The organism is Jejuia sp. G7-7 (assembly GCF_055808955.1).
Genome location: NZ_JBVVSZ010000002.1, coordinates 230,686 through 288,356, shown reverse-complemented (window position 1 = coordinate 288,356; position 57,671 = coordinate 230,686). Strand labels below are relative to the sequence as shown.

General features: G+C 33.9%; 40 protein-coding genes and 4 pseudogenes (2 of these 44 only partly in view). 26 read left to right on the top strand and 18 right to left on the bottom strand.

From position 1 onward, the window contains the following. From AC0L5U_RS11390 to AC0L5U_RS11290, 21 genes and pseudogenes are all read left to right on the top strand, one after another. Positions 1 to 349: the final stretch of a zinc-binding alcohol dehydrogenase family protein gene (locus AC0L5U_RS11390; protein ID WP_473416529.1), read on the top strand. The gene continues 662 nt to the left of window position 1, outside the view; 349 of the gene's 1,011 nt are visible here — the last part of the coding sequence; the start codon falls outside the window, past its left edge; the stop codon is at positions 347 to 349. A gap of 43 nt (positions 350 to 392) precedes the next feature. Beyond that, positions 393 to 1,183, top strand: a pseudogene (locus tag AC0L5U_RS11385) (SDR family oxidoreductase). Between the two features lie 226 nt (positions 1,184 to 1,409). Next, positions 1,410 to 1,958, top strand: a complete 549-nt coding sequence (locus AC0L5U_RS11380) for an RNA polymerase sigma-70 factor (protein ID WP_473416528.1) — start codon at positions 1,410 to 1,412, stop codon at positions 1,956 to 1,958. Positions 1,959 to 2,096: 138 nt separating this feature from the next. After that, positions 2,097 to 3,263, top strand: a complete 1,167-nt coding sequence (locus AC0L5U_RS11375) for a FecR family protein (RefSeq protein ID WP_473416527.1) — start codon at positions 2,097 to 2,099, stop codon at positions 3,261 to 3,263. A gap of 174 nt (positions 3,264 to 3,437) precedes the next feature. Next, a complete protein-coding gene (locus tag AC0L5U_RS11370) occupies positions 3,438 to 5,000 on the top strand; it encodes a SusC/RagA family TonB-linked outer membrane protein (RefSeq protein ID WP_473416526.1) in 1,563 nt (520 codons plus the stop codon). Beyond that, a complete protein-coding gene (locus AC0L5U_RS11365; RefSeq protein ID WP_473416524.1) occupies positions 4,997 to 6,757 on the top strand; it encodes a SusC/RagA family TonB-linked outer membrane protein in 1,761 nt (586 codons plus the stop codon). The genes AC0L5U_RS11370 and AC0L5U_RS11365 overlap by 4 nt, the downstream gene beginning before the upstream one ends. Positions 6,758 to 6,790: 33 nt before the next feature. Next, positions 6,791 to 8,488, top strand: a complete 1,698-nt coding sequence (locus AC0L5U_RS11360) for a RagB/SusD family nutrient uptake outer membrane protein (protein WP_473416523.1) — start codon at positions 6,791 to 6,793, stop codon at positions 8,486 to 8,488. 388 nt (positions 8,489 to 8,876) lie between these two features. Further along, positions 8,877 to 9,026, top strand: a complete 150-nt coding sequence (locus AC0L5U_RS11355; RefSeq protein ID WP_473416522.1) for a hypothetical protein — start codon at positions 8,877 to 8,879, stop codon at positions 9,024 to 9,026. A 641-nt stretch (positions 9,027 to 9,667) separates the two neighbouring features. Then, complete coding sequence (locus AC0L5U_RS11350) at positions 9,668 to 10,246, top strand: RNA polymerase sigma-70 factor (RefSeq protein WP_473416521.1); 579 nt, start codon at positions 9,668 to 9,670, stop codon at positions 10,244 to 10,246. Between the two features lie 154 nt (positions 10,247 to 10,400). Continuing rightward, positions 10,401 to 11,570: a FecR family protein gene (locus tag AC0L5U_RS11345; protein ID WP_473416520.1), complete on the top strand. Its 1,170-nt coding sequence runs from the start codon at positions 10,401 to 10,403 to the stop codon at positions 11,568 to 11,570. Positions 11,571 to 11,777: 207 nt separating this feature from the next. Then, positions 11,778 to 14,837: a SusC/RagA family TonB-linked outer membrane protein gene (locus AC0L5U_RS11340; RefSeq protein WP_473416519.1), complete on the top strand. Its 3,060-nt coding sequence runs from the start codon at positions 11,778 to 11,780 to the stop codon at positions 14,835 to 14,837. Then, positions 14,834 to 15,202 carry a hypothetical protein gene (locus AC0L5U_RS11335; protein WP_473416518.1) on the top strand — a complete coding sequence of 123 codons (369 nt, stop codon included), beginning with the start codon at positions 14,834 to 14,836 and terminating at the stop codon, positions 15,200 to 15,202. Before AC0L5U_RS11340 ends, AC0L5U_RS11335 begins: the two co-directional genes overlap by 4 nt. Positions 15,203 to 15,213: 11 nt before the next feature. Next, positions 15,214 to 16,617, top strand: coding sequence for a RagB/SusD family nutrient uptake outer membrane protein (locus AC0L5U_RS11330; RefSeq protein ID WP_473416517.1), 1,404 nt, complete (start codon positions 15,214 to 15,216; stop codon positions 16,615 to 16,617). Positions 16,618 to 17,084: 467 nt separating this feature from the next. Then, complete coding sequence (locus tag AC0L5U_RS11325) at positions 17,085 to 17,558, top strand: DUF4369 domain-containing protein (RefSeq protein ID WP_473416516.1); 474 nt, start codon at positions 17,085 to 17,087, stop codon at positions 17,556 to 17,558. 107 nt (positions 17,559 to 17,665) lie between these two features. After that, the gene (locus tag AC0L5U_RS11320) at positions 17,666 to 18,235 is read left to right on the top strand and encodes a TlpA family protein disulfide reductase (RefSeq protein ID WP_473416515.1); all 570 of its coding nucleotides are present in this window, start codon (positions 17,666 to 17,668) and stop codon (positions 18,233 to 18,235) included. 12 nt (positions 18,236 to 18,247) lie between these two features. Next, positions 18,248 to 19,192, top strand: coding sequence for a hypothetical protein (locus tag AC0L5U_RS11315; protein WP_473416514.1), 945 nt, complete (start codon positions 18,248 to 18,250; stop codon positions 19,190 to 19,192). Between the two features lie 77 nt (positions 19,193 to 19,269). Next, positions 19,270 to 19,416 carry a TlpA family protein disulfide reductase gene (locus AC0L5U_RS11310; RefSeq protein WP_473416513.1) on the top strand — a complete coding sequence of 49 codons (147 nt, stop codon included), beginning with the start codon at positions 19,270 to 19,272 and terminating at the stop codon, positions 19,414 to 19,416. 421 nt (positions 19,417 to 19,837) lie between these two features. After that, positions 19,838 to 21,004 (top strand): TlpA family protein disulfide reductase, encoded by a 1,167-nt coding sequence (locus AC0L5U_RS11305; RefSeq protein ID WP_473416512.1) that lies wholly within the window; start codon positions 19,838 to 19,840, stop codon positions 21,002 to 21,004. Positions 21,005 to 21,184: 180 nt separating this feature from the next. Further along, on the top strand, positions 21,185 to 23,977 hold the full coding sequence (locus AC0L5U_RS11300; RefSeq protein ID WP_473416511.1) for a M16 family metallopeptidase: 2,793 nt from the start codon (positions 21,185 to 21,187) through the stop codon (positions 23,975 to 23,977). A 133-nt stretch (positions 23,978 to 24,110) separates the two neighbouring features. Continuing rightward, positions 24,111 to 26,081 (top strand): protein-disulfide reductase DsbD family protein, encoded by a 1,971-nt coding sequence (locus AC0L5U_RS11295; RefSeq protein ID WP_473416510.1) that lies wholly within the window; start codon positions 24,111 to 24,113, stop codon positions 26,079 to 26,081. Between the two features lie 90 nt (positions 26,082 to 26,171). Then, a pseudogene (locus AC0L5U_RS11290) lies at positions 26,172 to 27,709 on the top strand (aminotransferase class V-fold PLP-dependent enzyme). A 716-nt stretch (positions 27,710 to 28,425) separates the two neighbouring features. On the opposite strand, the gene AC0L5U_RS11285 reads toward AC0L5U_RS11290, so the two are convergent. The 8 genes and pseudogenes from AC0L5U_RS11285 to AC0L5U_RS11250 all read right to left on the bottom strand — a co-directional run bounded on the left by AC0L5U_RS11285 (position 28,426) and on the right by AC0L5U_RS11250 (position 35,735). Beyond that, positions 28,426 to 28,785: an alpha-L-fucosidase C-terminal domain-containing protein gene (locus AC0L5U_RS11285; protein WP_473418276.1), complete on the bottom strand. Its 360-nt coding sequence runs from the start codon at positions 28,783 to 28,785 to the stop codon at positions 28,426 to 28,428. Positions 28,786 to 28,827: 42 nt separating this feature from the next. After that, positions 28,828 to 30,091 (bottom strand): annotated as a pseudogene (locus tag AC0L5U_RS11280) (alpha-L-fucosidase); the annotation flags it as partial. Between the two features lie 265 nt (positions 30,092 to 30,356). Next, on the bottom strand, positions 30,357 to 30,638 hold the full coding sequence (locus AC0L5U_RS11275; protein ID WP_473418275.1) for a helix-turn-helix domain-containing protein: 282 nt from the start codon (positions 30,636 to 30,638) through the stop codon (positions 30,357 to 30,359). Further along, positions 30,598 to 31,263 carry a cupin domain-containing protein gene (locus AC0L5U_RS11270; protein ID WP_473416509.1) on the bottom strand — a complete coding sequence of 222 codons (666 nt, stop codon included), beginning with the start codon at positions 31,261 to 31,263 and terminating at the stop codon, positions 30,598 to 30,600. The genes AC0L5U_RS11275 and AC0L5U_RS11270 overlap by 41 nt, the downstream gene beginning before the upstream one ends. A gap of 56 nt (positions 31,264 to 31,319) precedes the next feature. Beyond that, complete coding sequence (locus tag AC0L5U_RS11265; protein WP_473416508.1) at positions 31,320 to 32,027, bottom strand: hypothetical protein; 708 nt, start codon at positions 32,025 to 32,027, stop codon at positions 31,320 to 31,322. 32 nt (positions 32,028 to 32,059) lie between these two features. Then, positions 32,060 to 32,365 (bottom strand): T9SS type A sorting domain-containing protein, encoded by a 306-nt coding sequence (locus tag AC0L5U_RS11260; protein WP_473418274.1) that lies wholly within the window; start codon positions 32,363 to 32,365, stop codon positions 32,060 to 32,062. A 594-nt stretch (positions 32,366 to 32,959) separates the two neighbouring features. Continuing rightward, positions 32,960 to 33,283, bottom strand: a pseudogene (locus AC0L5U_RS11255) (carbohydrate binding domain-containing protein); the annotation flags it as partial. Positions 33,284 to 33,326: 43 nt separating this feature from the next. Continuing rightward, positions 33,327 to 35,735 carry a glycoside hydrolase family 98 domain-containing protein gene (locus AC0L5U_RS11250; protein WP_473416507.1) on the bottom strand — a complete coding sequence of 803 codons (2,409 nt, stop codon included), beginning with the start codon at positions 35,733 to 35,735 and terminating at the stop codon, positions 33,327 to 33,329. Between the two features lie 363 nt (positions 35,736 to 36,098). Between AC0L5U_RS11250 and AC0L5U_RS11245 the strand changes: the two genes are divergently transcribed. The 5 genes from AC0L5U_RS11245 (at position 36,099) to AC0L5U_RS11225 (ending at position 42,959) form a co-directional block, all read left to right on the top strand. Beyond that, the gene (locus AC0L5U_RS11245) at positions 36,099 to 37,799 is read left to right on the top strand and encodes a glycoside hydrolase family 2 TIM barrel-domain containing protein (RefSeq protein ID WP_473416505.1); all 1,701 of its coding nucleotides are present in this window, start codon (positions 36,099 to 36,101) and stop codon (positions 37,797 to 37,799) included. A gap of 155 nt (positions 37,800 to 37,954) precedes the next feature. After that, complete coding sequence (locus tag AC0L5U_RS11240; RefSeq protein ID WP_473418273.1) at positions 37,955 to 38,581, top strand: DUF4982 domain-containing protein; 627 nt, start codon at positions 37,955 to 37,957, stop codon at positions 38,579 to 38,581. A 15-nt stretch (positions 38,582 to 38,596) separates the two neighbouring features. Beyond that, positions 38,597 to 39,976, top strand: coding sequence for a glycoside hydrolase family 28 protein (locus AC0L5U_RS11235; protein WP_473416504.1), 1,380 nt, complete (start codon positions 38,597 to 38,599; stop codon positions 39,974 to 39,976). Between the two features lie 56 nt (positions 39,977 to 40,032). Next, the gene (locus AC0L5U_RS11230; protein ID WP_473416503.1) at positions 40,033 to 41,334 is read left to right on the top strand and encodes a glycoside hydrolase family 28 protein; all 1,302 of its coding nucleotides are present in this window, start codon (positions 40,033 to 40,035) and stop codon (positions 41,332 to 41,334) included. A gap of 263 nt (positions 41,335 to 41,597) precedes the next feature. After that, positions 41,598 to 42,959 carry a sulfatase family protein gene (locus AC0L5U_RS11225; RefSeq protein ID WP_473416502.1) on the top strand — a complete coding sequence of 454 codons (1,362 nt, stop codon included), beginning with the start codon at positions 41,598 to 41,600 and terminating at the stop codon, positions 42,957 to 42,959. 112 nt (positions 42,960 to 43,071) lie between these two features. Here the strand turns inward: AC0L5U_RS11225 and AC0L5U_RS11220 are convergent, their stop codons facing one another. The 10 genes from AC0L5U_RS11220 to AC0L5U_RS11175 all read right to left on the bottom strand — a co-directional run. After that, positions 43,072 to 44,559 carry a sulfatase family protein gene (locus tag AC0L5U_RS11220; protein ID WP_473416501.1) on the bottom strand — a complete coding sequence of 496 codons (1,488 nt, stop codon included), beginning with the start codon at positions 44,557 to 44,559 and terminating at the stop codon, positions 43,072 to 43,074. 91 nt (positions 44,560 to 44,650) lie between these two features. After that, positions 44,651 to 46,294 (bottom strand): sulfatase-like hydrolase/transferase, encoded by a 1,644-nt coding sequence (locus AC0L5U_RS11215; RefSeq protein WP_473416500.1) that lies wholly within the window; start codon positions 46,292 to 46,294, stop codon positions 44,651 to 44,653. A gap of 78 nt (positions 46,295 to 46,372) precedes the next feature. Next, positions 46,373 to 46,537 (bottom strand): hypothetical protein, encoded by a 165-nt coding sequence (locus AC0L5U_RS11210; protein WP_473418272.1) that lies wholly within the window; start codon positions 46,535 to 46,537, stop codon positions 46,373 to 46,375. Positions 46,538 to 46,560: 23 nt separating this feature from the next. After that, entirely contained in the window at positions 46,561 to 49,014 is a 2,454-nt protein-coding gene (locus tag AC0L5U_RS11205) for a glycoside hydrolase family 3 C-terminal domain-containing protein (protein WP_473416499.1), read from the bottom strand. A 385-nt stretch (positions 49,015 to 49,399) separates the two neighbouring features. Then, a complete protein-coding gene (locus tag AC0L5U_RS11200; RefSeq protein ID WP_473418271.1) occupies positions 49,400 to 51,232 on the bottom strand; it encodes a glycoside hydrolase family 2 TIM barrel-domain containing protein in 1,833 nt (610 codons plus the stop codon). Positions 51,233 to 51,479: 247 nt separating this feature from the next. Beyond that, on the bottom strand, positions 51,480 to 51,941 hold the full coding sequence (locus AC0L5U_RS11195) for a sugar-binding domain-containing protein (RefSeq protein WP_473416498.1): 462 nt from the start codon (positions 51,939 to 51,941) through the stop codon (positions 51,480 to 51,482). Between the two features lie 53 nt (positions 51,942 to 51,994). Then, the gene (locus AC0L5U_RS11190; RefSeq protein ID WP_473416497.1) at positions 51,995 to 52,804 is read right to left on the bottom strand and encodes a glycoside hydrolase family protein; all 810 of its coding nucleotides are present in this window, start codon (positions 52,802 to 52,804) and stop codon (positions 51,995 to 51,997) included. Positions 52,805 to 53,569: 765 nt separating this feature from the next. Beyond that, positions 53,570 to 55,999 carry an ATP-binding protein gene (locus AC0L5U_RS11185; protein WP_473416496.1) on the bottom strand — a complete coding sequence of 810 codons (2,430 nt, stop codon included), beginning with the start codon at positions 55,997 to 55,999 and terminating at the stop codon, positions 53,570 to 53,572. 43 nt (positions 56,000 to 56,042) lie between these two features. After that, complete coding sequence (locus tag AC0L5U_RS11180; RefSeq protein WP_473416495.1) at positions 56,043 to 56,366, bottom strand: two-component regulator propeller domain-containing protein; 324 nt, start codon at positions 56,364 to 56,366, stop codon at positions 56,043 to 56,045. Positions 56,367 to 56,415: 49 nt separating this feature from the next. Further along, positions 56,416 to 57,671: the 3' portion of a ligand-binding sensor domain-containing protein gene (locus AC0L5U_RS11175; protein ID WP_473416494.1), read on the bottom strand. Its footprint extends 91 nt past the window's final position; the window shows 1,256 of its 1,347 coding nt (coding positions 92-1,347); its start codon lies beyond the right edge, outside the window; the stop codon is at positions 56,416 to 56,418.

Here is a 57,671-nt window from a genome sequence, read left to right as displayed (position 1 = left end):
TATTACAAATGGAGATATGGCTACAGCTGTTTTTGATGCTTCTGGTAATAAATTTGCGTTAGAGGTAGGGCCAAATTATATGGCACATGGCGGGCGTTTTATTCTAGTAGGCTTATCTAAAGGAGAACTTACTTATAATCACCCCAAAATACATGCTAAAGAAATTACAATAATGTGCAGTAGAAATGCCACTACCGAAGATTTTGAACATGTTATTAGTGTTTTAAATCAATTTCCAACAGAGTCTTTTATTACACATAACGTACCCTTTACAGAAATGATAAATCATTTTGATAGCTGGCTAAAACCAGAAACAGGTGTGATTAAAGCAACCGTTAGCTTTAATTAAAGTAGCGCTTAAAAATTAAGCAATTTTATTAAAATTTATTGGTATGGATTTAGATTTAAAAGGAAAAATAGTAGTCATTTCAGGTGCTGCCGGAATTAAAGGTAGTATTGGTGAAACTATTTTGCAAAAATTAGCAGATGAAGGAGCTATTCCAGCGGTGATAGATAGAAATGCTAGAGGGTTTGAGTATGTAGATACCTTAAAAAAAGAGGTATTGATGCTATATTCTGTCAAACTGATGTTACAAATCCCGACCAAATAAAAAATGCCTTAGATACTATTATTAAAAAATATAATAGAATTGATGTGGTTATTAATAATGTAGGTGTAAATGATGGCGTAGGTTTAGATGCGTCATATGAAGAATTTATGAACTCTCTAAAACTAAACATGGTAAGTTACTTTTTAGTTGTTCAACATGCGTTACCTTATTTAAAAAAATCTAAAGGAAATATTTTAAATATTGGGTCTAAAGTAGCGCTTACGGGCCAAGGAAAAACATCTGCTTATGCGGCCGCTAAAGGAGGCGTTTTAGGCTTAACCCGAGAATGGGCGGTAGATTTAATAAAAGATGCTATTCGAGTTAATGCCATTATTATTGCAGAAAGCTGGACACCTGCTTACGACAATTGGATTAAAGCACAAGAAAATGGTGAGGAGTTATTAAAATCAATAGTTGATAAAATTCCTTTAGAAAACAGAATGACAACAACAGATGAAATAGCAAATACGTGTCTATTTACTATTTCAAATAAATCGTCTCATACTACAGGTCAATTTATTTTCTGTGATGGAGGTTATGTGCATTTAGATCGATCTTTACTTACAGAATAAATTTAACACCAACTATACAGTGATAAAAAGGTTTAGTTAGTATTTAAAAAAATTAATGTTTATTTGCAAGTGTATAATGAGTTTTGCTATATTTAAATAGTAAAATTATGGCTGTACTCTTAAATTTACAAACACTACTAGTGAGATTTGTTTTTTTAAAATATTAAGTTTATTATTTGAATCATTATTTTCATAATTTTAGAATCTATAAAGAAGAGATATCGAAATGAAAAAGTCAAATATGCATCGTTTAACTTTAAGAGAGTATAAGGTGTATTTTGATAAACTATATAATTCTTTGTGCTTGTTTGCGAACAAATATGTTGAAGATAGAAACATGTCCAAAGATATAGTTCAAGATGTATTTATTAAGGTTTGGGAAAATAAGATTGAATTCAGAGATGAGAATAATGTTAAATCATTTTTATACACTTCGGTAAAAAATAAATCCCTTGATTATTTAAAAAGTAAACGTTATAAAACAACAATAAATTTCTCAGTTAATGATATTGAATTATTGGAGACAGAATCGTTTTTTTTAAGAGAGGTTGTTGTGGTTGAAACATCTAATATTATTCAAAATGCCATTAATACACTTCCAAATAGGTGTGCACAAATAATAAAGTTAAGTCTTAAAAGTTTCACTAATGCCGAAATTGCTGAAAAATTAGATATCTCTATCTACACCGTAAAGGTACAGAAAAGAACGGCTTACAAAAGGTTACGACCAATATTGAAAGATTACTTTGCTTTAATAGCATTCATTTGGCATTAATTACCAGGTGTTTAGCTTAAAATTCTACTAATTACAAACTAATAAAATTTATTTTTTACTTTTTTATAACTCCATGACTGTATTTTGTCGTCATAGAGTTAAGTAAGTATATATTTAGGTTAAATAAACATAGATTTAATGTCTCTTTTCAACAAAATCGTCATATTATCAAAACAAATAGCAGCTTCATTTTTAAAGGATGAGGATTCCATTCATTTAGAAAAAACAGAATTTTTTAGTAAAAAAGATAAAGAATATATTATTAGTGAGCTTAAAGGTGAAAATCAAATAAAAAAACGTTTAGATTTCATAAGTAATATTGATAAGAAAAAGGATTGGAATAATGTTAATAATAAAATTGCAGTTCCAAATAAAAAGAGGTATTGGCATTATGCAGCTGCGGCATCTGTTATAGGAATTCTAACCTTTTATTTGCTAAGAGACACTCTTTATAACGCTCCAATAGAAAGTATTAAGCCTACTATTGTCAATACTATTATAGAGGCGGGTACAGATAAAGCCATACTTACATTAGAGGACGGTTCTCAAGTGGCCTTAGAGAAAGGAACGACTTTTAATAATAAAAATGTTAACAGCAATGGGCAACAACTTGTTTATGGTTCCGAGAAATCAGACAAAATTAAGGAAATAAGCTATAATTATTTAACCATTCCTAGAGGAGGGCAGTTCCAAATAATGCTATCAGACGGTACTAAGGTCTGGCTTAATTCGGAGTCTCAATTAAAATATCCAGTAAATTTTAAAGAAAATGAAACTCGTGTAGTTGAATTGATATATGGTGAAGCATATTTTGATGTTTCACCTAGTATAAATCATAATGGAATTGGGTTTAAAGTTTATAATAACGAACAAGAAGTACGTGTTTTAGGAACGGAATTTAATATTAAAGCGTATAAGGATGAAGTTAATATTTATACCACATTAGTAGAAGGTAGTGTGATGTTAGATTATAATGGTGAAGAATTACAATTAATTCCAAATCAGCAATCTGACGTTAATCTTGAAAATAAAACGATGTCATCTAAAACGGTTGATGTTTATAATGAAATATCTTGGAAAGAAGGCGTTTTTAGCTTTGAAGGAAAACCACTAAAAGATATTATGAAAGTGTTATCTCGTTGGTATGATATGGAAGTAGAGTACAAAAATAGAATCGTGCAAGATGAAGAGTTCAATGGAGTATTAGGAAAAGAACAGGATATAGACGAAATATTAAACAGTATTAAGAATTTTGGAATAATAAAAGACTATAAAATTATGGGTAAAAAAATAGTCTTAGAATAATAAAAAGGGAACGAAGTTTTGACATTTGACGGTATCGAACTTCGCCCCTCTATTTTGTATTAATTAAATGTTTAACTAACACCAAGCAAATTTATGAAAATTAAATTACTTAATGTCGGTTCCTTCTTTAGGAAACGATTACCAATCATCATTATGAGAGCTTTTATCTTTTTTTTGAGTCTAACAGTCTTTGGTTTTACCACACCTAATTCTTTTTCTCAAGAAAAAGTTACAATTGACAAAGATCAACTAGTTACTGTTGATGAGGTCTTTAAAATTATTAAAAGACAGACAGATTTTCGTTTTATTTATCCCAAAAAAGTTTTTAAAAATGCACCTAAAGTGCAACTAAAAAAAGGAAAAATAGAAGTTGAAAACTTACTAAGGCAAAGTTTATCAAATAACAAATTACGATTTAGACTTACTGAGGGCAATACTATTTTAATTGAGAAAGATATTTCAAAAAACATCTCAGTAAAAAAACAAGAAATAGTAGTAAGTGGTTCTGTAAAAGATAATAATGGACAACCTTTACCAGGAGCAAATATTATTGAGAAAGGAACAGATAATGGCACGCAAACTGATTTTGATGGCAATTTTTCATTGGAGTTGGAGAACGCTAATGCTATTTTAGTCGTGTCCTATATTGGTTTTTCTACTCAAGAAATAAGTGTTAATGGGCAATCATCTTTTGCTATTAGTTTAATAGAAGATGCAGCTTCATTAGATGAAGTTGTTATAGTTGGTTATGGTACCATCAAAAAAGCTGATTTGACGGGGTCTGTAGCCACCGTAAGAAGTGAAGACATAACAAAAACTACATCAAATAACATTGGTCAGGCAATACAAGGTCGTATGTCGGGTGTTCAGATTACCCAATCTTCTGGAGCTCCTGGGGCCTCTTCCTCAATAAAAATTAGGGGAGTTGGCTCTATTAACTCGAACAATTCTCCCTTAGTATTAGTGGACGGAATTCCGGGTAATATGAATCTTATAAACGCTAACGAAATAGAATCCCTTACGGTGCTTAAGGATGCATCAGCAGCGGCCATATATGGTAACAGAGCAGCAAACGGGGTTATCTTAATAAAAACCAAACGAGGTAAAGCCGGAAAAATTGTTGTTAATCTTAAGGTTGAAAACGGTGTCCAGCAGGCTACTAATAATAATGTTGAATATTTAGATAAATTTGACTGGGTTGACTATCAGAATGCTGTGGCCGCCCGAAATGGCACCAATCCTATCTGGGTTGGAGACTTAGCACCTGAAAATCTTCCAGACAACACAGATTGGTTGGATTATTCTTTTAATACTTCCCCAGTTCAATCTTACGACTTATCTATTTCGGGAGGAAGTGAAAAATCAACATTTTCTTTACTTTTAGGGTATTTTGAGCAAGAAGGCATCCTGGGGCAAACGGATGGAGATAATAATTTCTCTAGAATTAATGCACGATTAAACCTTGACTCTAAAATATCTGATTCATTTAAAGTTGGTGCAAACTTTTCATTTGTAAGATCCCAAAATAATCAAACATCTGAATATGGAAACCTACTTCTTGGAGCATCACGAATTCCTCCTGTAATGCCCATATATAATTCCGCAGGAGAACCAGCAGGAACTGCTTATACTTTAAATCTTAACGATTTTACTCCAGCAATTGCAGCAAATGCACGAGATAATATAAATATTACAAACAGGACTCAGATAGATTTATTTGCAGAATTAGGTTTTTGAAGGATTTTAAATGGAAATCTACGGTTAGCGGAACGATTTCTGATGGTTGGCGTCAGGACTATAGAAGGAAATTACAATTTTTTCATGTTGATGATGTAGATAAATTATCTCCTAATATTCAGGTTCCAAATGCAAGTTTAGCTAATCATCATGAGTCATTTTATAGGTTGCAATTTAACAGTATCTTAAATTATTCAAAAAATATAGGACTGCATTCTATTGATGCTTTAGTTGGTATTGAGCTTATAGAAACTAATACCAAGAGATTTAATGGTTCAGGAGAGAATTTCCCCAATGATGAATTGCGAATTCTTAATGTAGCTCAAGAAAACTGGAGAGTAGGTGGTACAGCCGCTGAAACAGCCATTTCATCCCAGTTTGCACGTATTAATTATAGTTATGATAATAAATATCTATTTCAGGCCAATATTAGACGAGATGGCTCTTATGTTTTTGCATCGGAAAACCGTTGGGGTTGGTTCCCATCTTTTTCTGCTGGTTGGAAACTTTCTGAAGAAAATTTCCTTAAGGATAATGAATTGATCAGAAGTCTTAAAATCCGTGGAGGATATGGAACATTAGGTAATTCTCAAATACCCCCATTTCAATGGGTGTCTACTTTAAATGTAACGGACAATACTATTATTGGAAGCTCTCAATCTGTTGTTCCAATAGCTTATTTAGCAGGATTTTCGAACACCAATATAAAATGGGAGAAAACATCAACATCTAATATAGGTATAGATATGGGATTATTTAATAATAAATTAGATATTGTATTTGATGTATATAATCGTAAAACCACCGATATGTTATTGCGTTTACCTGTTCCTTTATCAACTGGATTTTCTCGGGGAAATGAATATCCGTTTGTTAACCTTGGAGGAGTTGAAAACAAGGGATGGGAATTGGCTGTTAACTTTGATGACGTTACTGCTTCTGGATTATCTTATGGTTTAGGCTTTAACATATCACAGAATAAAAACAAGGTAACTGACATGGGCGGGCAACCACCTATAACATCTGACTTTTATAGAACAGAACAAGGAGAAGCTATCAACTCCTATTTTGGATTCAGAACTCTTGGAATTTGGCAATCTAATGAAGAAATTGCTAATAACCCTTCTCGAAACAATGTGCAACCCGGCGATATTCGTGTTGCAGATATTAACAGTACGGACGAAAATGGTAATGTTATAAAAGGAGTACCTGACGGAGAAATAACAACTGCTGACATGACAATATTAGGAAATTCAATTCCTGAATTTTATTATGGTTTTAACGCCAGTCTTAATTGGAAAGGATTTGATTTTAATATATTCTTCCAAGGAGAAGCAAATAAACAGACGTATATGAGAGGTAATTTTGCAAATGATTTGAGAGGAAGAGGGTTTGAAAATATTTTGAAAGATCTATGGGATGGAAGAACCATTCTTAATGATGATTTTTCTGCAGTAGCCCAGGCCGGAAAATACCCTGCCGCTGGAACAACTAACAGTGATATAGCAGCTGATCTTTGGCTGGAAGACGCCAGTTATTTAAGAATTAAAAACTTGCAGTTTGGATATACCTTTTCAAGCGACCTTTCAGACAAATTAGGTATAAATAGTTTGCGTATTTATTTTAATGCGACCAATTTATATACGTTTACTAATTACCGTGGATTTGATCCTGAAACGGCTAATCTTTCGTCTAACGGAGGAGCTATCTATCCACAAAGTCGAACTTATGCAATTGGTTTGAATCTTTCATTCTAATTTAAACAATAATAACAATAAAAACATATTAAAATGAAAAAAATATATATAATTTTGTTGGTTTTTCTTTCAATAAGTTGTGAAGACTATCTTGAAAAAGAACCTCAGGACTCTATAAGTGAATTAGCATTCTATAAATCCACCGAGGATTTTGAATTGTTATCAAATGCAATGTATGCACCTCTACCCAAATTGCAATTCCGTCCAATGCTGCTAGATGCCATTACTCCCTATATTGTTTTTGGTAATAATGTTGGTAGTGAACATTGGGATTTTGGTAATTTAAATGTTAATTCTTTATGGAACGCAACAGAAGATTTTTGGAAATTCTATTATCAAATTATCTCAAGGGCAAATTTAATATTGGCAAATATTGACAATCCTGATCTTGATTTATCGCAAAGTTTTAAAGACAGGGTCAAAGGAGAAGCGCTATTTTTAAGAGGTTTTTCATATTTTTATCTAATTAATTTATATGGTAATAAACCCTATGATGGTACGGCAACAGGTGGCGTGCCACTTATATTAGAACCACAGGAATTTGATGATGCTTTTACACCAAAGTCTTCTGTAGATGTTGTATATGCTCAAATAGAGGAGGATTTAATAAGTGCGCAAGCCTTACTTCCATCTGTTCAAGATTATAGGGGTACTGCCCTTTTAGGAAAAGCTTCTAAAGGAGCTGCTCAAACAATGCTTGGAAAAGCGTATTTATTTCAAGGTAAGTGGAGTGAAGCAGCTACAGAACTGGAAAAAGTAGTTGCCTCTAACGACTATGACTTATTGTCCAATTTTAATGATAATTTCTGGCCGGAACATGATAATTCTATTGAGTCTATTTTTGAAATACAATATCAGTCAGGTGTAGGATTAGGAAGCATTTATAATCAGGCGATTAGTCCCATTGGATCCGGTGGTATCTCAAATTCTGCATGGTTCAAGAACCAACCAACGCCATTGTTAGTTGATAAATTCCAGACACTTGATGGTTACGATGTACAAAGCACGTATGAAAGTACCAATACTAATTATTTGGTTACCGATTATCTTGGTAATACCGTAATAAATGGTAAAGAACATAATACAGTTTTCGATATTTATAATTTCACCTCAGATGACCCTGGTTTTGATTCAAATATGCCATTTGAAAATAGAGATCCAAGATTTGATTATACGGTAATGTATATTGGTTCAAAATATGTACATGATAAGTTTGAAACCAGAGCCTCGAAACCAGGATATTATATCCCTTTTGGTGATAATTTCTGGAGAAGAACAAATTATAATGCCGTTAAATATATTGTTGGTAGTGATTATGCCGTAAGCGGGAATGACAGTCCAAAAAACCTACACTACTTAAGATATTCTGATGTATTATTAATGCTTGCGGAGGCTAATTTCCAACTTAATGATATAGCAGCCGCAATTGCGAATATCAATACAGTGCGCGGTCGTGTAGGTATGCCACAGGTTGATACTTCTTTAACATTGGAAGATATTTTAGACGATAGAATTAGGGAATTAATTATGGAAGCCGGTGGCCATGTTTATTTTGACACTAAAAGATATGGAACGTTGAAAGGATTAATGGAAAATTTTTGGGATGGTACTCAAAAAATGCGAAACAATTATCCTGCAATAACCACTTTTGAAGACTATTTTTATACTTTCCCAATTCCACAAAAAGAAATTTTGGCAAACCCAAATTTAGAGCAAAACCCTGGTTATTAAGTGTAGTAAATGAATAGTTAGTTGAAGTTAGTTTAGTTTGTATAAGGCTTGTAGAGCATTGTTTCTATAGGCCTTATTTTTATTTTAAAAGTTATTTGTTTTTAATGTGAAACACAAAACTTAGCTTTCAAGAAGCAAAAAAGCAAGATTTATAAAATTCTATATTCTGTCTGCCAATAGTGAAAAGTCATTATTGTCGAATTGGATGTAGGGCTTTCTGAAAAATAGAATCATTATCAAATAAAGGAACATGCAATCTTTAATATAAACGCTATGAGGTTAGAATGGAGTACTACATTAAGTTTTATATTGCTATTGGTATCATGCGACAAAAATGTTGAAAAAATAGCTGCGCCTAAACCATTTTAAATGCTAAATAGATCAAAAAGTGGATAGCATAATTAATGCCATGACACTTGATGAAATATTGACACAAATTGAAGTTGTTCGTCCCGCAAGGGTGATGAAAGATGGTCAATTTTCACCCGAAAAAACCAAAACGGTTATGCCCAAAGGATGGGACATTTTTGCAATTTGAATCGTCATTAACTTAAAGTCCCAAAGAACTTCGGGATTTTGTACGTGAGGTTCAGTATTCGTTGATGAATGAAACCCGAACAGGTATTCCGGCTATATTTCATGAAGAATCGATAACTGGCTTTGCCACTCAAGACGCTATTACCTATACTCAGCTAATTGGTATAGACTGTACTTAGAACCTAGAACTGATAGAACAAGTCGCTAATAAAACCCGAAAAAATATGCATTATGCTGGAGCAACTTTTGTACTCTCGAAAATGTTAGAAGTTAGTAGAACAGTGCATTGGAAATATATAGAAGAAAGTATGCGAAAGTATACCTAATATAACGTCACGTTTGGGAGTAGTTTTTACAGGAGGTTTACATGGGTGATAACCTAAAAATAGGAGTTGCTACCCCAGCTAGGCATTTTACAGGTTATGGTTCACAAAATAACAATCCAAAAGAATTATCTTTTACTTCTTGTTACAAATGATTCATATTAGAGTATATTTGGTTTAAGAAAAAAATATTCTGCCTAAGTATTTATTCAATTGTGCATGCTTTAGTACTTATTGGTCTAGGTTATACCAATGCAAATTTAATGTAGTTGTATACATTATATAAAATTACATATTTTTGTTCAGTATACTCTTTAGAATGTCTAATACACAAAAATTAAAAGACGATTTATTAATTGAGCGGCTGAAAAAAGGCGATAAAAAGGCACTTACAGAACTCTATAATGCCTATTGGAAGCCGTTGTTTTTGTCTTCCTACAATCTGTTAAAAAACAAAGAAGTATGTGAGGAAATTATTCAGGATATATTTATCGACCTATGGAATAACAAAGAAAATCTTCAAATTAGGATTTCTTTAAACAGCTATCTTTATGCTTGTACGCGCTATAAGGTTTTTGCCCAGTTTAGAAAAAATAAAATAATACATGTTGAGCTTTTTGAAGATTTAAATAAGCGGTTTCAATATGCCACGCCTGAAACAAAAATGATGCATAAAGAACTTGTGGAACAAATTGATGCTATTGTAGAGACTTTACCTAAAAAGTGCCAAGAAGTATACAAGCTAAGTAGGCGTAAACAAATGACGCACAAAGAAATAGCCGAAATATTAAATATTTCTACCAAAACTGTGGAAAATCACATAACTAATGCGCTTCGTGTTTTAAAAATAGCACTTGGCTATACTTTTAGTCTAGATGTTTTCCTTCTAGTATTTTAGAAACTTCCTGCTTTTTTATTAATTTTCATTGCATAATTATCAGCATTCTTACAAAAACAATTAATAAAAAAATAAATTTTAACTTTTTTTAGGGGATAGTTTAAAAAAAGGCACATAACATATAAACCAATTAGACTCCAAATATTACAATAGAATGAAAGATGAACTAAATAAAAGAGATTTTCAAGTCTTAATAGAAAAATATTTAGACGGAAAAATAGATTTAGAAGAAATTAAGCTTTTAGTAAATTATTATGAAAGTTTTCAAAAAAACCATGACTGGGTAGAAGCATTAGGTTCTGAAAACAAGATAAAACAGCGTATGCTAATTAATATTCTTGAGGCACTTCAAAATGAAGAAAAAGATATGCCTAAAGTTATTAAGTTCTATAAAAAACCAATATTTAAATATGTAGCTGTTGCCTCCATAGTATTATTACTAGCAGTTCCTTTTATTTTCAATAAAAAGGATAATAAAATTGTTGTTCCTACAATTACCAATACAATAAATAACAACATTAATATAGGAACGAATAAAGCTACTTTAACTTTAGAAAATGGAGTTACTGTAGCTCTAGAAAAAGGAGAAGAATACACTACAGATGGTATTAAGAGTGATGGTGAAAAGCTAATTTATAACACATTAAACAATAAAAAAGCCGAAATAGCATACAACTATTTAACAATTCCTAGAGGTGGACAATATCAAGTAAAACTATCTGATGGTACCATCGTTTGGTTAAATTCTGAATCTCAAATAAAGTACCCTGTATCGTTTCCAAAAGGAGAAGCGAGACAAGTAGAACTCCTTTATGGAGAAGCCTATTTTGATGTGTCACCGAGCACAAATCATAATGGTGCTAAATTTAAAGTACTTACTGGAATACAAGAGGTGGAAGTACTGGGTACCGAATTCAACATTAAGGCTTACAAAGATGAAAAAAACATTTATACAACTTTAGTAGAAGGAGAAGTTGCTATTAAGAACGGAGAAATAAATCATATTTTAAGCCCAAACCAACAATCCATTTTAAATACCAAAAACAATGATTTAGTCATTGCTAATGTTGACATCTTTTCCGAAATCGCTTGGAAAAGAGGGCTATTTAGCTTTAAAAACAAATCACTTAAAGATATTATGAAAGTTTTGTCTAGATGGTATGATGTAGATGTTGTATTTACTGACGAAGCTCTTGAAAATGTTCAATTTAAAGGGGTATTAAGTAAAAATCAAAATATTGAAGAAATTTTAATCCTAATAAAAAACACAAACTTTATTAATGCCTATGAAATAAACAACAATACTATTATCCTAAAAAACTAAAAGAAAGAGGAACAAAGCTTAGACCGTCCAAAGTATAAGGCTTTATCCCCCTATTTTACAGTTACTAATTAATTAAATGTTTAACTAACAAATAACAAGCAAATTTATGCAAATTAAACTAACTTCTGTTTTTTTCTTTTTAGAAAAAAACACCTCCTAAACATTATGAGAGCGACCATTTTCTTATTGTGCCTGAGCATTTTTAGTATGACACCAAACAATGTAATGTCACAAGATGCTAAAATCAAAGTTGAAAAGAATGTCAAAGCAACCGTTGATGAGGTTTTCGACCTTATTATGAGTCAAACCGATTATACATTTATATATCAAGTTGACATGTTTAAAGACTACCCTAAAGTTAACGTTAAAAAAGGGACAATAAAAGCCAATAAACTACTTGAAAAAAGCCTTTCAATAGGAGATTTTAATTTTGTTATTTCAGATAATAATACCATAATCATTCAACAAGATTCTGAATTTCAAGAGTTAAATATATCTGGTAAGGTTACAGATGTTAACGGGCTTCCTATTGCAGGAATTACAGTCTATGTTACAGATAGAAAACCTGAAGGAGAGCGTATTTCAAATAACTTTGTTATACGCGGAACCTCTACAGATTTTGATGGTACCTTTTCTTTAGAAGCAAAAGAAGGGTATTATTTAGTAGCTTTTGGCTTAGGTTATGAGTATGCATCTCAACAAGTAACTACGCAAACCACATACAATATTACTCTAAAAGAACGCTTAGCAGAATTAGATGAAGTCGTTCTAATAGGGTATGGTTCTAAAACCAGAGAAGAAATTTCTTCAGCAATTTCTTCAGTGAAAAGTAAAGAAATAACTCAAAATGTAGTTGGAAATGTTAGTTTTGATAATGCTTTAACAGGTTTAATAAAAGGTGTTCAAATAAATCAAAATTCAGGTAGACCTGGCTCTAGAGTAGACATCAATGTGAGGGGTATTACATCGCCTTTTAATGGTGGGGATAATAATCCTCTTTTTGTTATTGATGGAGTACCCTTTCAGGCTAGCTCCAATGTTACGATTAGAGACGAAACACGATTTGCAACTTTTGCGAATCCTTTACAAGGTATAAACCCTAACGATATAGAAAGTATAGATGTATTAAAAGATGCAGCGGCAACTTCTATTTATGGGTCTAGAGGTGCTAACGGTGTCATTATTGTTAAGACTAAGACTGGTGCGAAAAACCAAAAAATGAACGTGTCTTTATCTTCTGTAACAACATTTGGAGAGCCTATTAATACTGTAGACTGGTTGAATGCTAGCGAGTTTAGAGATTTTTCTGATGCGTACCTATCAAGCTCTGTTGATGCCGCAAATGCAGGACAAATTGACCCTTTTGGACTTGCTTTTTTATCTATTGGAGATATCGATTTTGATTTTTTTACATCTCAATTAACATACAACGGCTTAAATGATAGCAATTTTGGAGACGCCAATGTTAATTGGAATGATGTAGTGTTTAGAAGTACTGCTATAACACAAAAATATGATTTGTCAATAAATGGCGGTTCTCAAGACACAAGCTATTATTTTTCTTTAGGGTATACAGACCAAGAGGGGTTGTTAAGAAAAGACGAACTCAAACAATACAATGTAAGACTTGGTTTAGATAGTAAATTAAGCAAGATATTTAAAGTTGGCGCTAACGCTAATTTTAGCTATACCGATAATTTCTCGGGATACGAAAACTTTAATCAAAATCTAGGTAATCTATTAAATACGAGACCTGATTTTGAGCCTAGAGATGAAAACGGTGATTATGTATTTCCCCTTTCAACCTTTTTCGGTTTTGATGCCATTTCACCGAACCCGCTTGCCTTTACTACAGAAAGTTCTGTAGACACAAAGTCTTATAGCGGTATCGGAAATTTCTACCTAGAAGCAGATGTATTAAAAAATGTAAAAGTTAAAGTTCAAACGAATGGCTCTGTGTTTATTGCGGATAATAAAACATTTAAACCATCTTTAACAACTAGTACATTTCCCCGTTTTTTCTTTCAACCAGCCCCCACACCGGCAACATCAACAGGAAGTACTTCTAAAACCATAAGTTCTAGTGTTGCTACAGATTTAACCACATCATATAATAATACTTTTGGTAATCATACTGTTGGTGCCTTGGTTGGTTTTTCTTGGCAAAAAGATGTTAGTGATAGAAATTATTTTTTCTTTCAAGGTTTTCCAGATGATGAGGTATTGATAACGGCTACAAATGCATTAGATGTTTTAGCAAAATCTGCTTCGATTACAGAGGTAGGATTAAATTCTGTATTTGGTCGTGTATCCTATAATTATTTGAATAAGTATTTTTTAAATGCGAGTTTAAGACGGGATAAATCGTCTCGTTTTGGTCCCAATAATCAGGAGGCTATTTTCCCCTCAATTTCTGCAAGCTGGAATATTGCTAAGGAATCTTTCTTGGAAAACACCAATGCTATCGATATTTTAAGATTGCGAGGAAGTTTTGGAGAAGTAGGATCTGTAAATATTGGAGATTTCCAATATATTCAATTCTTTGAACGTGGCTTTAGAAACGAGGCATCTTATAATGGTCAAAATGCTGTTGGATTAACGACAAATTTAGTTAATACAGACATCAAATGGGAAAGAACCCAAGAATATAACATTGGCTTAGATTACTCATTATTTAAGGGTAGACTAAGAGGTAATGTCGATGTTTACGATCGCGAGACTACAGATGCACTTATAGCTTCACCTTTCCCTCTTGAGTCTGGAGCTGGTGGTTTTACTGCCAATTTTGCGACAATAAGCAATACAGGCTTTGAAATTGAAATAGCTGGAGATATTTTAAAAACAAATGACTTTACTTGGTCTGCAGGTTTAAATATTTCTAAAAACACAAATAAATTAGAGGAGTTTAATGAAGAAGGGCTAGATAATTTTACACAAGATCGATTTGAACTTGGAAAAGAGATAGGAGTTATTAGAGGTCATATAGTAGAAGGCATTTTCCAAGACGCGGCTGAAGTCGCTGCCAGCCCTTTTCAAGAAGCTGGTACAGGAGCCGGTGATTATAGATATAAAGATATAAATAACGATAATGTTATTGATGATAATGATAGAGAAGTAATAGGGAGCACACAACCAGATTATTTTGGTGGATTTTTTACATCATTTGAATATAAAGGATTTCAACTATCCAGTTTCTTTAATTTTTCTAAAGGAACAGAGAGTACTTTACAAGGCTTCTTTTTTCTTCTAATCCTGAATTCGGTGTGAATACGGCAAGCTACCTTAGCCATCCTTTTAGATGGTCTCCAACAAATACCGATGCACCGTTGGCACGTTTGGTTGCTGGAGATCCTAATTTCAATGATAGAGTATCAACTGCCAATGTATACGATAGTTCTTATTTAAGACTAGGAAACCTTCAGTTGCAATATAGCTTTTCAACTGATGTAATTCAAAAATTGGGTTTAAGCAACTTATCCATGTTTGTTTCTGCCTCTAATATTTGGACGCTTACAGATTTCCCCGGGGTTGATCCAGCTGTTAGAACCTTAAGCAGCCCTTTTGGAAGTGGTAATGCTAGTCCATATCCAAATTCAAAATCTTGGTCATTAGGAATCAATGTTAACTTTTAATATTTAAAATCATGAAATTTACATATATAAAAATAGGCTTACTTTTAGTCTTGATCACTTTTTTGAGTGGTTGTAGCATAGATGATATTCAACCTCAAAATGCATTGGTAGAAGATACTGCTATAAGAGATGAAGAATCTGCGCTGGCTGTATTAAATAGAATATACACAACATATCGTGATGGAGCAGATCCCGGAGATCCATTTATAAGTCCAAGAATTACTGCAAGATTAAGTGCAGCTGGTCAAGAGCTTCGGTTTATAGCGCCAGACGAAATTGCAGACAATAATGTAATGTCAGATAATGGATTTATTTCGGGGCTTTACCAACGTGAATATTTAACTATAAATACAGCTAACTTTTTTATAGAACTTGTTGAACGTGGTGATGCTAATGTAAGTGAGGCTAGAATGAATGAACTATTAGCAGAGGCTAAATTTTTTAGAGCCAATTCGCATTTTAATTTACTACGTACTTTTGGTCAGTTTTACGACCTAAGTTCATCTTTTGGTATAGTAGCATCTACTAAACCTTATAGAGGTGCTGAAGACAGGCCAAGAAATACCGTTCAAGAGACATACGATCTTATTATTGCAGATTTGCAATTTGCTTCGGATAATGTCACTAATGGTAGAGAACATTTCTATATTTCTGCAACGACTGCTAAGGCTGTATTGGCAAAAGTTCAGTTGTATATGGGAGATTATAATGCTGCAGCAACAACAGCTTTAAGTGTTATAAATGATGCTACGGATACGTATGAACTGGCAGCTACGTATCCAGAAATTTTTAATGTTAAATATGGGGTTGAGTGCTTATTTGCACCGTTTATTGGAGATAATACAGAAGCAGATATGCGTACCGATATATATTTTACTTCTACAACCATAGCTTCTGCATACTTTAAAGATTTAGCAGATGCGCAAGATGGTGTTCCTGGTGACGGTAGTTTTGATAATACCACAGGGTATGATCCTAGATATTCTTTTGTTTTTAGTTCACTCGATGTAAGTTCTAAATATCCTTTCCCCGGCACTACTTTTGGAGAAGGGAATACTGTAAACTTAATGCGTATGGCCGAAGTATATTTAATATTCGCCGAGGCAGAAGCTAGACGCACAGGTGGGGTTTTAACAGACGCTCTAGACAAGTTGAATGAGGTAAGAAACAGAGTAGGTGTAGCACCTAAAGTTTTATCTGATAAAGCCACATTGTTAGAAGATATTAGAAATGAAAAAATGTTAGAGCTCTTTGAAGAAACTGCGGAATCTTGGTTTGATTTTGTGCGTTATGATAGATTGGGAGATATTGATGCAATTGCATTAAAACCAACAATAACTGCTGCTGAAGAGTTAATTTTTCCAATACCACTATCAGCTTTAGCTGGTAACGGTGCTTTGGTAACGAACCCATAACATTAAATTTATAAAGCCCCAACTATTAGTAGTTGGGGCTTTATTTAACGTGAGCTAGATATATTAAAACGTAACCATCAGTTGTTTAATTGTTTTAATAAAGAAACTATGTCATTAAAGAAACTATGTCATTCCGAACGTTACGGAGAGTAAAATATATTTTACTTGAACGTATATAGCGTAGCTATTGAGGAAGAATCCCATCCTTATGAGATTTCTCGTCACTCATGCTTCGCTCTTTCGAAATGACAAACACTTGAAAATCATTGATTTAATGTTATTTTTTATAAAAAAATAAAATCGAACTGACGTTATTTTATTAAAGTTATTTCAATATGTTTAAACATCTTCTCTAAATTATCTAAATCTTTCATAATAAGATTTAACTAGAAATTAACATAATTGCTGTAGGGCTTGGAGCATTATTATACACTTAACTAGTATTATTAATAATATTATACAATACAATGAAAAAAAGCATCACATTACTTCTTTTAAGCATACTTATAGCAAGCTGCACGCAATCAAAAGAAAAGCAAGATTTATCTTTTACGTATACGGGCATAAATTGGGATAAATATGAGGGGCATACCATAGATATTGTTGTCGGAGATACAACAATTGCAGGTGTGCATTCTGTAACTGATAAAGTTATTATTAAAAATGGCACGTTTAAGATTTCAGATACGCTCAAGCAGATTAGAAATGCCTATTTTGGATTGTATAGTCCCGAGGGAAAATATGTATATAAACAAGATTTTATATTAGAACCTGGGGAACTTGAGTTTAACCTGAAAAAAGGTGACAAAAAATCGACCATTTCCGGTGGAAAATACAATGACCTAATCTATACCCCTTTAAAATCTGATGAAGCGTATGCAAATAGAAAAAAGCACTTTCCGATTTCAGTAACACCCTTACTCAGGAAAGCTTTCAGATAGATAGTGTAAGAGAGCGCTACAGCGAATTCTCTAAGGCCGTTAAAGATTTTGAACTGAATTATTACCAACGTATTTTCAATAGCCCCAAGGATACACTGGCACAACTTTTGGTATTCCATAAACTGGGATATAAAGATGCCATTGAGCCTAGATTGGATGCCTTCGAAAACCAGTTTGGGAAGGATCACCCAGAGATTTATACCGTACGCAATACCTACAAAAATATCAGGGAGCATAAGAAGGTTAAGGTGATAGATGTTGGAAGTACCGTAAAGGATTTTTCTTCCAAAAATTTAAAAGGAAAAGAATTCAAACTTTCCAATGTTTTAAAAGAAAACAAATACGTATTGGTCGAATTTTGGGCGAGCTGGTGCGGCCCCTGTAGAGCTGAAATACCGCACATGAAAAAAGCATATAAGCACTATAACAAAAAGGGTTTTGAAATAGTATCCTTTTCGCTAGACCATGAAAGAGAAAGATGGGTCGGGGCTAGCGAAGAAGAAGCCCTTCCCTGGGTTAACGTAGGCGACTTAAAGGCCTATAAAAGCCCTGTTGTTAAAATGTACGGGGTACAGGGAATACCCAGAAATTTTTTGGTTGATAGATCAGGAACCATTATCGCCAAAGATTTACGCCAAGAGAAATTGGACGAAAAACTGAAAGAACTACTTAAATAACACAAAGACACTATGAAAAAATTTATCTATCCACTGCTAATCATTTTAATAGCCGTTAGCTGTAAGGAAGCTCCCGTAAAGGAAAACAAAACTGTAGTCTTAAAAGGCTCTATAACTAATTATGACCAAGACACATTATATATGAATAACGTGTCTTCGCGGTCTATGCTTTTTAAGGAAGATACCCATGCCATTACACTAAAAGAAAAAACAAACTTTGAGTATCGTTTCGAGCTAGAGAAACCTACCTATTTTCAAATAGGAAGGACCTTTTTATATCTATCTCCTGGCGATAGTCTGGTCGCCAATTTAGATACCAGAGATAGAACCTATGCCTCATTTGCAGGTAAAGGAGAACAGGCGAATAACTATTTAAGAAATCTATCGTATCCTAAAGGCGGTTCTTTTTGGGGAGACAAAGAGATATCATCAAAAATTGAGACTTATAAGGATATGCCGGAAGCCTTTAAAGTGTCGGTTAAGAAACGTACAGATGAACTTAATAGTTTAGCCCATGTTTCAGAAGATTTTAAACGTTTGGAAACAGCACGTATCAAGTTTGATTATGTTAATACGTTGGGTAGCGGCGTGTTCTATTTATATTTTGGAAAAATGAGTAAGGGAGAAATGACCAAAGAGGAAATGGATATGAAAATGAAGGAGGCAGACCAATATTTTATTCCTTACAGAAAGCCCTTTCTAGACGATTTCAACAACACCGACTATTTACAATTAGAAGTATTTCAATCGGTGCTCTCTGCATTAAAAAAGGAAGATTTTAGAACGGATCATGAACTTCCGGAGCTGAATGATACCTTGCAAGAGTATCTCACAACCAGCTATTTAACAAGTAAAATAAGGTTTAGCGGGTATTCAAATGCCTTGGGAGACGAATTAAAAGAAGGTGCGCAAAAAATAAAAACAAAAATTATTCGGCTGTCTTACAAAACATTCTAACCGAATATGCTACCCTAACAAAGGGAAATCCTGCATCAGATTTAACCTTCACAAAATTAGATGGCAATACCGTTAAATTGAGTGATTATAAAGGTAAAGTAATCGTTTTGGATTTATGGGCAACCTGGTGTGGACCTTGTATGAAAGAAAAACCGTTTTTCGAAGCCCTAGACAAGAAATATCATGGAAACGAAAGTGTAGCACTCATTTCAACTCGTCTATAGATACTGAAAAAGTTTGGCGAGGTTATTTTGAAAAAAATGAAGTTAAGGGCGATCAATTACAAATAAACAGAAGTGAACTTACCGATTATAAAGTTGATGGTATTCCAAGATTTTTTGTGATTGACAAAAACTTTAACATCGTAGATTTGTTTGCTCCTTTACCTTCTTCAGGAGATTTAGAAAAGTTAATCAATGAATATATATAATAAAAAATGAAAAAGCATATTACACTCCTCTTAATACTTACAGTACTGTGGTCTTGTAAAAAGAAATACCTGTTGATTATGTCATCTTAACAGGGAATATAAACAATACCAAAGGGGGCGAATTAAAAATCAGTTCTATAAATGGGTTTAAAAAGACAATTAATGTAAAAGACACAGGTGCTTTTTCCGATACACTTTATATCCTAGAAAATGGTTTGTATAATTTACAATTCAACAATATAGGCGTTACACCCTATTTATCTAAAGGAGCAAGTGTTCATTTAGATGTTGATGCGAAACAACATACTAGTACATTGAAATTATCTGGAGACCATGCCGAATTGAATAATTACTTTGCCTACAGAGCTGGTAAAGAGTATGATTTTGTAATGAATAGAGAAGCAAGCTATAATATGGATGAAGATGCATTTGTAGCGAAAACAGACGCATTTCAAAAAGACCTGGAAACACGTTTAGAAGCCGTTGAAAATATTCCCGAGGGTCTCAAAGCTAAAGAATTACGAGCCATAAATTATAGTAGATTAACTAAGAAAGAGATTTATGAAAGAATGTATAATTTTTTAAATAAAGTCAGAGATTTCAAAGTTTCTGAAGGTTTTAAGAAAGAGCTATCTGAAATTTCTTTAGACAACACAGAAGATTACTTACACTCTCCAGATTACCGGCAAATGATTTCACTAGATGCTATGGCAAAAATGGCTTATTATGCTCAAAAAGATTCGTTACATTACTATGAAGCCCAAGTGAAAGCTGTTTCAGAAATTAAAAATGAAGTCATTAGAAATGGAGAGCTCTATAAAAATGTTTCAAAGTTTTTAACACGGTCTAACAATAAGGAAAAAGACTTAAATGATTTCTTAGAGATTTCAACCAATGAAAACCATAAAGCAAGTGTTAAGGCATTATATGAATTTTTAAAGGTATTGGATGCAGGTCAACCTTCACCTAAATTTGAGAATTACGAAAATTATACTGGAGGTACAACCTCATTAAGCGATTTAAAAGGCAAATATGTCTACATCGATGTTTGGGCAACTTGGTGCGGGCCCTGTAAATATGAAATTCCCTTCCTTAAAAAAGTTGAAAAGCAATATCATGATAAAAATATTGCTTTTGTAAGCATTTCTGTTGACAAACAAAAGGATAAAGACAAATGGAAAAAAATGATAGCAGAAAAAGCGTTAGGTGGCATTCAACTAATAACTGATAATGATTTTAACACAAAATTTATAAGTGCTTATAAAATTAGTGGTATTCCTCATTTTATTCTTTTAGATCCAGAAGGTAATATTGTAAAGTCTATGGCTCCAAGACCTTCCGAAGAAAAACTGGTTGAATTATTTAATGAACTGAATATTTAACGAGAGTTTAACAAAGTTATACTAGGTGTAAATCTGGAATTCTTACACTAATTAAATAACGATACATTATTAATTTCTTAAAAATAGAATCGAAATTATATCAATTTAACATTTTATTAATAGGGTGTATCGTTTTTTATTAAGTATAACTATTAAGTAAAGTAAAAACTAATTAATCTTATGAATTTAAAAACATCAATATTTTCACTTTTATTTTTATGCGTTTCTATTTTAGTGAACGGGCAAGAAATGGCATCAAAATTTAAAAAAATTCAGGAATTAGAAGGCATTCAAGAGTATTTGTACGAGCCTAATGGTATGAACATACTTTTAGTACAAGACAATTCGGCTCCTGTTGTAACAGTACAAATTGTATATCGTGTTGGTTCTAAACATGAAGTGTCAGGTAATACAGGCTCTACACATTTGTTAGAACATTTAATGTTTAAGGGAACAGAAAAGTTTAACAAGCGTAAAGGCACTTCTATAGATGGTAAGTTAAATAATATTGGTGCGCAAATGAATGCCACTACTTGGAATGATAGAACCAATTATTATGAGACCATACCAAGTGATAAAATTGCTATTGCGTTAGAAATTGAAGCAGATAGAATGCGAAATTCTTTGTTATTAAAAGAAGATAAGGACGCGGAAATGACCGTTGTGCGTAACGAATTTGAACGAGGAGAAAATAACCCAAATAGCGTCTTAAGCAAAGAAGTTTGGGCAACTGCATATATGGCGCATACATATCATCATTCAACTATTGGATGGCGTTCAGATATTGAAAAAATGCCCATAGAAGTATTACGTAAGTTTTACAATACCTATTATTGGCCAGATAATGCAACATTGACTATTATTGGTGATTTTCAAAAAAATGTATTCAACTTAGTTGATACCTATTTTGGTAAGATTACTAAAGCACCGAATGCGATGTCTCAACCATATACAGAAGAACCAACTCAATATGGACCAAGAAAAGTGGTTATTAAAAAACCTGGCCGTGCTGGAGTAGTCTTGGTTGGCTATAAGATTCCTGGGAGATTGCATAAAGATTTACCTGCTTTAAAGGTACTAAGTCAAATTATTGGCTCAGGAACTTCTTCTATAGTAAATAAAGAATTTGTAGATAAACAATTAGCATTTTATGGGTACTCAGCCGCCAGTAATTTCCAAGAGGTAGGTATGTTTACAGTAGGTTTAGGTATAAAGCCAGATTCAGACTTTGAAGCTATTAATAAACAATTAATCGCTTCGATAGAGAAAATTAAATCTGAAGGTGTTAAACAAGAAGATATAGATAGAATAGTTGCTAAGTTAAATGCAGAAACAGTATTGTCTAGAGATGGGTCTGGTAGTATTGCAAGAGAATTAACTGAGGCTATTGCGGGCGGTGATTGGACAGATTTTTTTAAAGGATCAGAAAGATTAAGTGCGGTAACAGCCGAAGACGTAAAACGTGTAGCAAATCAATATTTAGTAGAAGACCAAAGTACAACAGGATATTTTATACCAAAAATGCCAGGAGCTAATAAAGAGCAAGCCCCAAAAGCATCTAATTTTATTGAAACAGACAATGGTAAATATTATTACAGAAATCCTGAACATACTAATCAAACTCATGTAGTACCTTCAGATGATTCTGTAATTTCTAACGCTATTAAAAAAACATCTAATAATGATGTCTTGCCAATAATCAGTAAAAGGAATTTCACGCGTAAAGAAGTATCTGGTATAGATATTATAACTACGAAAACGGGCGCTAAAGATTTTGTAACTGTTATGGCAAGTTTCCCTATAGGAACTTATTTAAATAGTAATGGAAATGAAATGGTTCCAAGTTTAGCAGTTCAAATGTTAAGTAAGGGTACTACTTTGAATGATAAATTTAAATTCTCGCAAAAGTTAGAGAAATTAGGAGTTTCATTAAGTATAAATACGCAGTCACAAAAAATCAATATTAATTTTAAATGTCTTAAAAAAGATATGCCAACTGTGATTGGGTTATTAGCAGAAGAATTACGTTATCCTCTATTTGACGAAAAAGAATTTGAAATTCTTAAAAATCAAATAGTTGGTAATATGCAACAAGGCTTGTCTAATCCAGGTACTATGGGGCGTATAGCGCTTTCGCAAACTATATATCCAAAAGGTCATCCTAATTACTCAACAGATATCGATCAATCCATAGAAGATACTAAAAATGTAACTATGACTGAGTTAAAAGCGTTTCATAAAAAATATTTTGGACCAGCAGATATGCATTTGGTTGCGGTAGGAGATGTTGATACGAAAGCATTACATAAAGCTATTAAAAAGTCATTCCAAGGATGGAAAGGTGGTGTAAAGGGTAGTGTTAAATATACAAATCCATCAAAAGTGAATACCGAAACTAAAGTGGTAAGTATTCCTCAAAAACCTAGTGCAGAATTATTTATTGGTCAGTACACAGGTTTAAAAAGTGTACACCCAGATTATATACCTTTCTTTATCGGAAACTTTACATTCGGTGGAGGATTCTCTGGTAGATTAATGCGTACAGTAAGAGATGAGGACGGTTTAACGTATAATATTGGCTCTAATCATTCAGGTGATACATATACTGGTGGTCATTGGTATATCAATGCTTCATTCAATCCTAGTTTATTTCAAAAAGGACTAGATGCTACAATGGTTCAGCTTAAAAAATGGGTTAATAATGGTATTACAGCTGATGAATTAGCAGCCAAGAAAACCAATATTACAGGTAGTTTTAAAGTGGGTATGTCTACAACAGGTGGTTTGGCAGGTACTATTTTAAGTTTTGTTGAGAGAGGTTTAGATCCAGATTATATAGATCAATACCCTAAAGATGTTGAAGCTGTTACTCTAGAGCAAGTTAATAACGCTATTACAAAATATATTGATTTAGATAAATTAATTATTATAAAATCAGGATCATTAGATGAAAATGGTGAACCTTTAAAATAGAACTTCATTTTTCGTCGAACTTTGTTTTTATAGTTCATATTTTTTGAATTAGTCACTTAAAAATAACGAAAAAGTTAAAGGGTTATTCTTAAGAATAACCCTTTTTAAAATTAAATTAAATTAAATAATCATCATGAAAAAACTTGTTTTTTTACTCATATTATTCTGTACAATATTTGGTAACGCACAGATTATTGAACCTGTAAAATGGTCTACCTCTGTGGAAAAAGTATCTGATCTTGAATATGATTTAGTTATGACGGCTCAAATAGAACCTCAATGGCATGTCTATTCTCAATATTCACCTGAAGGAGGTTCTCTTCCTATTGTTATTGAAAAAGCAGAAGAAACTGATAATTATGAGCTAATAGGAAAAGCCGTAGAAAGTGATACGATTAAAAAATTTAATAAAATTTTTGAAGTTTATGAAATTTTCTTCGATCACAACGCTACACTAAAGCAGCGTGTAAAGTTAAAAAATACTGATGTTTTTGAAATTACTTTAAACTTAACAGGGCAAGTTTGTAAAGAAGTTTGTTTACAAATAGATGAAGATTTTACATTTACACTAAAAGAAAAAGCGAAGGAGGAAAATATTACAACTCTTTCTAGTACTAATGAGTCAATTAATTCAGACTCCTCAAGTTCTTCTGATTCTAAAAAAGGTCTTTGGGGTATTTTCTTTGTTGCTTTTTTCTCTGGTTTTGCAGCATTACTTACACCTTGTGTGTTTCCAATGATACCAATGACGGTAAGCTTTTTTACTAAACAAAGTAAAAATAAAGCTACTGGTATAAGAAACGCTATTATTTATGGCATTTCTATCATTGTTATCTATGTGTTATTAGGAACCCTTGTAAGCCTAATTTTTGGTGCAGATGCCTTAAACGCTCTATCAACTAACATTTGGTTTAATCTAGCATTTTTCGTCTTACTATTAATTTTTGCAGCTTCTTTCTTAGGCGCATTCGAAATTATGCTGCCTAATTCTTGGGCTAATAAAGTGGATAAACAAGCAGATCGTGGAGGTTTAATTGGTATCTTCTTTATGGCATTAGCGTTAGCTATTGTGTCTTTTTCTTGTACAGGACCAATAGTAGGGACATTACTTGTTGAAGCAGCTTCTGGAGGCAGTCAAATAGGGCCTATTGTTGGCATGTTAGGCTTCTCTTTAGCTATAGCATTACCATTTGCATTATTTGCAGCATTTCCAGGATGGCTAAATTCTTTACCAAAATCTGGTGGCTGGTTAAATACTGTAAAAGTTGTTTTAGGCTTCCTAGAATTAGCTTTGGCTTTTAAATTCTTATCAAATGCTGATTTGGTTTTACAATTACATTGGTTAGAACGTGAGGTGTTCATAGCTATTTGGATAGCAATATTTGGGACTTTGGCATTCTATTTATTTGGAAAAATACAGTTACCACATGACTCTCCTATAACTCATATTTCAGTTGGAAGATTAAGTCTAGGGTTGCTTGTATTATCATTTACTATATATATGATTCCAGGTTTATGGGGAGCACCACTAAATTTAATTAGTGCCTTTCCACCTCCTCAGCATTATAGTGAATCCCCTTATGGTGTTGGATTTACACAATTAGGCTCTGGCGGAACAGCCTCGAATATTCATGACGGTATTCCAGATGGAGCTCATTTAATGCCTCCTCATGATATTTTAGCATTTAACGATTACGATAAAGGTCTAGCTTATGCAAAAAAAATAGGAAAACCAGTATTAATTGATTTTACAGGGCATGCTTGTGTTAACTGTAGAAAAATGGAACAAAACGTATGGGTTAAACCTAAAATATTAGACATCCTAAAAAGCGATGTGGTATTAATATCTCTCTATGTTGATGATAAACGAAAATTAGATGATATAGAAGTTGTAGATTCTAAATTAAAACCAGGAAAAAAACTTAAATATATTGGTCAAAAATGGAGTGAATTACAAACTATAAAATACAAAACCAATACACAACCATTTTATGTGTTAATGGATCATAGCGAAGAAAACCTAATTAAACCTGTTTCTTATACACCTAATGCTGAAGAATATCATATGTGGTTAAAAAGCGGTTTGTTTAATTTCAAAAAATAATTTCAAAAAGATTGTTTAAAAATATTTTAAAGAAAAGAATCACTTTAATATATATTCCATACAAATTGATTCTTTATTAAAAAAAAGAACATGAATGTAATTACTCAAGGTATAAAAAAAGTATTTGGAGAAAAATCTCAAAAACCTTCAAATCTTGAAGAGTACTTTAAACTATTTAGAGAAAATATCGTTGGTATAGACTCATATTTTGAATCGCCTTATGGTAGAAAAAAATAATCTACGCAGATTGGACTGCCAGCGGAAGACTCTACAAACCTATTGAAGACAAAATTAGCAATATCATAGGACCATATGTGGCTAATACACATACCGAAACTTCAATAACTGGTAGTATAATGACACATGCTTACCATGATGCAAGAACCATTATTAAAGAGCATGTAAACGCTTCAAAAGATGATGTACTAATAACCGTTGGAACGGGAATGACAGGAGCGGTAAATAAATTTCAACGCATTTTAGGTCTCAAACTTTGTGAAAACTTAAAAGAGGACACAATAGTTCCAGAGGAAAAACGCCCTATCATTTTTGTATCTCATATGGAGCATCATTCCAATCAAACCTCATGGTTGGAAACTATTGCAAGGGTTAAGGTAATCCCATCGAATGATGAAGGGCTGCCTTGTTTGATAAAACTTGAAGAGCTTTTACATGAACATAAAGATGTTCCTATTAAAATCGCAGCAATCACCGGATGCTCCAACGTTACAGGTATAAGAACCAACTATCATGAAGTAGCGAAAGTGATGCATCAAAATAATGGACTTTGCTTCGTTGATTTCGCTTGTTCTGCTCCCTATGTTGACATTGATATGCATCCTAAAGATAACGAGAAGTATTTAGATGCTATCACCTTTTCGCCTCATAAATTTTTAGGAGGCCCTGGAGCTTCTGGCGTACTAATTTTCAACAAAAAATTATATAAAAACTTGGTGCCAGATAATCCCGGTGGCGGCACAGTAAGTTATACCAACCCTTGGGGTGATCATGATTATATTGATGATATAGAAACACGTGAAGATGGCGGTACACCAGGTTTTTTACAGGCAATTAGAATTGCGCTTTCCATTAAACTCAAAGAAGACATGGGAGTTCAAAATATTTTGGATAGGGAACATGAGTTGAATACTATTGTTTTTGATAAACTCTCTAAAATTGAAAACTTAAAAATATTAGCACCAGAGCATAAAGATAGACTTGGGGTGTTTTCATTTTATATAGATGACGTGCATTACAATCTTATAGTGAAACTATTAAATGATAGGTTTGGTATACAAACCCGAGGCGGATGCTCATGCGCTGGAACCTATGGGCATTACTTATTAAATGTTGATGAACCTACTTCAAAATCCATTGAAGAAAAAATATTGGAAGGTTGCTTGCTGGAAAGGCCAGGTTGGATTCGTATGTCCATTCACCCAACTATGACTAAAAGGGAAATTAATTTTATATGTGATGCCATTAAAATGGTAGCAAAATATCATAAAAGTTGGGAGGAAGACTATAGCTATAATTTTGAAAAGAACGAGTTTCAACATAAAGCGAATCCTAATATGGAAAGAATCATTTCGAAAGATTGGTTTAAAATATCATTGTCTTCTTTCTAAGGACAAATAACTATTGCCATTTAAATCCTCTAGAAGAACATGTAAACGGAATCCTTAAAGATGAATTCTTTTGCGACCTAGCTTTTGCAAATATCGCTCAAACATAAAGTGTTAAAAATCCTACTTTTTATGTACGAATAAATGTGAATACATGCGTCAAAAGCGGACTTTAATCTGCACTTTTTCGGAGACTTTACATCTTAAAGATTGTGTTCTCGTATCAAAGTTAAACCAAATTACACTTCTATTCGCTACAAAATAAATCGCCTTTAGCTACCCTCAAACCAAAATGTGTACTCATTATTGGTTAAAAGTAATTCGGCTCTCGTTATTGAATTTCCAATCTAATAAATTTAATAATTTACTCCTAGCTTGGAGAGGCTAGTTACCAATTAATAATTTTTGAGGCATAAGAAGTGCTTTTCTCAAATTATTGCTGCAGAATTTGTTATATTTTCATTCTCAAACCGGAACCACGATTAAAACCTTGGCTGGTTACCAATTAAAAAGAACAAAATAAATCCATGAAGAATGACATAGAAAATAGTATTTTTTCACGGTTCGTTAACCAACCTATACCCTTTGAGTTAATATCCATTAAAGAATTATACAGACGGTGTAAAGAAAGTGAATATGACTTATCAAATCCGCATAGAATCAAACAAATATTAATTACCAAATATTAAATTGCCCTTTTCAAAACTTATGTTTAACGATTATTTTATAAGTTTATAAACCATTGCGTATTTGCAGGCAATATCTTCAGGTAATTCTATCAGCAAGCCTTTGGAAGTTTGGTTCCATATGAGTGGTTCAGACCTGCCGAGGAGTTGGACTTTTTTTGGATTGAATTCCCCAGTAGCCAAACTTTTTATGAGTAAGGAATCATTATCGGGGCATCCTAGAACAATAACATATAACGTATTCTTATCTTTTGATTGTGTGAAACGGATATCAGATGAAGAAAAGCCATGGTCTTCTCCTTTTACCACTTCATCTTCGGCCTCAGTCTTTCCACCTTCGCCGTATATCTTCCAGGGCCGTGTTTTAAAGATTGCTTCGCCATTTATTTCCATCCAATTTGCTATTTCCTTCAATATATCTTCGGCTTCTAAATCTATGGACCCGTCTGGTCGTTGGGTAATGTTGAGTAACATATTGCCGTTCTTGCTAACCACATCCACAAGCGTTTGTATCACCCATTCTGGTGAACGGTACATTTTTCCTGTGTCCTTGGTTTTCCAGTTTACGTTGTAAAACCAGTCACTTATAGAGGTGTCGGTTTGCCAAGGGTCTGTCTTGATTTTGGAGCGACCACCTCGCTCAATATCCCAAACTCCAATTCCCTCTATGAATTCGCCATATCCCTTCCGGGAATTTTTACCTCCTTTTAGGTTGTAGACGCCTTGTAGCTCACCATTATGGCGTTTCATATTCGAGTTGTAGAAATGAGCAAGAAGGTCATAGCCAACTTCCTTGAAGGGCAGGCCACCATCCGAATAAAGCAGATCGGGTTCATATTGGTCGATAAGGTCTTTCATTCGTATAGACCATTGTTGTGCCCAATCTGGATTAATAGAGTACCAACCATTATCATTAGAATCTGCCTTCGAGTGATAAAGGCTTTGCCATTTGGGGTCTGCCCCGTCGTAAGGCACTCCAGCCATTTTCCCTTGGGCATCACTACCGTGAGCAGTTTGAAACCACGTAAAACTTGCGGCGAGATGCTCAGAAACTCCAAATCTCAAACCGTACTTTTCAGAGGCTTTTTTCCATTCGGCGATGATGTTCTTTTTTGGACCCATATTTACAGCGTTCCATGTTTGGTGCTTAGAGTCCCAGAGATCGAAATTGTCATGATGTACAGCCAGTGCTACGAAATATCTGGCACCTGCTTTTTTAAAAAGGTTCATGAGTTTATCCGCATCAAAATCTTCGGCTTTCCACAACGGAATAATATCCTTATACCCAAATTTGGATGGATGGCCATAGTTTGCTAGATGGTGCTCGTACTGGCCTCTTTGTGCCCCTGGTACATACATATCTTTTGCATACCAATCTCCCCACATGGGCAGCCGATTGAGGCCCCCAGCAAGACCAAATTCCAAATTTTGCATCCCGAAACCACTCCGGACATTCATATTGCTTCAAAGATTCCACAGTCCCTTCAAAATTAGGTGTTTGAGCATCAGTTGGTGCGTTTGTATCAAGATTATTTGTGCCGACAAACAGTTTATGGTTTTTCTCTTCTGTTATACTCTTCCGAGCTTGATTTAAACTCCGAAGAGTATCTGAAGCCAAGTGCAGTTTCTCATATTCTTTGTTTGGTTCCTTTTTAATAGAGTTACTGCCAAAAGTATCAGAGTTTAAGTTTTCTGTCATCCAAATTTGAGTTTTTATTTTGGAAGTTTTATACTCTGGAACATTATGGGAATCAGTGGAGTTCACTTTTTCCTGTGTAAATCCGATAAAGGCGAAATGCAACAATAAGATTGAGGTAATTGCGAATACGTTAATGCGCTTAGTTTTCATAATTCTTTTGCTTATTTCTCAATGTTTGAACATAATATTTGTATTTTTTGAATAGCCATCAATGACACGTGCAAGTTTTCAGATTAATCAAATCATTTGAAATCGTGAGATTTCTTTATGGATTCAAGGTTGATTCTGTCATTGGTATAACTTTGGTTCCCTTGATGTATTTTCTGTACTCATTAGGTCTCATGTTTTTTAAGGATTTAAAAGTCTTAATGAAATGAGACATACTGTTATAGCCATTTGTATAGGCTATTTCTGAAATGCTTAAATCGGTATTTCTCAAAAGTCTACAAACATTGGCAGTTCTCAGTTCGTTTAAATATAATTTGAAGGTTTTACGGGTGTGTTTTTTAAAATACCTGCAGAATGCATTTGGTGTTAAATGCGTTATTTCGGAAAGGTGTTGTACCGTAAGTTCTTTTTGTGTAATTTTTTGATATGTAATCTATCGTAGTATTGATTCTTGATAAATTTTTGTCGGTTATAGAATAGTTTGCCGATGTTGAGCTTAAGGTTTTATAGTTTGAATCCCTACTAAGCTGTTCTAGAATTTCTATAAAATGAATTAACCTTAAAGGATTTGATAGCGAATTTAAACGAAATAATTTTTTGAGAGCTCGTTTGGTCACTTCACTACTAAACAAGATACCTCTTTCCGAATTTAAAATAAGCTTTGAAACCTGAGTCATTTCTGGGGTTTTTAAAAACGACTCACCAAGAAAATTTACATCAAAATGAATCACTATAGCTTCAGCTCTAAGTTGGGATGAGGTATCAAAGTATTTTGCATCATTCTTCCAGCAATGTGGTAAGTTGGGGCCGACCAATACCAGTTCCCCAGGAGCAAAATTATCGATATGGTCTCCTATAAACCTTGTGCCAGAACTTTCAAGAATATAGGTTAATTCTAGCTTGCTATGATAATGGAATGGATTATAAAAATAGGGAACCCTTTCATTTACAACATCAAAAGAAACATCACTTTTGTTAGGAACTTTTATGAGTTGTGGTTTCATTTTAATGCTTTTTTTTTGAAAGATAAATAATTTAAAATTAATCTTAACAAGGAGGGTTATTCTGTTTCAAATTTCCAGACTTGCCCTTGGGTAACACCACCATTATCATCTTTTACAACAACTTTCCAATAATATGTAGTAGAAGCCGATAACGTTGCCGAGTATGTGGTTTCACTTATGTCGCTTGCAACTTCGGTTGTTGGCGAGCTATTGGTATCTATAAGCACATTGTAGCTTAGTACAGCATTGTCGTCTACATGACTAGCGTTCCATGACAAACTAGTACTGGTGCCTGTTACCATAGCGTTCATACTTGGGCTTACTAAAACGGGGGCATAGGGCAAATAGGTAACTTCACCATCACCTTCGGTATATAATTGAAATGTTGAAGAATATGCGCTAGAGCCTCCATTGTTGTCTTTTGCCTTAACTCTCCAATAATGCGCCAATCCTTTCTCTAAAAATATGGTTTTAGAGGTTGTAGTAAGATTACTAAAATTGTGTACAATTTGTGTAAATGCATTATCTGTTGCCACTTCTAACGCATAAGTTATGGGGTCTCCATCAGCATCAGAAGAGGCATTCCAAGTAAATGTAAGGTTGTTATCGATACATAATAAACTATTTGTTGGATTTGATAGGGTAGGAACAGATGGGTTTCTATTTTCAGCTGGCTCTCCCGGACCATCACTACCACCGCCACAGGATTGTAAAACTATAATTACAATTGTAAGAGACGCTATTTTTAATATATTATTTTTCATTGTTTTTGTCATTTGATGGTTTTTTTATTCTGTTAATTCTTTACAAATTTTAGAGTATACACATCTTCATTAGCTGAAATATTTACTATATAAAATCCTCTTTCCAGAGCGGATATGTCCATAGCTAATTCATAATCACTTTTTGAGAAATGGTTAATGCTTAAATGTGTTTTCCCTAAGATATCAACCACTTGTATAGCTTCTATTTCTGAAACCAGCATTGGTGTAAGAATCGTAATTTCGCTACTAGCAGGATTTGGATATACCCCTAAATCGGAACCAATTAAGACCTGTTTTGAAAAAACACCTTGACATTCCTTATTTGTTTTTACAACCACATTATTTAGGCCTTTTTCTAAAGGCAATGTTATAGTAGAGTTATTGGTTCTGTAGGTATGGTTGTTTACTTTAATATCATATTGTTCTCCTCCTTGTAAATTCAAACTGATAGATTTTTTAGAAGAGTTCACTTTACTGGTCACACCAAATTCTTCTGGCTCGGTAATAGTAATAGTATACTCGCCATAAAAATCAGGATCTTTATCAACCGTAATGATTATAGTATAATCACCAGCCTCTAAATCTTCAAAAATAGTTTGTGCAGAAAAGTTTTTTGAAACATCAATACCATTTCCTAATATTTGCGCTGTATAGATAGCAGAAGAATTTTCGGTGGTAATCAGAACACTTCCGTTGTTTTTATTGCTACAGGTTTCACCAGTTAATTTTATGAGGAAATTATCATGGGCCACGGAAAATAGTGCACATCCGTTAGCGTCTACACTTGCGCCTACTGGAGTATTGGGGCAATTGTCATCTTCGTTTAAAACACCATCTAAATCGGTATCGTTACAATTGGGTTCTGCGCAACCTAGATCTATAATTGATATATTGTCTAAGTATGCATCAGACTCTACATTTGGAGAATAATAGTAAACATCAACACTTGTATTATTAGAACCGGTGGTAAAGGTTAGTGTTTTTTCTTCAAAAGTGGTATTTGTAACGCTTGTTGAGGTCTCTGGTCCGCCATAATCTTTTAGGCCGAAATTAATATTTTTAGTACCCAAGTTTTTTGCAAAAGCCCTGATTTCATAATTATTACTGGAGTTAAGTCCTGAGATAACCGCAGAAACAGCACCTTCACCCTGCATTCTTAAACTATAGTTGCCTTGGTAAACTTCATCTCTTTGTATGCCTCTTTGTCCAGAGCCATAACCACCAGTCCATAAACCAATGCCATCTTCAAAACATTCATTGTAAACGTTTGTATTTGGACAAGTAACTTCCGTTAAAAACTCAAAGGGCGTTTTTTTCTACAATAACCTGTGATGTATCGCCACCAACTGGCCTAATTTGAGCCACAACCGAATAACCTGTTCCAGATGCAGGAATAGGATTGAAGTTCAACGTAAATATATCGTTTTTCACACCTTTAGTGATGGTTTTTGTTGTTGTAGCAATTACCATATCATTTACATCTAATACTGATACAACAATATCTCTAGTTTCACTCAAATTATAGCCAATTTTGAAATCTAAATTTGAAGCTGTTGTAATTAAATCTGGCACATGATCAATACTTATATTTTCTGGGACTGGAGCTTGTAGTAGTGTGAAATTCACTGCTCCTGCTGTAGTATGATCAATTTCTAAGGTTAGTTCTTTGGTGCTTTCATTCCAATTTGAATTTGCTATAGCTCCCAATTCCTCAATCTTAATATTGGGCTGAGCCGTACATTTAAAGGTTAATATAGACGGGTAGGCAGGTAGTGAATATTCACCCTCCCTCAAACTCGGATTAGGAACATAACCATTCACTTGAAAAAATATAGAACCTCCATCATCAGGCTTTAATTTACCAATAACATAACTCATTAAATCAATATTTCCAGATAGTGATTCTATACCGGCATGATTTATATTTAGGGTATAACTTTGTTTTATATCGTGATTTTCTAAGGTATTGAATACAAAGATGGAATTGTCAATGATTTGTGCGTAAGCTTCGTTTGTGCTTTCTGGATAAAATATATTTAAATTAGCATCTGCTTCTGCTTGCGTATCTAAATCCTCTAGTTTTACAACGGCCAATGGCGTACCGTTAATAACAGGTGGGCTTACCGTAGATTTAGGTAAAAATGGAATACCAGAGGGATACCTGTCTGTATTCGGAATCATTTCTAAATAGGCACTTTGTTGTATGTCATAGTTTTGTTTGGTAAATACAACATCGCTATAAGGTTCGAGGTCTGAAATACCATATGTGGAACGAAGAACATCGCCCCATATATTACCTGGCATGTAGGTTATGTTTGGCGTGCTATTGGCATCAGTAGTATTAATTCCAGTATCTACAATTATTTTGAAGTTGTTATTAATTGCTTGTTCTGACGGAATTAATTTTTCGTCTATTACGGCATTAATAAAAGGCTCAAGGTATCTGTGATAGTGATCTGTAGGTCTGCCCGTAAAACGATCGTAATGTGTACTTTGTTCAATTGTAAATACTGTAGACCCATAGGTTATTCCGTAAATAAATTGTTTCATGTTTTGTATATAAGGGTGGTATTTTGTTCCACTTCCGGTGGCGTGCGATCCAGCCATCCATTCTTCAAGTTCAAAATCATCCACATTACCAAATTTTTCCCAACACCATGCATCAGACCACATTCCAATATTTTTTATCATTCCGGTAAGCTTCATACCCTGAATTGAACTTACGTTAGTATAAGCGCCCCATGGATCTGTAGTTTTATTTTGAGGCAATAAATAGTCTCCATAATTTTTATCTTGATAGGCATCATAATTTGCATAACTGAAAAGTGGCCACTTAGCCGCTTGCCAGTTCATATCTCCATAAGAGAATACCTTACCATATTTTCTACATAGTTCTATAATACCGTCTATGTTAGATCGCTTGTCTTCATCAAAAAAGTAACCGTAAAAGGCTTCAGAAGTTGCTGCTCCAACACAGTTTGGTAATTCTTTAAAGGCTATTTCAATTTCAGAAAGTAGACTACTTCTACCTCTAGGAGATAAGTCACCAACACCACCAGTATCAAATAAAAATTTATACCCCAAATCATCAAAAAAGCGTGAGAATTCTACCAAATCCATTCCTTGAGTGTTACTGAAAAATGATTGTCCAATATCTAAAACAACAATATCTTTTAAGTGGTCGGGCACCATTTCTTTAAGTAACGCTGCCGGGTCAGAAGACTCAAAAACAGTTTTACTATTAATTCTAAAGTGAAATAATGGTTTTTCTGGACTAATAGATAGTTGAACTGGGGTAGGAGATTTATCATCATTAACAATAAGTGTTCGTGTTTCGCTAAACGTAGCGCCGCCATCTTGCGTAACCCTCCAGTACCATGTGCCTGGGTCTAATAAGAATTTTTTAGAAGGTGTAATTGTTCCGTAATTAGAATAGAAATAAACGATGTTTCTATCATCATATCTGTCGTCTACCGTTCGGTTTTGAGTGACAATTGCGCCTGTGAAATTTTGATCTTTAGAAGCTTGAAGCTGGTAAGGGCCATCGCTACTAACTTTTACTCTAAAAGAAACGGCAATATCGGTTAATTCGTCATTATTTCTTGGGAATAATAATTCAACCTGAGCAAATATGGTATGAGCATAAAAGAGTGAGGTTATTAAAAGTAATTGTTGCAGTTTAGTCTTGTGAAGTAGTGTTTTTTTCATTTGCTTTTTTGTTGAAAAAATATTAAAAACCAGTTTTATATTTCTTAATAATCAAAGTTAATTGAACACCATATTGTTTATGTATTTAAATAGCATGTAAAACTAATTACAAATTGTTATTGACAACTGTATTTAGTGTCTATTATGAATGGTTTTTAGGTATTGTAGAATTTCAAAGGGACTACTATTGTTTATTTGTTTTTTCTTTTGTAAATTTCGCAGCCTAATTACCTTTTTATGAAAATAACCCTTAAATAGTAATTATATCTTTTTGGACGTATAAGAGGAATTAGGGTTAGCCTTTTTGATAAAGCTTTTTAAACTCAATAATAAATTTAGCAAAACCTATTTAAACCATACTTTATGAATATCTTTAAATTATCTTATTTAATGTGCGCCCTTGTAGGTGGTTTGATATTTTCATCATGTCAAAAAAAGGCAAATACGTCTTCGTCTAAGGCAGATCAAAATTTTAATAAAGATTGGTTATTCAAAAAAGATACGATTGAGGGAGCGGAGGATAGTAGTTTTGATGATAGCAGTTGGCGAAAATTAAATGTACCCCATGATTGGGCCATTGAAGGACCGTTTAGCGATGTTAATAATGCTAGAAATGGGGGATTGCCTATAGATGGTATAGCTTGGTACAGAAAACATTTTATCATTGATGAAGCACACCAAAACAAACAAGTCTCAGTAGAGTTCGATGGAGCTATGGATAATGCTTCGGTTTATATTAATGGTGAATTTGTTGGTGAAAGGCATTATGGATACATTGGCTTTGAATGCGATCTAACAACATATATCAAGTTTGGGGAAGACAATGTTATTGCTGTAAAATTAGCTCCAGAGATATTGTCCGAACGTTGGTATCCAGGTGCGGGTATTTACAGAAATGTACGTTTAAAGATTAATAATAACCTTCATATCCCGCAATGGGGCACTTTTGTTACAACCCCTTCGGTTACCGACGATAAAGCTACCATCAATATAAAAACGAAAATTAAAAATACAGAAAAAACCTTAGCGAAAGCAACATTAGAAACTAGTATAACAGACCCTAATGGCGTTATTGTTGCATCAGCTTCGGAAGCTATCGCAGTTGATCCAGATACAGAAAATGAAGTTTCTCAAAATATTGAAGTTAATAATCCTTTAAAATGGGGTATTTACAAACCAAATTTATATTTGGCAACCAGTCAAATTAAAGTTGATGGCGCTATTGTAGATGAATATAAAACGGAGTTTGGTATTAGGACCATTCATTTTGATAAAGAAAAAGGCTTTATTTTAAATGGAGAACCAGTAGAGTTTGATGGGGTTTGTATGCATCATGATTTAGGGCCTTTAGGTGCTGCGGTTAACTACAGGGCCACAGAGCGGCAAATGCAAATTATGAAAGACATGGGGGTTAATGCTTTAAGAACAAGCCATAACCCACCATCGACAGAGATGTTACAAGTTTGTGATAGATTAGGTATTGTTGTTATAGACGAAGCTTTCGATGAATGGAAAAAAGCCAAAGTACCTAACGGGTATCATAAATATTTTGATAAGTGGCATGAGAAAGATTTACGGGATATGATTAAAAGAGACCGTAATCATCCGTCTGTTGTGATGTGGAGTATAGGAAACGAAATTTTAGAACAAGGGGAAAAAGACGGATGGAAATTAGCAAAACGTCTAAACGATATTTGTCACGATGAAGATGATAGTAGGCCAACAACCGCTGGATTTAACTATTATCCTGCTTCTTTTGAGAATAAATTGGCAGATCAAATTGATGTTGTAGGTGTAAATTATAAACCTTCTCATTATGCAGAAATAAGGTCTCAAAACCCAGATATGATATTTTATGGATCCGAAACGTCTTCTCAAACAAGTAGCAGGGGGCGTACCACTTACCTTTGGAATATAAACATAGAAGAGAAACCTTTCAAGTATCTAGCCATGACGAAACGGTTGGTCCTAAATGGGCATATCCACCAGATGTCGAGTTTGACGCTCAAGAACAAAATCCAACATCGCTTGGAGAATTCATCTGGACAGGTTTCGATTATTTAGGAGAACCAACACCTTACGGCGGTAGAGATAACTCAACCAATGGGTATTGGAATGACGACTGGCCATCACGTTCATCGTATTTTGCACCAGTAGATTTGTGTGGGTTTCCAAAAGACAGGTATTACTTATATCAAAGTCAATGGACCACAGAACCTATGGTGCATGTATTACCACATTGGAATTGGAAAGAAGGCATGACAATTCCTGTTTATTCCTATACAAACTGCGAAGAAGTAGAGTTGTTTGTAAACGGAAAATCTTTTGGAAAGAAAGTAAAGGGTAAAGATTTTACAATGATTCATGCTGAGTATAACGGATTTGAAAAAGGGATGTACAAGTCTAAATATAGATTGTCTTGGAATGTGCCTTATCAAAAAGGAAACATTAAAGTGGTGGGTTATATTGATGGAAAAGAGGTTGCAAGTAAAGAAATTAAAACAGCGGGCGAACCTGCAAAAATCAAATTGATTGCAGATAGAAGTGATATCAATGCAGATGGTGTAGATTTATCTTTTGTTACGGTTAGAATAGAAGACAAAGACGGGAATTTATGTCCAGAGGCTTCTAATTTAGTCAATTTTAGTATTGAAGGAGAAGGCACTTTAACAGCAGTTGGTAATGGTAATGCCGCATCATTAGAATCTTTTCAAGAAAATTATAGAAAAGCATTTAGCGGACAATGCTTGGCAATAATTAAAGCCAATGAAAATCCAGGAGTTATTAAAATTACTGCAACATCTAATGGCTTAACATCTGATGCGATTTCTATTACATCTAAATAGGTTATATAAATGTTGATGAAAAGAGTAGTATTCATATTGTTAGCTTGTATACAACTTCAAGTTTTTGCAAAAGATTACAATGTGCTGGATTATGGCGCTAAAGGCGATGGTATCACTTTAGATACTAAAGCAGTTCAAAAAGCGATAGATGTATGCTCTAAAAATGGAGGTGGTAAAGTTTTAATTCCATCAGGAAAAACAGTTGTAATTGGCACCATCTATTTAAAAGACTTTATAACCCTACATATTGAAAACGGTGCAGTGTTATTGGGTAGTCCAAACTTTGAGGATTATGCTACGGATACTCATAAAAACATGTACAAAAATGAACCCCACATGGATAGGTGCTTGATTTTTGCAAAGGATGCCAAATCATTTGCTATTGAAGGTTATGGAACTATTGATGCCAATGGTCACCCTAAAAATTTTACCGCAAAGAAAAATGGACGTCCAATGCTACTACGTTTTTTAAATTGTAACAATATTCATTTAAAAGATGTTACTCTTAAAAATCCGGCGTCTTGGACATCCGCCTGGTTATACTGTAATGACATTGTGGTAGATGGGATAAATATTTTAAGCAGGGTAAATAATAATGGTGATGGGTTAGATTTTGACGGATGTACTAATGTTCGTGTGTCTAATTCATCGTTTGATACCAGTGATGATTCCATCTGTTTACAAACATCAAACCCTGATAAACCGTGTAAAGATATCGTAATAACGAATTGCCTATTCAAAAGTAAATGGGCTGGTATGCGCATAGGATTAGCATCTCGAGGGGATTTTGAATCTGTTACAGTTAGTAATTGTACATTTCATGATATCGAGGATTCGGGGTTAAAAATTCAGATGAATGAAGGTGGAGAAATGAAGAATATGGTATTTTCAAATTTGGTGATGAAAAATGTGCCAAGGCCTATTTTTATGACGTTTTGTAAGCAAAGGGCAGGAGTAGATACACCTAAAGAAATTCCTCCTATGAAGGCGATGCATGGGTTTATTTTTAATGGAATACTTGTAGATAATAAAGAGCTAGATAAAAATTCTGCAATATTCATTACAGGATTACCAGATCACTATATTACAGATATACAGTTAAATAATGTGCAAATGACCGTTTCTGGGGATGGGGATAAGTCGGATTCCGAAAAAACAGATGTAAAAGAATATACATTGGAGGTGTTGAAGGGATGGTGGCCGGAGTTTCATTTGGTAGGTACATTACCAGCTTCTGGTATTTATGCACGTCATATTAAAGGATTGTTTATTAATAACGTGCATATAAATACGGTTTTAAAAGATGAAAGACCTGTTGTAAGGTTTGATGATGTTGTTAATTATGATATTAAACAATTGTATTACAACCAAAAAAAGCAGATAAAACAAAAATAGTTATCAAGTAGTTTTATAAATGAGTTCAATATGATAAACAAATTCTTTTGCCTGAAATGACTTTAAGATCATATATAAAACTATTTGGATTTTTAGTGACACTTTCATCTTTGATCTCATGTACTGGTGATAAACAGTTTTATAACATAAATGATTTTGGGGCCGTTGGTGATAGCACAGCACTTAATACAAAAGCTATTCAAAACGCTATAGATGTATGTTCTAAAGACGGAGGAGGCACGGTATTAATTTCTAATGGCGTGTATGTGAGTGGTACTGTATTACTAAAAAATAATGTCACCCTTTATATTGATGAAAATGCTAAACTTGTAGGGAGCGCTAACCCATTAGACTATCAGAGTATTGATACATTTGTGGATGCTACCGGACAAGAAAGAGGAACTTGTTTGATTGGGGCAATAAACGCTAAAAATATAGGTGTGGAGGGTAAAGGTATTATTGATGGTAATGGTGCCTCATTTCTTCAAAAAAACCTGATTCAAAAAATGAAAACATTGGGTTTAGAAAACATTAAAAAATTTGGTAAAAATCGTCCGTTTTTGTTGCGTTTTGTAAAATCTTCAGATATAAAATTGAAGGCTATTACGCTAAGGCAAGCAGCGGCATGGGCGTGTCATTTTTATCAATCTCATGATATTATAGTTGATGGAATTACTATTTACAACCATGCCAACAAAAATAATGATGGTATCGATCTGGATTCTAGTCACAATGCCGAGATAACAAATTGTAGAATCAATGCAGAAGATGATGCCATTTGTATTAAATCCACTAGCAAGATGCCTACATATAATGTTAAGGTCGATAATTGTAATTTAAAAAGTGATTGGGGTGCTATAAAATTCGGAACAGAATCTATGGGTGATTTCTATAATATTGATATTAGAAATAGTAAAATTTATGATACCAAAGGTGGTGGTATTAAAATATTGAGTGTAGATGGGGCTAATATTCATAACATTACTATAGATAATATTGAAATGAATAATGTAGATATGCCAATATTTATTCGTTTAGGCGAACGATTAAGAACGTATCGAGATGCTGATAAACAGCCTGTAGGCTCAATAACTGACATAAAAATAAGTAATGTTAATGCTATAACTCGTAGTTTAGAACATTCTAGAGTAACACCACCAACCGGTATTTTTATTACAGGAACTTCAAAACACAAAATAGGAACTATTCATTTGGAGCATATAAACATCGAACTTCCGGGAGGCGGTCTCGCAAAAGATGTTAAGGAAGTAGCAGAAGATGAAAAAAATATCCTGAATTTACGTTTTTTGGGGTCCTACCGGCTTATGGTATGTATGCCAGGCATATACAAAATTTAACTACGGACACAACTACATTTAGTATCACTACAAAAGATGAGAGGAAATCTATTGTTTTCGATGATGTTACACATCATAATATGAATGGTAAATGATTGAAAAGTCGATTTTTTAACCTGTCAGGTCTTGCTTTCTAAACCCGATGAATTTTAGAATATAATATGATTACTATGCTCAAATACAACAAACTTTTCTTTATCCTTCTAGTGCTTTCATCTATAAATATATGTGCTCAAAAGAATAAGATCGCAAAACCTAATATATTGATAATTTATACTGATGACCATAGGTATACAGGTGTGCATGCTTTGGGAGGTATGCCGGTAAAAACACCAAATATGGATGCGTTGGCTAATGAAGGTATTGTTTTTGAAAACGCTTATTTAATGGGGGCATTTTCCGGAGCAACCTGTATTCCAAGCAGAGCGATGTTATTATCCGGCAGACAGTTATTTTCACTAAAAGGGCAAGGACATTCCATACCAACAGATCATGTTACTATAGGCGAGGCATTTCAAAAGGCAGGATACACCTCTCATATTGTTGGTAAGTGGCACCAGGATAATAAGTCTTTGGTACGTTCCTTTAATTCAGGCAGTACTATTATGGGAAGAGGAGTGTATCTGGTCGACCATTTTAGAATGCCTCTTTGGGATTGGGATAAAAAAGGAAAATTTAGTGCCGAAGATGCCTATTTACTTGTATATGATGAAAAAGGAAAAGTTGAACGAAGACACCTAACTAAAGAGGATAAAAAAGGCCCTATAGGAACTGAATTAAATGGACCACATACATCAGAAATTTTTGCTGAAAATGCATCAAACTTTATAAAGAATCGAAAAAAGAACAATCCTTTCTTTATGTACCTGGCATTTCATGCACCGCATGACCCTCGTCAGGCACCACGAGAATATAAGGACATGTATCCGTCTGATCGTGTAGAATTGACACCCTCATATATGTCTCAGCATCCTTTTGATAATGGTCATATGTTTTTACGGGATGAAGAATTAGCACCATGGCCAAGAACTCCTGAAATAGCGAAAAAAGAATTGGCGGACTATTATGCAATTATTACGCATTTAGATAACCAAATAGGAAAAGTTATTGAAGCACTTAAGGAAACTGGGGCCTATGAAAATACGCTGATTGTTTTTGCAGGAGATAGTGGGTTAGCAGTTGGAAATCATGGTTTAATTGGGAAACAAAATATTTATGATGAAGATGGGATACATATACCGTTGGTTTTTTCAGGAGGATTTATCAAGGCAAAAGGTGTTAGAAAAAAAGCTTTAAGTTATACCCATGATATATTTCCAACCATTTGTAATCTTGTTAATATTCCAATTCCCGAATCTGTTAATGGAAAGAGCTTAGTTCCTGTAATTAATAATACTACAGAGCAAGTTAGAGATTATACCTATCATGCTTATAGACAATTTCAGCGTGCTTATAGAAAAGGGGATTTTAAATTAATTGAATACGTAAGAGCAAAAGATGTTAAAAGACAAAAGGGAATAGAACTTGAATTCGAATCTGGCTCCAGGGTTACTCAATTATTCAATGTTGAAAAAGACCCCTGGGAAACCCAAGATTTATCTTTTTCCCTGAATATAAAGAGATAGTGCTTCAAATGAGAAAAGAAATGAAAGCCAAAGCTGTTGTATTAGGAGACAAAAAAAATAGTATTAATGAACGTTATGATTTTTGGGATTTTTATTACTAATAGTGATTAAATTAACTCTTCTTTTTACGCTTCTCCACTAATTTATCGTATTCCGGAGCACGTCTATCAAAATCGTAGGCATCGAAAATAGCACCATTGCCATGAAGCCTGGGATCTCCTTGTTTTTTTAGTTTCTTAAAAAGTTGTTTTTTTAAAGCATTCTTAATTTTTAAATACTTTGGGTTTTCTGCCAAATTAGTTAAACATTCAGGGTCATCTTTAATGTTATAAAATTCTTCTTTAGGTCGTTTTCCATAACATAAATCATAGATAGTTGTTTCTGGTTTTTCTTCCATAGTAGCCACTTTGGTTGGACTCCAATCGGTATCTCTAAAACCAGCTTCTAATGTGCCACATGGCCAACGATTAGGTTCAAAATTGTGCATGTATACAAAATCACCTTTATGAATACTCCGCACTGGGTATGACCAGCCATTAGGTCTACACATGTCATTACGTTCCCTACCGGTATATACTACTGCTCGTTTTTTTGGTTTATCTTTAAAAATATCCATAAGACTTTTACCTGTAATAGGCTGCATGTCGCTCTTATTTTCTTTAATCCCAGCAGCTTTGAGAAATGTTGGTGCAATATCAACAAAACTTGTAAAATCATTTACAATTCTGCCTGGGTTTAAAATTTTCCTAGGCCACTTCACAGCAAAAGGAACACGTGTCGCAAATTCATGTGGGTGACCTTTAAATCTAGGAAAGGGCATACTGTTATCTGAGGTTACGATTATAAGTGTATTATCTAATTCCCCTGTTTCTTTTAAATATTGTAAAATTTCTCCTAAATGTTGGTCAAAATATTCTACCTCAAAAGCATAATCTAAAATATCATGTTTTGTAGCTTCAGAATTTACCCAAAAAGAGGGCATAAAATCTAAATCCTCCATTTTTTTTCCATGCATTACACCAGACTTATATTCGTAGCCTCTGTGTGGTTCTTTACAGCCGTACCAAAAGAAAAAAGGTTGATCTTTAGGCCTCTCTGCAAGAAACTGTTTGAAATTTGCAGAGTAATCATACGTATTTATTCCCTTAGCAGGAACAAATTCTCTTTTCAAATCATTGTATTCTTTACCCGTTAAATTACGACCTTCAGGATGAATTCCTGGATTCCAGCCTTTGCCTGTAAACCCAGTAAAATAGCCATGGTCTGTAAGTGTTTCAATAACACTTTTAAATTTATCGGGCCATGTGGGTTGGTGATTCGCTGCGGCTTCCAATTGCCATGGATTTCTACCGGTAATTATAACAGCTCTGGAAGGGGCACATTTACTACTTGGTGTATACATATGGTTAAATAACAAACCTTCCTCTGCAATAGTATCAAAATTGGGAGTACGTAAAAATTTAAAACCGTAAGCACTGGCATGTGACATATCATCCGCAATAGCAAAAAGAATATTAGGTCTTTTTACTGTTTGTGATATACTTACATTAACAAAAAAAGAAATGATTATTAAAATTAAGAGTCTCAAAGGGTTTTTCATATTTTAGTTAAGGTATAATTTTTCTTAAATACCATGAACTATTTAAGATTAGCCAATTTACGTTTTATTCATTCCAAATTCAGGACTAGTATTAGTTTTTTAATACGACTTTGGGAGATTCATTGCCACGAGCATATTTTATTTTTTCTTCCCATATTTTTCTCATGTGTTTCATTTGTATGGCATGATTTTTATCCAATGCCAGATTGGTGATTTCATTTGGGTCTTCAGATAAATTATATAATTCTTCAAATACAGGTTGCTCTCCTCGTAATGGGTTTTCTATATACGCTCGATATTTAGCTACTTCGGGAAGGTATATTTTATATAACATTTCCATCCTATTTATTCCTAAAAATTCGGTCATTTCCATTATTTCATTGGATTTCATGTTGTCATTTCTATAGTACCTAATATATTTCCATGTTTTGTCTTGTATAGCTTCACAGCGAGGATTGCCAAATGTGTTAGACCAAAGATTCTCGGTATAGAGGTATTTATGGACATCACTACTCTGTCCATCAATAATCTTCCTAATACTTTTTCCTTGGAAATGTTCTGGCATTTGTATTCCAGCATAATCAAGTAGTGTAGGTGCAACATCAATGGTTTGTACCAATGCATCAATAACTTTTTTTCTAGCTTTTTTAGGTGCCATAGGATTGTAAACAATAAAAGGTACACGGGTACATACTTCATAGCACATAGCTTTTCCGGCCATTCCAAATTCTCCCCAGAATAATCCATGGTCTGATGTAAAAATAATTATGGTGTTTTTGGCTAAACCTTGTTGCTCAAGCTTAGCTCTTAAGCGACCAACCAAGGCATCAATACCAGTAACCGCTTGCATGTGGCGTAACTTGCGTTCTTTCATGGTTTCTGGTGTATAGGTGAAATCATATCCTAGTTGTCTGGCTTCGGTAAAAAGTAAATCTTCTGGTAATTTTTGAGTTTTTATATCTTTTTTAGCAATATAATGGGGTGGTAATGGTATATCAATATCGCGGTACAGTGTTTTATAGATAGTAGAATCACTTTCACGTTGTTCCATGAGGCTTGTGGCTGCGCCATGGGGAAGATTGAAATTAATATTCAAACAAAAAGGTTGGTTCGCAGGACGATTTTTTAAAAAATGTTCCGCACCTTTTAGTTTAAATTCATTACTTAAAAAATCGTTAACTCCCTCATTTAATATTTCAGCTTGAGTATCACTTTGAGCTCCGTTGAATATTTTGTGTTTTTCTTTTGGATAAAAAAACAGATGACCGTGAGCACCATACCAATAATCAAAGGACTTTTCCATAACACCACTACTATAGCCACCCTCTCCAATTGGACTATGATTTTTTCCAATATACCCTGTATAATAGCCATTGTTGCGCATAATTACAGGGTATGATTGTTTCCATGCTTCTTCAGAAACAGCAGTACCTGAGTTAAAATTAACACCATGCTTTCTTTCAAACTGGCTTAGTAAGATGGAGACCCTGCTGGGTGTGCAGATAGCACTGGTTACATGTGCATTTGTAAATAACACACCCTCCTTAGCCAATTGATCTAGATTAGGAGTCTGGATAATCTGATTTCCATTTGCTCCTAGTAATTCAAACCGTTGGTCATCGGTAAGAATAAAAATAAAATTTGGCCGAGTATTATTTTTTTGAGCAAGAGCTGTGGAAATAATGAATAACAGGATTATTTGAATTGAAAGTCCTGATGTGGAATTGAATTTCATGATCATTTCTACTTTTTGTGTTATGCATTTGCAGGTGAAAATTATAATGAACGTCCTTTTAACCCGTAAATCGTCCAGTTACTCAATCAAAAATTTATTTCCAGTTAGTTTAATAGTGCTCATCAATATTTTTTCTGATGCAACAGCTTTTTTGTTTTTAACTTCTGGGGAGCAATTTCCTATAAATATGTCTATATCACCTGGTTTTACTTCACGTTTAAATTTTCTATTCACATACGTCAGGTCTTTAGGCTCAAGTGTAAATGTTATTTTTTCTGTTTTTCCTTTTTTATGTGTATACGTTTAAATGCTTTGAGTGAAGATATGGGAACCGGCATGTCGGTATCTTTAATATGTACATACAGCTGCACTACTTCATCGCCATCATACTTTCCTATATTGGTAACATTCACTGATATTTCTATATCTTGATTAGTAAGGGATTCCGAAGGAACTTTTAGATTACTATATTTAAATTTGGTATAACTTAACCCATGACCAAACCTAAAATTTGGCTCTCCTGTAAAGTATTTGTAGGTTCTGTTTTTCATACTAAAATCTCTAAAATCAGGTAAATCCTTTTCAGACTTATAAAATGTTACAGCCGTTCTTCCTGCTGGGTTGTAATCGCCAAATAGAACATCTGCAACCGCTAGACCACCTGCCTGCCCTGGGAACCATGCATCTAGAATGGCGTTTGCTTTTAAATCTTCAGGAGTAAGTGCCGTCATACTTCCATTAACGAGTACCATAACTACAGGCTTGCCTGTTTTTATTAATTTGGATAGCAACTGTTTTTGTTTATTAGAAATGCCAATAAATTCACGATCGTTTTGTTCGTCTTCAAATACATTGCTTGACCCGCCAGCATATATGATTACATCGGACTTGTTAGCTATTTCTAAAGCTTCCTTTACAGGATCTATACCAGGTTTTTTCCAATAGAAATGCATATCGTTTTTACCTTGTGTTTTATTTACGAATACCTCTAATTTGTATTTTTCTCCCGCTTTTAAAGTGTAGGTGTCCTTAAGGACTTGGTATTTCTGCCAGTTTCCTTTTCTATCTCTATCACGGTATACGATAGTATCGTTATTTATAACCAGCCCAAAACCTTGTCCACCTTCCATAGAAAGCAAATACTCGCCAGAAATTTTGGGAGTAAGATATCCCTTAAATTTTACGGAATTAATATTCCACCTTTGTTCATCTACAATAGATTTCCACTCGTAAGTATAATCTATTTCATCAGTAACAGTTTCTTTAACCAAATTTTTAAAATCTGCTTCATAGTAAAATTCTACTTTGAGCCCAGGTTTCCCATCGGGGGTTGTAAGTGCGGATTTAGGTACTAATTCCATGTAGTCTTCATCACCAAGAATACTACCTTTCGCATAATTTATGGTGATTCCTTTTTCTTTGGCTTTAGCCTCTATTCCTTCGTAGATCGTATATATTTTATCAGGGATCCCTGTATAGTTCCCCGTTAAAACATGTGGGTTTTTTACATCGGGACCAATAAGAGCAATGGATTTAATGTTTTTGTTAATAGGAAGTGTCTTGTCATTTTTTAATAAAGTCATTGATTTTTGTGCTGCTTCAAGAGCTAGTTTTTTATGAGCATCAGATTGAATGACATCCGGACTTATTTTACTGTATGCACACATTTCGTGAGGGTCAAACAATCCTAGTTGCATCTTTATTTTTATGGTTCTGTATAATGCATTATCAATTTCTGCTTGCAGTGAGATAGCCTTTTTCCATGCTGCTTTCATGTGCGTTTCGAATTGATCTCCGCAATTAAGATCTACGCCAGCTTTTATGGATAGTCCCACAGCTTCTTCTTGAGTAGCCACTCGTTTTTGAACATTGGAAGCCGTTGATAACGAACCGCAATCGGTAACTACATAGCCATCAAAACCCCACTGATCTCTTAATAATGACGTAGTGAGATATTTTGATGTTACGCATGACTCCCAATTAAGCATGTTGTATGCACCCATAATACCTTTGGCGCCTCCTTCTTTTATAACAGCTTCAAATGCAGGTTTATAAGTTTCCAAAAGGTCTATTTCGCTTACAATGCGGTTTTCGTAGGTTTTACCAACTTCAGGACCGTTGTGTACCATAAAGTGTTTTGGACAAGAAATAGCTTTTAGATACTTGGGGTCATTTCCCTGAATACCTTTTACAAATGCAACTCCCATCCTAGAGGTTAGGTGTGGGTCTTCTCCATAGGTTTCCTGATTTCGACCCCAACGGGGGTCTCTTACCAGATTAATATTTGGCGACCAGAATGACAGGTTTGCACCTTCACCATTATTGTATTTTGCTCTAGCCTCGGTTGAAATTGCACTTGACACTCTTAGCATAAGGGCATCATCCCAAGTCGCTCCTAAACCGATACTTTGAGGAAACATCGTGGCGCGTTTCATGCCCAAACCATGTAAAGCTTCTCCTTGCCAGGCAAAATCTAAAATTCCTAATCGTTCAATTTTTGCATTGTAACTTTTGGTCCATTGGATTTTTTCATCAATTGTTAATCTATCAATTAGATCATAAATCCTTTCATCAATAGGTAGCTTCGGATTCATAAATGGAAAATCTTGGCTAGATGATGAAATACCTTTTGTCGCTTTTTGTCCTGCAGGTGCCCACACTTGAGCATTTAACATACAAAAAGATAACATACAAGTAAATAGTAGTATAGTTCTTTTCATAATTTAATATTTTCTTATTTTTAATGTATTACATGTATAAAATAGAATGCTTTTAACATAGTTTATATACCATAATTTAAAGTTGCTGTAATAATTTTTTATATAATATTAATAGTTGTAATTTTGTTATACTGGTTGTCAACTGGATTAATTATGTTCTCGATTGATATAATAGTAAGTCCTGTAAATACGGGCATTCGAATATTGTTCCATAGGTTCTGCGCTGTAGGTTACTATATATTTGTGGTTCTTCATAAAATATAGGCTATCTTTATTCTTACTTAATCAACAGCAGGTCGTTCCATTTCTTTTTCTAATACTCTGAAAGTCTTATTAGTTATATAATGTGTAGTTTGCATTTGAATATGAGAATTTTGTTTCGTTATTATTTTGTTGTTTCTATAAGGATACTTTTGCTTTCTAAGTTTTTAGAATGTGCAATAACCTCAACTTTTCCCGATACATCTGTAGCTTGAATAATTAATAGAGTCCTACCATTGTGTGTGGTACTTTTGTTAGATTGAAATTTTTCAACACTTTTTTTCCAACCATTATCTACACCTAATAATTTGGCATTTCCTTTTATTTCGAAAGTAATTTCCCTATCATCTGTTTTTACGGGGTTTCCTTTTTCATCCGTTAATTGAACGATAATATGTGCTACGTCATAATTATTGGCTTTTAATATTTTTTCTTCAGAAGTAAGTTGAATTTTAGTTGATTTTCTTGCGGTATTAATTTCTGAAGTAATTTCTTTGCCATTTTTAATTCCTTTGGCTATTAATGTACCATCGGCAAAAGGAACGCCCCATTTATAAATATGGTCTTCAAAATCGGATAGTTTCTTTTTCCCCAGTGATGTATCATTTAAAAACAATTCAATTTCCTCACAGTTAGAATAGATTTCTACCGAAATCATGTCATCTTTTTTATAATTCCAATGTTCATTTACATCTTGCCAACTCCAAAGTGCCGTTTTCCATTTTTCAGGGTTTTTGGCTACAATTTCTCCGTTATCATTAATTTTATTTATGGACTTATCTATATTTTGGGTAGCGATGTGTATATGGGGTTCGTCATTCCATAAGGTTTTCATCATGTGGTAGGAACCTTTTGTGAATCCCGCAGAGTTTGACAAACCAGAGGTTGAAACACGAACAGGCCAGGGTTTTCTAATTTCCCCCATATAATCAATTCCTGTCCATAAAAAGGTACCCGATATAAAAGGACGTTCCATAGCAGCTTTCCACTCGTGGTATTGCCCCAAGTTTTCTGTTCCCATAATGGGTTTGTCCGGGTAATTTTTATGTCCATAATCGTACATAATACGCCTGTAGCTATAGCCAATGACATCTAGTGCATCTGTGTAGCCTGATAAGTGGCTAACTGAAGGCAAAATTAAATTTGCTGTAACCGGTCTAGTTGTATCTAATTCTTTAACCCATTTAGAAAGTTTTTGTGCCGTTTTACCAATGTCATATTTTCCTTTTGGAAGCGTTTTTAATTGTTGCTTAATTTTATCAATAGTGTATGGAGGCTCGGACCAGAAATAATTTCCGTTCCAATTTATATTGTCAAAAAAACCTGTAGCTGCTGCGTTTCTGGTATAAGTCCATTCAATTTCATTACCGATGCTCCATTGAAAAATAGAAGGGTGATTTCGATGGCTTAAAAGCACATTTTCTATATCTTTTTGCGCCCACTCCTGGAAATGTTCTCCATAACCACGTGTTATGTAATCAAAACTAATACGCTCGTTGATGTTAAAGCGTTTGTCTTTGGGGTTGTCCCATTCGTCAAACAATTCGTCTTGCACTAAGAATCCCATTTCATCACATAAATCCAGAAATTCTGTAGAAGCGGGATTATGGGCTATTCGTATGGCATTACAACCACCCTCCCTTAAGGTTTGAAGCCTGCGTTTCCAAACACCTTTAGGTACAGCTGCTCCAACCAAACCAGCATCGTGATGTAGGCAAACCCCTTTTATTTTTAAGTTTTGTCCGTTTAAAAAGAAACCTTCGTTGGTATCGAATTTTATGGTTCTAATACCGAAATTCGTTGTATAGCTATCAATTTCTTTGTCATTTTCTATGATAGAAGTTACCGCTTTATATAGGTGTGGTGTGTCAATATTCCATAATTTCGGATTGTGAATTTCTCCATTTTGAGAAATATTCTTTGAAGAGTTAGCTTCAATTTTTAGTTCATTTTCAATAGAGGTGACTTCCTGACCATTTTTGTCTACTATTTTGGTGTGTAATAAGATTTTTTTTCTGAGGGAAACTCATTTTTAACTGTAATATTTAGCTGTACGGTTGCTTTATTATTTATAACCTTTGGAGTCGTTATAAAGGTGCCCCAAACCGGAATGTGTAATTTATTGGTGGTTATAAGTTTTACATTTCTATAGATTCCTGCACCGGTATACCAGCGGCTGTCGGCATATCTTGAATGGTCAACTTTTACAGTAAGTATATTCCTTTTCCATTTTGGTTAAGATAGGGTGAAATATTAAAATAAAAAGGTGAATATCCATATGGATGGAACCCTAGTTTTTTTCCGTTTATATAAACTTCAGAATTATTATAGATACCGTCGAAGAGTACGTAGGTAACTTCATCTTGGTTGTAGTTTTTATCGAAGGTTTTTTTGTAATACCCATAGCCTTTACTTTTTAAGTAACCTGTGGCATGGGCTTCATAAGCGAGTGTAGAATCAAATTCATTTTCAATAGCCCAATCATGAGGCAAGTTAATGGCTTTCCATTTTTTTATGGTATTCACCTGGATACTGTCATCAGATACGTGAAACTCCCAGTTTTGATTGAAATCAGTTAGTATACGATTACTCTTTGTTTCTTTTTTAGAATTGTTACAGCTAGAAACAATGAGGGCTACTAAAACTATAAAGAGATTTTTTTTCATTCTTTATCTATATATTCAGCTTTACGATTGGGTAGAGATAATTTATAAATAAGTTACTTGTCTTTCTCTTTTGCAAATTCCCTTCTCTCATCTCTGTTTTGGTTGAAACTAAACCTTACAAGGTAATCATCACCAGTATACCAAGGTTCACCAGGATAAAATTTTGTTTTATGGCATAGCCCCCATTTTAATGCCTCGGTTGGGTGTTTATCATTATCAAGAGTTGTAACAAGACCCATCGCTGATGGTGCATCCCAGATATAAGACTTAATTTCAAAATTAATACCATTCGGAGCATATTGAATCGTTCTTTTTTCTGGACCATCAGCAGAATGCACAAGAGCTATCCCTCCTTTATAAGGCCAAATACATATTTCATGACCTGATTGTGTAATTGGGTTGTAATCGGATTTAATATAAGGTCCTTCTGGATTATCTGCTATGGCTAAGCCCCATCTTATTTCTCTTCCTCCAGCTGTTTTACGTTCTCCCATACGTTCTCCTTTATAGTACAAATAGAATTTGTTTTTATAAAATAAAAGTGTAGGGTCATGAACTTTTTGGCTATCAAAACTACCTTGGCTTTTTACCCTAAAGCGATTGTCTTCTATTCCAAGCCATTCCCCATCTTTTGCGGCTTCTAATATTGGGTTTTCCAGTCTTTTCCATGGACCTCTTGGGCCATTGGCAACAGACATTCCAACAGTATTGAAACTGCGGTTTAAGTAAGGTGCTTGAATACATTGATATACCAAATAATATTTACCGTTATGAGCCAATACTTCTGGGGTGAATACGGATCTATCATCGTAGGTGCCTTTTGGGCCAAAGGTAACAGCCAAACCTTGCTCTGTCCATTCCATGCCATCTTTTGAAGTAGCGTACCATATTTCCGTTTTATCCCATGGAAACACTTTTTTTCTGGATCACCTGTTCCAAAACCGTAAGTTTTCCCAGTTGCTTTAGAGTAATATGTATAATAAATTCCATCAACTTTTATTACCATTGAAGGGTCCCGACGTGTTATTCCTTTTTCATATCCAACATTACCTTTTAAGTTTTGTGTAGCAAATTCACCATACCATTCAGCATTTTTATGATAGCCTCGGTCTAAGGCCCTTTTAGATGCTGCACTCATTTTATCTGGGTTGCCTATTGCTAAGAAATCATAATCTTCTTGCGAGTATTCTGCAGTTTCTGTCGTGTTGGTAATTGTAGCTTTATTACCATCGTTGCAAGAGGTAAGTAATAAGCTGATAATTATAAAAGGTGCTAATAGTTTCATTTTTTTTATATTTAATTAAACATTTTTAAGTATTAGTTGTGGTATTTTTAAATTATAGTGGTAAACTATATATTGTTCTACTTTAATTTTGTAATAAGTCTTGTAGGGGCAAAAGCATTAATTTTATGCTTGTTGGCAGAGTTATTGACAAAATTATGAATTCTATACTTGCTAAAACTTATCTATAATATCACAAAATTTAACTCATCTACCTTAATTTTAAAATTTATGCTTTAATTATTGGTATTATAGATAAAAAAAGAACAAGTTCATTTTAAAAGTGATTAAGACTTTAACTGAATTTCATGCCCCTAATTCAATTTTATAAAAAGAATTGATTAAACTACTGAGATTCCTTTTGTTCTGCCTTATGTTTTTTATATGAAGAAGGTGTTAAACCAATCTGTTTTTTAAAAGCTTCCCTGAAATATTGAGCGTCATTAAAGCCAACCTCGTACATAATTTCATTAACAGAGTACATATTTCGCTTTAGTAATTGGGCGGCTCTTTTTATTCTAATGTTTCTTATAAAAGCGTTGGTAGTAAAACCAACCAATGCTTTTAGCTTTTTATTAAGTTCCATACGTCCAAGGCCACATTCTCGAGCCAGCATTTCTACGGTAAATTCAGAGTTGGAAATATTGTCTTCAATACATTTCATAACACGATTAATAAATCGTTCATCAATACTTGTTAAGCCAACTTCTGATGGAGTGATGTCCATTTCTTGTTTAAACTTATTTATTATTTTATTTCTTGAATCCAGTAGAGCTTCAACCCGTGTTTCAAGTTCTTGTATACTAAAGGGTTTTATAATAAAAGCATCTGCACCTAAAGCATAGCCTTTGATCTTGTTTTCTGGCGCATTCTTTGCTGTAAGTAGAATGATTGGAATGTGATTAATTCTGTTGTCAGACTTAAGTTTTTCACAAAATTCATACCCATTCATTCCCTGCATCATTATATCACTGATTACCAGGTCGATAGTGTTGTCGAGGCAAATGTCTATTGCCTGCTGACCTTCTTCTGCTTTATAGATGTTAAATCGGTTTTTAAAGGTTTCTTCAAGAAAATAAAGAATATCGTTATTGTCCTCAACGAGTAAGATGCTTTGAAGTTTTCCTTTGAAAACTCTGCCATCCGTGTTTTCATTTAAGTCAAAGTTGGGTAACAGCCAACTTTGAGGGTTTATTGTGCCGTCAAAACTCTTGCCTCCTTCTGAGATTTCGTCAATTGCATAAGTGCTTTTGTCAGTAGGTAAAATAACTTTAAAGGTTGTGCCTTTGTTTTCGGCCGATTTAAAAGTGATGTTACCATGGTGGATTTCAATTAGGTTTTTTACAAAGGATAAACCTATGCCCGAACCGAGTTTACGTGTTTTATCTACACTAGCAAATCGTTCAAATATGTGTTTTTGAATGTTCTCAGGAATACCTCTTCCATTATCCTCTACCTCTATAAAGGTGTATTCTAAATCCTGGCGCAACCTTACTGTTATTTTACCTCCTTCGGGAGTAAATTTGAAAGCGTTTGACAGAAGGTTAAACAAAACCCTTTCTATAATTTCTGCATCAAACCATGTATGTATTTCTTCATCATAAATAATGCTGTAATCAATTTTTTTTCTGTTGGCTACTTCATGAAAATTTTCGCCCAATAACATTATAAATTCTGATAACTCGTTGAATGAAACTTTTAATTTGAATTTACCTTGTTCTAGTTTTCTAAAGTTTATTAATTGATTGATTAGTTTAAGTAAAATCTTAGAATTCTTGAAAATATTGTTGTAATACTTTTGTCGTTCTCCTTCTGATAAAGTTGCTGAAAATGACTGAAGACGTTCTATAAAACCAACGATTAATGTTAAGGGTGTACGAAATTCATGGGAAATGTTAGTGAAAAACCGAAGTTTTAATTGGCTTAATTCTTCCTGCTTTTCTTTCTCCATTGCCTCAATTACATAATTGTTTTTTTTAGTTGTTTTTATTATTGTAAATTTTCTAAATAATAACAGTCCTAGAAGAAATATGACAGCGTAACACGAAAATGCCCATTTAGAACTCCACCACGGTGATTTAACGGTTAACTTAATACTTAACTCGTTATCACTCCAATGGTCATAATTATTTGAGGCTTTTACTTTTAAGACATATTCTCCAGGGGGTATATTTGTGTATTTTGCTATACGATTAGAAGCAGAGGTGTTTACCCAATCTGTATCAAAACCTTCTAATTTATATTTATATTTGTTTTGTAGTGGAGCCGCGTAATGTAATGCAGAGAACCCTATGGAAAAACTTCGTTCATTATGCTTAAGATTAAGCTCATCGATATTATTTATATTTAGAGGTAGAACGACACGTCCGTTTATTGTATCACCTATTTTGATATTTTGGTTTAAAATGTGCAAGTCGTCAAAAACAAGTACAACATCAGAACTATCTGCCATTATTTGTTTTGGGTAAAAGGCATTAAATCCATTGATACCACCAAAAATCAATTCTCCAGAAGTGCGTTTACAAGCTGCCAGTTCTGTAAATTCCATATCTTGTAACCCATCATCAAGACTAAAATTTTGAAATTCAAGTTCTTCTGGTGAAAATCGGGTTAACCCCTTGTTGGTTGAGAACCATAAATCCTTGTTGTCGTCTTCAATAATGGCTTTGATGACATTGTTGGGTAATCCATCTCTTGTGTCGTATGAGAGAAAATGATCTTCTTCGGATCCTTCCGAACTTATTATTTTATTTAGGCCCCCTCCTAAGGTACCCACCCAAATATGTCCATTTGAGGTAACTAAAATTGGTAAAATATAATTATGACTGATAGAATAATCGTCTTTTGGGTTGTGATAATATTTTATGAAATTTGGGTTCTCTTGAAGTTGCTCTTGAGGCGTAATTTTGTTTAACCCATTTGCGAGTGCCTATCCATATATTGCCTTTGTTGTCTTGAGCTAAGCTCCTAATTATATTTGAAGAAATAGAATTAGTGTTGTTTAAGTGTTTGAAGTTGCTCTCCTTTTTTACTCTACCATTCGCATCTAGCTCATATCTAAAAAGGCCTTGATGATATGTACCCAACCATACAATATTGTTACTATCAACTAATGATGCATAAACCTGTTCTGTGGGTTGCATAAGGTTTTTGCCTGATTGAAATTTACCATTAAGTAGGTCTTTCTTATTACTATATGCAAAATAATTTGGGTAACCGATTGCCAATGAGCATTAGAGGGCGCTTAGCATCTACTACTTCGTTAATTGAAAAAACTTGCCTTTGTACCCCCTTATAAGTCGGCATTTCAATTTGCTTGAAACCAACTTCATAAGCCGTGGGGGTGTCTTTAGATAAAAAATTCAAGCTTTCGCCTCCATCTGTTCCAATCCAAAGATTACCTTCTGAGTCTTCATATATAGATCGAATTTTATTCCTATTGAGGCTGCCCTTGTTTTCGTTTCTGCCGTAATAGCGAAAGTTTCGTTTATTGGGTTTGTATATATTAACACCGCCTCCGTTCGTGCCAATCCAAACAATACCTGAACTATCTTTTGTGAGGCATAAGATATTATCATTACTTATGCTTTTTTCATTGCCCCATTGGTGTTTGAAATGTTTGGATTTTGTTATCGAATGGTCATGATAATCAAGAATTTTAATACCTTCATTGGTGCCACACCATAAAAGACTATCGTTATATGCTAGTATTTTATAAGCATGTACGCTGCCTACATGATTAAATTTTGGGTTTGGTTTATTTATGTTCTTTTTTTCTAAGTCATAGATGTTGTATCCTCCAATTATTAAGTTTTTGGTGGTCTCATGAATTGAGGTGACTTGATTTTTTATTGGTAGTTGGTAATTTTGAAATTGTCCATCACTATTAGTGCTGTTACCAATATAACGAGACAAACCATTGGGTGTTCCTATCCATAGATGACCGTCATTGTCAACATATAGGCATGAGATATGGTTGTCATTTAGCGCGCCGTAATGATTTAAATCTTTTTTATAAATTTGGTTTTTGGCTTTTTTTGAAGAGTAGTCAATAGTAAGTTGGTTCAATCCCTTAGGTGTGCCTATCCAAATATTTGATCTTTTATCAACAGTTATTGAAGTAATAAGATTATCGGAAAGAAAATTAGGGTTTTCATCTGAATTGCCGAAGTGAATAAATTCATCAGTACTTTTATCGTACATAGAAACACCTTTATCGTCAGTGCCTATCCATATATTTCCGATAGAATCTTCTGTAATACAGCTAATTAGGTTGCTTCTTAAAGATTTGGGGTTTCCAAATGTTTTGCGGTAAGTTTTGGTGGTATAGCCATCGTATCTATTTAATCCATCATAAGTACCAATCCAAATATAACCTGTTTTGTCTTGGTAAATTGCTCTCACATCACTTTGCGATAAACCATTGCGTGTGTTTAATTTGTCAAATT

What these genes read in the sequence shown, in the direction of transcription:
- AC0L5U_RS11270 (WP_473416509.1), bottom strand. Translation starts at nt 31,263, where the DNA reads ATGAAACCACAACTCATAAAAGTTCCTAACAAAAGTGATGTTTCTTTT.
- AC0L5U_RS11345 (WP_473416520.1), top strand. Translation starts at nt 10,401, where the DNA reads ATGAAAGATGAACTAAATAAAAGAGATTTTCAAGTCTTAATAGAAAAA.
- AC0L5U_RS11285 (WP_473418276.1), bottom strand. Translation starts at nt 28,785, where the DNA reads ATGGAAATAAATGGCGAAGCAATCTTTAAAACACGGCCCTGGAAGATA.
- AC0L5U_RS11205 (WP_473416499.1), bottom strand. Translation starts at nt 49,014, where the DNA reads ATGAAAAGAACTATACTACTATTTACTTGTATGTTATCTTTTTGTATG.
- AC0L5U_RS11375 (WP_473416527.1), top strand. Translation starts at nt 2,097, where the DNA reads ATGTCTCTTTTCAACAAAATCGTCATATTATCAAAACAAATAGCAGCT.
- AC0L5U_RS11340 (WP_473416519.1), top strand. Translation starts at nt 11,778, where the DNA reads ATGACACCAAACAATGTAATGTCACAAGATGCTAAAATCAAAGTTGAA.
- AC0L5U_RS11195 (WP_473416498.1), bottom strand. Translation starts at nt 51,941, where the DNA reads ATGAAAAAAAATCTCTTTATAGTTTTAGTAGCCCTCATTGTTTCTAGC.
- AC0L5U_RS11240 (WP_473418273.1), top strand. Translation starts at nt 37,955, where the DNA reads ATGGTGCATGTATTACCACATTGGAATTGGAAAGAAGGCATGACAATT.
- AC0L5U_RS11190 (WP_473416497.1), bottom strand. Translation starts at nt 52,804, where the DNA reads ATGGAATGGACAGAGCAAGGTTTGGCTGTTACCTTTGGCCCAAAAGGC.
- AC0L5U_RS11315 (WP_473416514.1), top strand. Translation starts at nt 18,248, where the DNA reads ATGAAAAAATTTATCTATCCACTGCTAATCATTTTAATAGCCGTTAGC.
- AC0L5U_RS11235 (WP_473416504.1), top strand. Translation starts at nt 38,597, where the DNA reads ATGAAAAGAGTAGTATTCATATTGTTAGCTTGTATACAACTTCAAGTT.
- AC0L5U_RS11180 (WP_473416495.1), bottom strand. Translation starts at nt 56,366, where the DNA reads ATGCAACCCACAGAACAGGTTTATGCATCATTAGTTGATAGTAACAAT.
- AC0L5U_RS11360 (WP_473416523.1), top strand. Translation starts at nt 6,791, where the DNA reads ATGAAAAAAATATATATAATTTTGTTGGTTTTTCTTTCAATAAGTTGT.
- AC0L5U_RS11330 (WP_473416517.1), top strand. Translation starts at nt 15,214, where the DNA reads ATGAAATTTACATATATAAAAATAGGCTTACTTTTAGTCTTGATCACT.
- AC0L5U_RS11220 (WP_473416501.1), bottom strand. Translation starts at nt 44,559, where the DNA reads ATGAAAAACCCTTTGAGACTCTTAATTTTAATAATCATTTCTTTTTTT.
- AC0L5U_RS11215 (WP_473416500.1), bottom strand. Translation starts at nt 46,294, where the DNA reads ATGAAATTCAATTCCACATCAGGACTTTCAATTCAAATAATCCTGTTA.
- AC0L5U_RS11250 (WP_473416507.1), bottom strand. Translation starts at nt 35,735, where the DNA reads ATGAAAAAAACACTACTTCACAAGACTAAACTGCAACAATTACTTTTA.
- AC0L5U_RS11230 (WP_473416503.1), top strand. Translation starts at nt 40,033, where the DNA reads ATGACTTTAAGATCATATATAAAACTATTTGGATTTTTAGTGACACTT.
- AC0L5U_RS11265 (WP_473416508.1), bottom strand. Translation starts at nt 32,027, where the DNA reads ATGAAAAATAATATATTAAAAATAGCGTCTCTTACAATTGTAATTATA.
- AC0L5U_RS11350 (WP_473416521.1), top strand. Translation starts at nt 9,668, where the DNA reads ATGTCTAATACACAAAAATTAAAAGACGATTTATTAATTGAGCGGCTG.
- AC0L5U_RS11380 (WP_473416528.1), top strand. Translation starts at nt 1,410, where the DNA reads ATGAAAAAGTCAAATATGCATCGTTTAACTTTAAGAGAGTATAAGGTG.
- AC0L5U_RS11325 (WP_473416516.1), top strand. Translation starts at nt 17,085, where the DNA reads ATGAAAAAAAGCATCACATTACTTCTTTTAAGCATACTTATAGCAAGC.
- AC0L5U_RS11300 (WP_473416511.1), top strand. Translation starts at nt 21,185, where the DNA reads ATGAATTTAAAAACATCAATATTTTCACTTTTATTTTTATGCGTTTCT.
- AC0L5U_RS11295 (WP_473416510.1), top strand. Translation starts at nt 24,111, where the DNA reads ATGAAAAAACTTGTTTTTTTACTCATATTATTCTGTACAATATTTGGT.
- AC0L5U_RS11245 (WP_473416505.1), top strand. Translation starts at nt 36,099, where the DNA reads ATGAATATCTTTAAATTATCTTATTTAATGTGCGCCCTTGTAGGTGGT.